40 protein-coding genes and 1 pseudogene (1 of these 41 running past the window's edge) are annotated in these 57,671 nt (G+C 68.9%); 19 read left to right on the top strand and 22 right to left on the bottom strand.

From position 1 onward, the window contains the following. The first annotated feature begins 71 nt into the window (after positions 1-71). Positions 72-1,367, top strand: coding sequence for a jacalin-like lectin (locus DI276_RS00005; protein ID WP_112261166.1), 1,296 nt, complete (start codon positions 72-74; stop codon positions 1,365-1,367). A gap of 623 nt (positions 1,368-1,990) precedes the next feature. Here DI276_RS00005 and DI276_RS00010 read toward each other — a convergent pair. Then, positions 1,991-4,720 (bottom strand): beta-L-arabinofuranosidase domain-containing protein, encoded by a 2,730-nt coding sequence (locus DI276_RS00010; RefSeq protein WP_112261167.1) that lies wholly within the window; start codon positions 4,718-4,720, stop codon positions 1,991-1,993. Positions 4,721-4,791: 71 nt separating this feature from the next. On the opposite strand from DI276_RS00010, the gene DI276_RS00015 reads away from it, so the two are divergent. Continuing rightward, a complete protein-coding gene (locus DI276_RS00015) occupies positions 4,792-5,559 on the top strand; it encodes an IclR family transcriptional regulator (protein WP_112261168.1) in 768 nt (255 codons plus the stop codon). Positions 5,560-5,563: 4 nt separating this feature from the next. Here the strand turns inward: DI276_RS00015 and DI276_RS00020 are convergent, their stop codons facing one another. The 6 genes and pseudogenes from DI276_RS00020 to DI276_RS00045 form a co-directional block, all read right to left on the bottom strand. Continuing rightward, positions 5,564-7,063, bottom strand: coding sequence for a discoidin domain-containing protein (locus DI276_RS00020; RefSeq protein WP_112261169.1), 1,500 nt, complete (start codon positions 7,061-7,063; stop codon positions 5,564-5,566). Positions 7,064-7,132: 69 nt separating this feature from the next. After that, positions 7,133-8,722 carry a glycosyl hydrolase family 95 catalytic domain-containing protein gene (locus DI276_RS50675; protein WP_332874606.1) on the bottom strand — a complete coding sequence of 530 codons (1,590 nt, stop codon included), beginning with the start codon at positions 8,720-8,722 and terminating at the stop codon, positions 7,133-7,135. A 63-nt stretch (positions 8,723-8,785) separates the two neighbouring features. Continuing rightward, a pseudogene (locus tag DI276_RS53215) lies at positions 8,786-9,265 on the bottom strand (glycoside hydrolase family 95 protein); the annotation flags it as partial. Continuing rightward, positions 9,262-11,220, bottom strand: a complete 1,959-nt coding sequence (locus DI276_RS00035; RefSeq protein WP_112261172.1) for a beta-galactosidase — start codon at positions 11,218-11,220, stop codon at positions 9,262-9,264. The pseudogene DI276_RS53215 and the gene DI276_RS00035, both read right to left, overlap by 4 nt. A 30-nt stretch (positions 11,221-11,250) precedes the next feature. After that, positions 11,251-12,258, bottom strand: coding sequence for a LacI family DNA-binding transcriptional regulator (locus DI276_RS00040; protein WP_112261173.1), 1,008 nt, complete (start codon positions 12,256-12,258; stop codon positions 11,251-11,253). A gap of 82 nt (positions 12,259-12,340) precedes the next feature. Continuing rightward, positions 12,341-15,151: a glycoside hydrolase family 3 C-terminal domain-containing protein gene (locus DI276_RS00045; RefSeq protein WP_198680371.1), complete on the bottom strand. Its 2,811-nt coding sequence runs from the start codon at positions 15,149-15,151 to the stop codon at positions 12,341-12,343. Positions 15,152-15,392: 241 nt separating this feature from the next. Between DI276_RS00045 and DI276_RS00050 the strand changes: the two genes are divergently transcribed. From DI276_RS00050 to DI276_RS00060, 3 genes are read left to right on the top strand one after another with little or no spacing between them, the layout of a single operon-like run. Then, the gene (locus DI276_RS00050) at positions 15,393-17,624 is read left to right on the top strand and encodes a rhamnogalacturonan lyase (protein ID WP_232836412.1); all 2,232 of its coding nucleotides are present in this window, start codon (positions 15,393-15,395) and stop codon (positions 17,622-17,624) included. Then, positions 17,621-18,613 carry an SGNH/GDSL hydrolase family protein gene (locus tag DI276_RS00055; protein WP_112261175.1) on the top strand — a complete coding sequence of 331 codons (993 nt, stop codon included), beginning with the start codon at positions 17,621-17,623 and terminating at the stop codon, positions 18,611-18,613. The genes DI276_RS00050 and DI276_RS00055 overlap by 4 nt, the downstream gene beginning before the upstream one ends. An 11-nt stretch (positions 18,614-18,624) precedes the next feature. Beyond that, complete coding sequence (locus DI276_RS00060; RefSeq protein ID WP_112261176.1) at positions 18,625-19,590, top strand: acetylxylan esterase; 966 nt, start codon at positions 18,625-18,627, stop codon at positions 19,588-19,590. On the opposite strand, the gene DI276_RS00065 is transcribed toward DI276_RS00060, so the two are convergent. Beyond that, the gene (locus DI276_RS00065; RefSeq protein WP_112261177.1) at positions 19,564-21,138 is read right to left on the bottom strand and encodes a DHA2 family efflux MFS transporter permease subunit; all 1,575 of its coding nucleotides are present in this window, start codon (positions 21,136-21,138) and stop codon (positions 19,564-19,566) included. The genes DI276_RS00060 and DI276_RS00065 overlap by 27 nt on opposite strands. Positions 21,139-21,255: 117 nt before the next feature. On the opposite strand from DI276_RS00065, the gene DI276_RS00070 reads away from it, so the two are divergent. Together DI276_RS00070 and DI276_RS00075 are read left to right on the top strand one after the other, a co-directional pair. Continuing rightward, a complete protein-coding gene (locus tag DI276_RS00070) occupies positions 21,256-21,837 on the top strand; it encodes a helix-turn-helix domain-containing protein (RefSeq protein ID WP_112261178.1) in 582 nt (193 codons plus the stop codon). 97 nt (positions 21,838-21,934) lie between these two features. After that, positions 21,935-22,801: a class I SAM-dependent methyltransferase gene (locus DI276_RS00075; RefSeq protein WP_112261179.1), complete on the top strand. Its 867-nt coding sequence runs from the start codon at positions 21,935-21,937 to the stop codon at positions 22,799-22,801. On the opposite strand, the gene DI276_RS00080 is transcribed toward DI276_RS00075, so the two are convergent. Both DI276_RS00080 and DI276_RS00085 read right to left on the bottom strand, forming a co-directional pair. Then, positions 22,798-23,952: a right-handed parallel beta-helix repeat-containing protein gene (locus tag DI276_RS00080; RefSeq protein WP_232836336.1), complete on the bottom strand. Its 1,155-nt coding sequence runs from the start codon at positions 23,950-23,952 to the stop codon at positions 22,798-22,800. The genes DI276_RS00075 and DI276_RS00080 overlap by 4 nt on opposite strands. Positions 23,953-24,158: 206 nt before the next feature. Beyond that, on the bottom strand, positions 24,159-25,916 hold the full coding sequence (locus tag DI276_RS00085; RefSeq protein WP_112261686.1) for a rhamnogalacturonan lyase: 1,758 nt from the start codon (positions 25,914-25,916) through the stop codon (positions 24,159-24,161). Between the two features lie 151 nt (positions 25,917-26,067). On the opposite strand from DI276_RS00085, the gene DI276_RS00090 reads away from it, so the two are divergent. Further along, positions 26,068-27,087 carry a LacI family DNA-binding transcriptional regulator gene (locus DI276_RS00090; RefSeq protein WP_112261181.1) on the top strand — a complete coding sequence of 340 codons (1,020 nt, stop codon included), beginning with the start codon at positions 26,068-26,070 and terminating at the stop codon, positions 27,085-27,087. On the opposite strand, the gene DI276_RS00095 is transcribed toward DI276_RS00090, so the two are convergent. From DI276_RS00095 to DI276_RS00105, 3 genes are read right to left on the bottom strand one after another with little or no spacing between them, the layout of a single operon-like run. Continuing rightward, a complete protein-coding gene (locus DI276_RS00095) occupies positions 27,032-29,851 on the bottom strand; it encodes a glycoside hydrolase (protein ID WP_198680373.1) in 2,820 nt (939 codons plus the stop codon). The two genes, DI276_RS00090 and DI276_RS00095, sit on opposite strands and share 56 nt — an antisense overlap. A gap of 38 nt (positions 29,852-29,889) precedes the next feature. Further along, positions 29,890-30,447 carry a hypothetical protein gene (locus DI276_RS00100; protein WP_198680374.1) on the bottom strand — a complete coding sequence of 186 codons (558 nt, stop codon included), beginning with the start codon at positions 30,445-30,447 and terminating at the stop codon, positions 29,890-29,892. Between the two features lie 19 nt (positions 30,448-30,466). Further along, positions 30,467-31,858, bottom strand: coding sequence for a BNR repeat-containing protein (locus DI276_RS00105; protein WP_112261182.1), 1,392 nt, complete (start codon positions 31,856-31,858; stop codon positions 30,467-30,469). A 209-nt stretch (positions 31,859-32,067) separates the two neighbouring features. Here DI276_RS00105 and DI276_RS00110 point away from each other — a divergent pair, with 209 nt between their 5' ends. Beyond that, positions 32,068-35,730 carry a glycoside hydrolase family 2 TIM barrel-domain containing protein gene (locus DI276_RS00110; protein WP_232836337.1) on the top strand — a complete coding sequence of 1,221 codons (3,663 nt, stop codon included), beginning with the start codon at positions 32,068-32,070 and terminating at the stop codon, positions 35,728-35,730. Positions 35,731-35,788: 58 nt separating this feature from the next. After that, positions 35,789-36,307, top strand: a complete 519-nt coding sequence (locus DI276_RS00115; protein ID WP_232836338.1) for a GNAT family N-acetyltransferase — start codon at positions 35,789-35,791, stop codon at positions 36,305-36,307. On the opposite strand, the gene DI276_RS00120 is transcribed toward DI276_RS00115, so the two are convergent. After that, positions 36,283-37,065 (bottom strand): family 16 glycosylhydrolase, encoded by a 783-nt coding sequence (locus tag DI276_RS00120; protein ID WP_112261690.1) that lies wholly within the window; start codon positions 37,063-37,065, stop codon positions 36,283-36,285. The genes DI276_RS00115 and DI276_RS00120 overlap by 25 nt on opposite strands. Before the next feature lie 141 nt (positions 37,066-37,206). Here DI276_RS00120 and DI276_RS00125 point away from each other — a divergent pair, with 141 nt between their 5' ends. From DI276_RS00125 to DI276_RS50680, 5 genes are read left to right on the top strand one after another with little or no spacing between them, the layout of a single operon-like run. Continuing rightward, positions 37,207-38,739, top strand: coding sequence for an amino acid adenylation domain-containing protein (locus tag DI276_RS00125; RefSeq protein WP_198680375.1), 1,533 nt, complete (start codon positions 37,207-37,209; stop codon positions 38,737-38,739). Then, positions 38,736-39,956: a ferredoxin reductase domain-containing protein gene (locus tag DI276_RS00130; protein WP_112261184.1), complete on the top strand. Its 1,221-nt coding sequence runs from the start codon at positions 38,736-38,738 to the stop codon at positions 39,954-39,956. Before DI276_RS00125 ends, DI276_RS00130 begins: the two co-directional genes overlap by 4 nt. 10 nt (positions 39,957-39,966) lie before the next feature. Next, entirely contained in the window at positions 39,967-40,734 is a 768-nt protein-coding gene (locus tag DI276_RS00135) for an enoyl-CoA hydratase/isomerase family protein (protein ID WP_112261185.1), read from the top strand. Positions 40,735-40,743: 9 nt separating this feature from the next. Further along, the gene (locus tag DI276_RS00140) at positions 40,744-41,253 is read left to right on the top strand and encodes a sigma-70 family RNA polymerase sigma factor (protein ID WP_112261186.1); all 510 of its coding nucleotides are present in this window, start codon (positions 40,744-40,746) and stop codon (positions 41,251-41,253) included. After that, the gene (locus DI276_RS50680) at positions 41,250-41,570 is read left to right on the top strand and encodes an anti-sigma factor family protein (protein ID WP_112261187.1); all 321 of its coding nucleotides are present in this window, start codon (positions 41,250-41,252) and stop codon (positions 41,568-41,570) included. The genes DI276_RS00140 and DI276_RS50680 overlap by 4 nt, the downstream gene beginning before the upstream one ends. 22 nt (positions 41,571-41,592) lie before the next feature. Here DI276_RS50680 and DI276_RS00150 read toward each other — a convergent pair whose 3' ends face one another. The 8 genes from DI276_RS00150 to DI276_RS00185 form a co-directional block, all read right to left on the bottom strand. After that, positions 41,593-42,294, bottom strand: coding sequence for a cupin domain-containing protein (locus tag DI276_RS00150; protein ID WP_112261692.1), 702 nt, complete (start codon positions 42,292-42,294; stop codon positions 41,593-41,595). After that, entirely contained in the window at positions 42,291-43,181 is an 891-nt protein-coding gene (locus tag DI276_RS00155; protein WP_112261188.1) for a DUF6807 domain-containing protein, read from the bottom strand. The genes DI276_RS00150 and DI276_RS00155 overlap by 4 nt, the downstream gene beginning before the upstream one ends. After that, positions 43,163-44,245, bottom strand: a complete 1,083-nt coding sequence (locus tag DI276_RS00160) for a Gfo/Idh/MocA family protein (protein WP_112261189.1) — start codon at positions 44,243-44,245, stop codon at positions 43,163-43,165. The genes DI276_RS00155 and DI276_RS00160 overlap by 19 nt, the downstream gene beginning before the upstream one ends. Continuing rightward, positions 44,242-45,552, bottom strand: a complete 1,311-nt coding sequence (locus tag DI276_RS00165) for an ABC transporter substrate-binding protein (protein ID WP_112261190.1) — start codon at positions 45,550-45,552, stop codon at positions 44,242-44,244. Before DI276_RS00165 ends, DI276_RS00160 begins: the two co-directional genes overlap by 4 nt. 15 nt (positions 45,553-45,567) lie before the next feature. Continuing rightward, a complete protein-coding gene (locus DI276_RS00170) occupies positions 45,568-46,410 on the bottom strand; it encodes a carbohydrate ABC transporter permease (RefSeq protein ID WP_112261191.1) in 843 nt (280 codons plus the stop codon). After that, positions 46,400-47,323, bottom strand: a complete 924-nt coding sequence (locus DI276_RS00175; protein ID WP_112261192.1) for a carbohydrate ABC transporter permease — start codon at positions 47,321-47,323, stop codon at positions 46,400-46,402. Before DI276_RS00175 ends, DI276_RS00170 begins: the two co-directional genes overlap by 11 nt. Positions 47,324-47,475: 152 nt before the next feature. Next, positions 47,476-49,359: a phosphatase PAP2 family protein gene (locus DI276_RS00180; RefSeq protein WP_112261193.1), complete on the bottom strand. Its 1,884-nt coding sequence runs from the start codon at positions 49,357-49,359 to the stop codon at positions 47,476-47,478. Positions 49,360-49,473: 114 nt separating this feature from the next. Then, positions 49,474-51,441 carry a hypothetical protein gene (locus DI276_RS00185; protein WP_198680376.1) on the bottom strand — a complete coding sequence of 656 codons (1,968 nt, stop codon included), beginning with the start codon at positions 51,439-51,441 and terminating at the stop codon, positions 49,474-49,476. A gap of 340 nt (positions 51,442-51,781) precedes the next feature. On the opposite strand from DI276_RS00185, the gene DI276_RS00190 reads away from it, so the two are divergent. The 4 genes in view from DI276_RS00190 to DI276_RS00205 are tightly spaced (at most 30 nt apart) and all read left to right on the top strand, a layout consistent with a single transcriptional unit that may run on beyond the window. Further along, the gene (locus DI276_RS00190) at positions 51,782-52,735 is read left to right on the top strand and encodes a carbohydrate ABC transporter permease (RefSeq protein ID WP_112261194.1); all 954 of its coding nucleotides are present in this window, start codon (positions 51,782-51,784) and stop codon (positions 52,733-52,735) included. After that, positions 52,725-53,555 (top strand): carbohydrate ABC transporter permease, encoded by an 831-nt coding sequence (locus DI276_RS00195; RefSeq protein ID WP_112261195.1) that lies wholly within the window; start codon positions 52,725-52,727, stop codon positions 53,553-53,555. The genes DI276_RS00190 and DI276_RS00195 overlap by 11 nt, the downstream gene beginning before the upstream one ends. 30 nt (positions 53,556-53,585) lie before the next feature. Beyond that, the gene (locus DI276_RS00200; RefSeq protein WP_112261196.1) at positions 53,586-54,887 is read left to right on the top strand and encodes an ABC transporter substrate-binding protein; all 1,302 of its coding nucleotides are present in this window, start codon (positions 53,586-53,588) and stop codon (positions 54,885-54,887) included. Between the two features lie 7 nt (positions 54,888-54,894). Continuing rightward, positions 54,895-57,671 carry the 5' portion of a glycoside hydrolase family 38 N-terminal domain-containing protein gene (locus DI276_RS00205; protein WP_198680377.1) on the top strand. The gene runs 1,309 nt beyond the window's last position, so the window shows 2,777 of its 4,086 coding nt (coding positions 1-2,777); the start codon lies at positions 54,895-54,897; its stop codon lies off the right edge, out of view.

The raw sequence follows: 57,671 nt of genomic DNA on the forward strand, positions 1-57,671 counted from the left end.
GAGCGCTCACAAGTCGTGGATCATCATGCCGCGTACCGCGTTGCGGACGCTCCAACCCTGCAAGGAGCAGCATGCGACGATCCACCCTGCTCGCCGTCCCGATCGCGTTGGCAACACTCGTCACGCCGGCCCACGCCGCACCCGGTGGCAGCTTCGAGGTGCTCACCTACAACGTGGCCGGCCTGCCAGAAGGCCTGTCGTCGGGCAACCCCGCCGTGAACACGCCGTTGATCAGCCCGCGGCTGGCGCCCTACACCGTCGTCAACGTCCAGGAGGACTTCAACTACCACGCGGCCCTGTACGCGGGCGACAACCACGCCCACCGCACGCCCACGAGCGGCGGTGTCCCGTTCGGCAGCGGCCTGAACACGCTGTCCCACCTGCCCTACAGCGATCTCGAGCGCACGAAGTGGTCGTCCTGCAACGGCACCGACTGCCTCACGCCCAAGGGCTTCTCGTACAAGCGGATCAAGCTCGCCGACGGCGTGCACGTCGACCTGTACAACCTGCACCCCAACGCCGGCACCGAAACCGCCGACCTCGCCGCACGCCGGGCGAACATCACCCAGCTGTCCCGTTTCATCGCGGCGAACTCCGCGGGCAACGCGGTCATCGTCATGGGAGACACCAACACCCGCTACACCCGCGCGGACGACAACATCCGCGAACTGGTCAGCACCAACGGCCTCACCGACGCGTGGGTGCAGCTCGAACGCGGCGGCCAACCACCAGCAGCCGGCGCCCCGGCCCTGGTGTGCGACCCGGCAGCGCTCACCGACTCGTGCGAGGTGGTCGACAAGATCCTCTACCGCGGCAACCGGCAGATCACGCTGACCGCCCGCGACTACCGCAACGACAACGCGGCCTTCGTGGACTCCGCCGGCAAACCCCTCTCCGACCACTACCCGATCGCCACGAAGTTCGACTGGACCGCCGACTCCAACATCCGCCTGAGCGCCGAACTCGGCGGCCCGCACGGCACCCCGTTCACCGACCTGGCGGCAGTCGACCTGGGCGCCGTGCGCACGCTCACCCTGCGCGGCGGCACCCGGCTCGACCAGGTGTCGCTCACCCTCGCCAACGGCACGACGTTCACCCACGGCGGCTCCGGCGGCACGGCAACCTCGCTCACGCTTGAGCCTGGCGAGTACCTCGTGTCCGCGAAACTGAGCCAGGGCCAGCGCGACGGCCGCACGCGGGTGTTCTCGGCCGCCTTCACGACCAACCGCGGGCGCACGCTCTCGGCGGGTCAGCCGACCGGGGAGACGCTCACCGCCACCGCACCCGCGGGGTGGCGCATCGCCGGGTTCACCGGCCGGTCGGGCAATGAGGTCGACCGGCTGGGTGCGATCTTCGTACCGGCCTAGGAGAGCGACCTGGTGGTGGCCGGGGTGCGCGCACTCCGACCACCACCGGTCGCTTCACCGGTGAGGTTGGTGGCGGCCGCACCAAGCATGTCCAGAGGGGTCATCCCCTGCCCGCTGCGATTGTCGGCCTGGCGGACGTCACGGTCCTATGGGGACTGGGCCGCGTTCACGACGTCCGCGCCCGGCCCGTTCTGAGGTGTCGGTACGCCGGCTGCAATCGTCGCCCGGCAACGCCAAGTTCCTCTTGGGGTTGGGCTGGGACCCTCGACGAGCTGGTCGGGATGCAACGGCCTGGCCCACAACCTCGACACCTGTCCAGGCCCAGCGGCCCAACCCGCAACCGCCACAGGCCGATCCCGACCCAGCGCCCCGGCCCGCCACCTCCCCAGGCCGATCTGAACCCACCGGCCCAGCCCGCCACCTCCACAAGCCGATCCCGACCCAGCGCCCCAGCCCGCCACCTCCCCAGGCCGATCCGAACCCACCGGCCCAGCCCGCCACCTCCACAAGCCGATCCCGACCCAGCGCCCCAGCCCGCCACCTCCCCAGACTGAGCCGAACCCACCGGCCCAGCCCGCCACCGCCACGGACCCAGCGACCTGCCCCCGGCGGGCTCGCTGCGCCTACCGGATCGGGGCGTTGCGGGCCGTGCGGATCACGCGGTCGTGGTCGGCGACGGACATCAGTCCCTCCCCCACCCACCGCCGCGCCACCGAGCTCACCCGGTCCACGAACACGCTCCTGGCCGAGAACGGCGCTGCCACCCACACCTCGTCGAGGAACGTCGACCCGTCCGCCCGCGCCGGGTTCGCCACTCCGGAGTCGACACCCGCGAACACGATCCTCGGCTCGGCCCGGCGGAAGTACGAGTGGAAGGCGTCCTCGGTGCCCTCGAAGAACGGCGCCAGCTCGAGCGAGCCGAGCCGGAAGTGCAGCGGACTGCCCGCGATCGGCTGGAGGTTGCCCGCCAGGTCGCCGGACAGCGCCGCGCGACCGAACAACCCGAGCTCCAAGAACTCGAGCCGGGCGTCGCGCGCCACCAGGTGGATCGGGCCGTACATCAACGTCTGCACGAGCGGCTGGTCCGGCGTGCGCTCCGCCCGCAGCGCGAAAGGCATGCGCACGCGCACAACGTCGCCGTCGCGCCATGAGCGGGACAACGTCACGTAGGTGCCGGGCAGGGCGTTCAGCCGCTGCCGCACGCCGTTGACCGTCACGGTGAACTCGCCCGCCCACGCGGGCACCCGCAGCAACAGGTCGAACCGGGCCCGGCCGGTGATCCGCAACGTCGTGCCCTGCTCGACCGGGAACGCGGTCGTCTGGGTGACGGTGACGCCCTTCCACCGAAGCACCGACGGGCTGTAGAGGTTCACGTAGAGCCGTGAGTCGTCGGCCGCGCGGAAGTACACCGAGTCCTGGTACTTGGTGGCGCTTTCCATGCCGGTGCCCTCGCAGCAGGTCGTGCCCTGCTTGGGCGTGAAGTCGCGAACGGCACCGGGCGTGAGGCCGATGAAGTACGTCATCAGCGGCAGTTCGGCGTCGGCGCGGTCCTGTTTGGACCCGAGGATCTGGTTGAACAAAGCGCGTTCGTAGTAGTCGAAGTACTTCGGCGACTGCTCGTGCAAGAACAGCTGCCGGCTGAGCTTCAACATGTTGTGCGCGCAGCAGGTCTCGGCCGTCGTGTCGCTCAGTGCGCCCGAGACGACGTTGCGGGCCCGCCAGAACTCGGCCGTGCTGGTGCCGCCGATGCTGAACATCCGCGGCGGCACGACCATGCCCCAGAAGTTCCGGGCCGCGAGCCAGTAGCGCTGCTCGCCGGTGGCTTCGTACAGCCGGAGCAGACCGGTGAAGATCGGGATGTGCTGGTTGGCGTGCAAGCCCTCCAGCACGTCGCGGTTCTCTGCGCAGGCCGTGATCAGCGAGTCGAGGTCGAACAGCTTCGCCAGTTCCAGGTGCTTGCCGGTGATCGTGTGCAGGTCGACGATCGCCTCGACGAGGCCGCCGTACTCGCCGCTCGAGAAGATGCCCCACATCCGCTGGCGCACCTCGGGGGACAGCTTGCTCAGGCGCGAGTACATCCAGTCGCACAGGCCGTCCGCGAGGTCCAGGGCTCGCGCGTCCTGGGTGTTGCGATAGGCGTCGACCAGGCCTTTCAAGATCTTGTGCGCGGTGTAGTACGGCGCCCACACGATGGTGTAGTCCGGGCGCGTCATCGTTTCCAGCGTGATGAACTGCGTTTCCGGGTACGCGGCCAGGAAGCCGGGATGGCTCGGGCCGCCCCAGGTGCGGCGCAGCGTCGCGGACCGACCGCGGCCTGACGAGTCGGCGAACGTCGAACCGGTCGTCTCGTCGAACGAGTAGGAGGCCAGGTCTCCCTTGAGCGGCTGGCTGATCTCGGTAGCGCTCAGTGCGCGCGAGAACAGGTTCACGTCGTCGAGCGCGCCCGCGAACACCGGGTCGCCGGCGAAGTGGGACCGGCCCAGCCAGTGGTGCGCCAGATCCCCCAAAGCGGCCGGGTTCAGCGTCATCGCGGTGTTGGCGCCCACCTGCACGCCGTTCACGTAGAGCGTGCCGGTGGTGCCCGCGATCGTCACCGCGACGTGGCTCCACTCGTTCAGCGGCAACGGTGCGGTGCCGTTGATGCCCTGCTCCCCGCCGGGACCGTTCGTGGTGATGGCGAACCGCGGCACGCCACCCCCGTTGCGAGCGGCGAGGTAGAGGTAGCGCGTGTTGTCGTTGCCGAAGTCGAAGATCCGCGCCCACTGGGTGCTGTGCGACGGCCGGACCCACGCTGTGAACGTGAACATCTCGGGCAGCGGAGCAGCCGGCAGATCGACGAACTGGTACGAGCCGCGCACCTGTTCCACCGCACGGCCGGACTTCCCTGGCACGCTCAGCACCTGGGGATCACGGCGCAACGCGTCCCGGCACGACGTGAGCGCGCCCACCATCGTGCGGATCTTCTCCAGGTGGACGGCGTCGCCGGTGCTGCCGTACGCCTGGGCCAACATCGACAGGAAGTGCCCGGTGTAGTGGCCGCGCAGGTTGCCGTTGGCCTCGCCGTCCAGGCCTTCCCAGCCGCCAGGAGCGATGGCGCCCAACGTGTCCAGGCCCGCGTTGGCGCGGAACACCTGGAGCAACCGGTTGACGTCGTAACCTCGGGCATAGGCCAGGACGAGGTCGCGCTTCTTGGAGAACAGGCCGTCGGTGAGCGCCACCTCGGACAGTTCGAACGGACGCAGGCCCGTCGGCACAAGAGCGTTCGCGGGCGAGGCTCCGGCGGTCACACCGACCAAGGGCACCGCCGCGGCCAACGAAGTCGCTTTGAGGAAATCCCGCCGTGCGAACCCCATGCGCCTGCCCCTCGCGTCGAATTGTGAGCGCTAACATAGAACTGCGGCGGCAATTCCAGCAAGATGTCGGGATGACCGCGTCGAAGCGAGGACACCCCACGGGGCCCACGGGTCCGGTGATCGGCCGGGCGCTCCGCCTCCTCGACGCCTTCGACGCCCAGCGCCGCGAGCTGACCCTGAGCGAGCTCGCCCGGCGCGCCGACCTGCCGCTGTCGACCGCGCACCGGCTGCTGAACGAGTTCTGCGCGTGGGGTGCCGTCGAACGCAACGAGGCAGGGCTGTACCGGGTCGGCCTGCGGTTGTGGGAGCTCGGCTCGCTCGCGCCGCGCGGTCCGGGGCTGCGCGAGACCGCACTGCCGTTCCTGGAGGACCTTTCCCAGATCACCAGGGAGAACGTGCAGCTCGCCGTCCGCGAGGGCACCGAGGTCGTCTTCGTCGAACGGATCGCCGGCTCCGGCGCGGTGCCGGTGCTCACCAGGGTCGGCGGCCGGTTCGCGCTCACCGCCACCGGAGTGGGCCTGGTCCTGCTCGCGCACGCCCCTGCCGAGGTGCAGGAGGAGGTGCTGAGCAGCCCGATCGACCGCTACACCGCGAAGACCGTCACCGATCCCGTTGAGCTGCGCCGAATGCTCGCCGACACGAGGTCGAACGGCTTCTCGATCAGCGACCAGCAGGTCACGATGGACGCCCTGTCCGTAGGGGCGCCCATTCGCGACCGGCAGGGCGCGGTCGTTGCCGCAGTGTCGCTTGTGGTGCGACACGGCAGCACCACGCCACACGCACTGGCACGGCTCGTGCGCACCAGCGCTCAGGCGATTTCCCGCGCCCTCTCGACCTGAGTCCTCAGTGCTCCAGCAGCGAAACGCTGGTGCGGTAACCGGAATCGCCCACGTACGGCACGCGACGGCCGATGCCGACGGTCACCGTGACGTCCTTGCCGGCGATGTCACCGGTCGGGAAGTACCGGCTGGGGATCAACCCGCCAGGGCACCAGCTGCGCGGGTTGCTGGTGGTGTTGTTGCGGAAGATCCCCGGGTTGCCGTCCGGGCTGTACTGCTCCAGGCTCGCGCAGTCCACCGCGGTGGAGAACGACCCGACCTGAGTGCCGTTCACCGACACGGTCACCGTGGTGTTCGAGTACTCCTCGCCGCCCGCCGCCGAGCCGTAGCCGGCGATCACCAGCGCGATGTCGCCGCGGTTGCCGGTCGCGGTGTGCGCGACCGGGCCGGCGGTGATCCGGTTGGTGGTCTCGCGAACGCCGGAGATCATTCCGGCGACGTCGTGGTCGCGCGCGGTCAGCGTGACGGTGGAGATCAGCGACATCGAGTACTTGAAGCCGATCGCCCGGAACTCCGGGGTGACCTCGGGATGCGACTCGCACGCGTCACCGCGGTACGGGTTGGAGCCACCGCCGATGCCGAGGTAGACGTCCTTGTTCGGATCGGCCAGCGCGCCGGCGTACGGACCGAGGTCGGCGTCCGGGAACGTGTAGTTCGCCTTGGCGCCGCGCCAGTAGTTGCTGAACGGCGTGATGAAGTCCTGCAGCGTCACCCGAGGCGTGGTCGCGGTCGGCGTGGTGCCCTTCGGCACGGAGACGTAGAACACCGTGCCGATCCGGTCGTAGTTGTCGCACTGCGCGTTGTAACTCACCCGCACCCGCAGGTCGTCGCCGATCAACGCTTTCTCCGCGTCGGTCAGCTTTCTGGCGAACTCGGTGCCGCGGTTCCACATCAGCACGCCGGCGGGCGGGGTGTAGCCGGCCGGGTCGCCGCTGGTGTAGATGCCGAACTGGGGGATGTGGTCGAACACCGAGATGGTGCCACCGCCGGGAGTGCCGCTGCTGGTGCCGTACACCTCGAACTCGTAGATCCTCGCGGCCTGGTCGGTGCTCTGAGTCGGTGTGGTGACGAGAAGTTTGGCGTAACGGGCGCTGGTCGCCGTGATCGGGTGCGTGGTCGAGTTCGCCGTGTTGTCGGTGACGTTCACCGGAGTGGTCCACGTGCTGCCGTCAGTGGACAGCTGGATCGCGAACGCCTTCGTGTTGTACACAGCGGACTCGCCGCCGGCACCCGCGTGCTGCACCGTGAAGCTCGTGATCGACGCGGGCACGCCGAGGTCGACCTGCAGGTATTTGGTGCCGGCCGTCGAACACCACTTGTCGCTGTTGCCACCGGCGACGCTGCCGTTGACGGCCTTCTCCGGACCTTCGGCGCTCGCGCACGCCGCCGAGCCCGTGGCAGGTCTGTTCAGCGCCAGGTTGGTGGCGGCCGCCACCGGTGGGCTGGCGAGCGTGAGCGCTATCAACGACGTGATCGCAGGGATCGCCTTCAGCTGAACCGTCATGCGAGCTGATGCTGCCGATCTGTTCGCAGTCCGGGCTAGGCCCGTTCGTCCCCTTGAGTCCGTTAGATGTTAACGCTCACTTCGGGTGAGCCGGCCGTCGAGCATCAACGCGACGTCAGGCTGCACCGTCACCTCGACCGTCCGGTCCTGGTACCGCAGCGCAACGGTCTTCGAGGCACCACGCAACGCCACCGCGCGCAACGAGCCGTCGTCCCACCACAGGTCGACCTCGACGCCACCACGTGCCCGCAGCCCGCGCACCACACCCGTCGGCCACGCCGACGGCAACGCGGGCAGCAGCCGCAGCTCACCGGTGTGGCTTTGCAGCAACATTTCCGCGATCGCGGCGGTAGCACCGAAGTTGCCGTCGATCTGGAACGGCGGGTGCGCGCACAGCAGGTTGGGGTACGTCGCGTCCGTCAGCAGCATCGACAGCAGCGCGTGCGCACGGTCGCCGTCACCGAGTCGCGCCCACAACGCCACTTTCCAGGCCAGCGACCAGCCCGTGCCCGCGTCTCCCCTGGCGACCAGCGCACGTTCGGCCGCCTCCGCGAGGTCCGGGGTGCGCAAGCGGTCGATCTGCCGGCCGGGGTACAGGCCGAACAGGTGGGACAGGTGCCGGTGGCCGGGTTCCGCGTCGGGCACGTCGTCCGCCCACTCCAGCAGCTGCCCGTGCGAGCCGATCGGAGCCGCAGGCAGTTCGACCCGCCGGACCGCGTCCACCACGTCGTCGCGGAACCCCAGAACATCCGCTGCCACAACGACGTTGGCGAACAGGTCCGAGGTCAAGGCGAGGTCCATCGTGGATCCGACGCCGACCGCGACCGGTGTTCCGTCGACCAGGTAGTGGTTCTCGGGCGACGTCGACGGCGCTGTCGTGCACACCCCATCGCGCGAAACCAGCCAGTGCAGGCAGAACTCTGCCGCGCCGCGCAGCACGGGCCACGCGTGGTCGCGCAACCAGTCGACGTCACCGGTGAACTCGTAGTGCTCCCAGAGGTGCTGACACAGCCAGGCGGCCGCCATCGGCCAGTTCGCCCACGCGGGATCCCCGTCGCCCTCCCCCACCGGTGTGCTGAGGCACCACGGGTCGCTGTTGTGGTGCGCCACCCACCCCGACGCGCCGTAGAGCGCTTTCGCGGTCACCGCACCGGATCCGGCCAGCCGAGCGACGAACTCCAGCAGCGGCTCGTGGCACTCGGTCAGCGCGCAGACCTCGGCGGGCCAGTAGTTCATCTGCAGGTTGATGTTGAGCGTGTAGTTGCCGCGCCACGGCGGATCCGTGTGCGGGTTCCAGATGCCCTGGAGGTTGGCGGGCAGCGTGCCCGGCCGGGAGCTGGTGATCAGCAGGTAGCGGCCGTACTGGAACAGCAGCGCGGCCAGCGGCCGGTCCGGCTGGGCGAGCCGTTCGCCGGTCGGCAGGTCCGGCGCCGGTCCCAGCTGCAGGCTCACCCGGTCGAACAGCGTCTGGTGGGCCTGAACGGCCTCGTCGCGAAACGTCGCCCAGCCCAGTTCGCGTGCGCGTTCCACCTGTGCGAGCGCCAGGCGGGAGCATTCGACGGGATCCTCCACCGGCGCGGCGCCAGGCCCGCGGTAACCGGCCTCCGTCGCCACGTAGACCGTGTCACCGTCCACTGCGACGACTGCGGCCCAAGCCATGCCGTCCGGTATCCGGCCGCGCACCCCCACGATCCGGCCGGACGAGGTGAAGTGCTCGCCGGGCAGCGCACCACGCAGCAGCAGACCGACCTGAGCTCCGGTCACGCGCAACGCCAGGACGTGCAGACCCGCGTGGCACACGGCCTCCCGCCGCACCTCCACCGAACCCGTCCGGTACGAGACCGAGTACACGCCCGTGCGCAGATCCAGCTCGCGCCGATAGGACTCCACCTCAGCGGGACCACCGACGAGCATGACGTTGGCGAGCGGCTGGTACTTCGCGGTGTCCGGGCCTTGCACTCGCCGCAACACCTCTTCCGCCGCACGAGGCGCACCGGCCAGCACGTGCGCACGGGCCTGCTGCACCAGGTCGGGATCACCGGACGGCGGCGGCAGCGGCGAACCCGTCCACAACCGGTCGTCGTTGAGCTGCACCAGTTACGTGTCGACGCCGCCGAAGCACATCGCACCGAGCCGCCCGGTGCCCAGCGGCAGCGCCTCCTCCCACACGTCGGCGGGAGCCGTGAACCAGAGCCGCGTCACCTGAGCACCCGCACGCCGTAGCGCGGCAGTTCGGTGACACCGCTGACCTTCTCGCCGCTGAGCAGGTCGACCCGGACGCCGTCCACGACGACCTTCGCGGGCTCCGGCCGGTGGTTGAGCACGAACAGCAGGTCGCCGCGCCGCACCACCTCCACCCCTTCCGGTTGTGGCGCCGAGGTCACGCCTGCTCGAGACGTGACGTGTGCGAGCAGCGACCGCATCGCGGCCGGCTCCGGCCTGGTCGCCACGTACCACGCCGTGCCCGCGCCGAACCTGTTGCGCAGCATCACCGGTGCACCGGCGAGTTCGCCGCCGGCGACGGCAGCGACCACCTCGGCGGTCGTGGTCTCCAGGTCGTCGGCCCAGAAGTCGGCGGTGAACTCGCCGAGCAGCTCCGACGCACACGTCAGCGAGCCGTGCTGCGGCAGGAACTCGTCGATCCGCAACCCCAGCACGTCGGTCAGCAACGCCGGATAACCGCCCACCCGGACGTGGTCGTGCTCGTCCACGACCCCGGAGAAGAAGCCCAGCACGAACGTGCCACCTTCGTCCACATAGGACGTGATGCGGTCGGCGTCGCAGGCGGTGAGCAGGTAGAGGTTCGGCGCGACCACGACGGGGTACTTCGACAGGTCGTCGCACGGCCGCACGAAGTCGGCCACGATCCCCAGCCGCCACAACGGTTCGTAGAAGTCGCGCAACCGCGCCAGCAGGTCGATCTCGGCCGGCAGGTGCGCGCCGCTGACCGCCCACCAGTTGTCCCAGTCCAGCAGGATCGCGACCTGGGAGGGCACCGGAGCGCCCACCACGTCCGAGATCTCCACCAGATCACGGCCGAGCGCGGCGACCTCGCGGAAGACCCGGCTGTGCGGGCCGCGGTGCGGCACCATGCCGGAGTGGAACTTCTCCGCGCCCGCACGGGAAGCCCGCCACTGGAAGAAGCACACCGCGTCGGAGCCGCGCGCGACAGCCTGCAGCGACTGCGTTCTCAAGTGCCCCGGTGGACGGCGAACGCGGTGCGAACCACTGGCGGACTGCTCCATCAGGAACCAAGGTTCGCGCCCGGCAAGCCCGCGCATCAGGTCGTAGCTCATGGCTGTCCCGATGTGGGCGGCCGGGTCCGTCAGGTCGGGATACCAGTCGTGGGACACGAAATCCTGCTCCGCCGCCGCCTGCCAGTAGTCGAGCGGGGCGAACAACCCCATGAAGTTCGACGTCACCGGCACGAACGGCGTGGTGTTGTGCAGGATCTCGCGCTCGGCCCGCAGGCACTGCAGCAACGTCTCGGAGCAGAACCGCTTGAAGTCGAGCACCTGGGTGGGGTTGCGCAGGTACGGAGCCGCGCGCGGCGGCAGGATCTCCGCCCACTCCCCGTAGTGCTGGCTCCAGAACGCCGTCGCCCACGCCTCGTTCAACGCGCTGAGCGTCTCGTACTTCTCGCACAGCCAACGGCGGAAGTGCTGCGCGGTGCCGTCGCAGTAGCAGACTTCGCAGTACTCGTTGTTGATGTGCCACAACCTCAACGCCGGGTGCTCGGCATAGCGGCGGGCCAGCGCCGTGACGATGGCCCGCGCGTACTGGCGGTAGACCGGCGACGAGGGACAGAAGTGGTTGCGGGAGCCGTGCGACATCCGCACGCCGTCCGCCGTCACCATCAGCGTGTCCGGATGGCGCAGGCTCATCCACGGTGGCGGCGAGGCCGTCGGCGTCGCGAGGCTCACACCGATCTCGTTCTCGTGCAGGAGGTCCAGCACGCGGTCGAGCCAGCCGAAGTCGAACACGCCGGGCGACGGTTCGAGCCTGCCCCAGGAGAACACGCCGACGGTGACGAGGTTGACGCCGGCCTCCCGCATCAGCCCGACGTCCTCGTGCCACACCGCCTCCGGCCACTGCTCCGGGTTGTAGTCACCTCCGTACACCAGGCGGCCGCGCGTGACGTCGGACAGCTTGCGCATGTGTGATCCCAAGTGTCTGTGCAGGAGAGGTCAGGCCCGGCGCAGACGCGGAGCGGTGCTCGCACGGCCGGACAGCTTCGGCGGCAACAGGGTCAACGCTGCCGTCGGATGCCCGTTCAGCCGAGCGACGAGCAGTTCCATCGCCTGCCGCCCGAGTTCCTCGGCCGGCAGCTGCACCGAGGTCAGCTGCATCTGCTCCGCGAGCTCGTCCGGGCAGATCGCGACCACCGCCACGTCGTCGGGCACCCTGCGCCCCAAGGAGCGCAGGCTGCCCGCCACCCAGCCGAGCGCAGCCTCGTTGTGCACGACGAGCGCGGTCATCGCCGGTTGGGTGCGCAGCAACGAGCGCACCGACACCAGCACCGACTCGTAGTCGTCCTCGGCCGGCAGTGCCGTCGACGCGATGCCGCGCCGCATGGCAGCCGCGCCGAACCCGGCCATCGTGCGCTGCGCGTAGCCGGTGTTGCGCTGGTACACGACGCTCGGGGCGCCGAGGAACCCGATGTAGCGGTGGCCGAGGTCGGCCAGGTGGTCGACGCACCGCGCACCCGCCGCCTCGAAGTCGAGGTCCACACAGGTCAGTCCCTTGACCGCAGCGGGGCGTCCGATCAGGACGGACGGCTGGGTCATCTGCCGCAGCAGTGGCACGCGGTCGTCGTCCAGCTCCACGTCCATCACGAGGAAACCGTCGACCTGCGCGCTGCCCGCCACCCGGCGCAGGCCCTGTGCGCCCTGGTCCGCCGTCACCAGCAGCACGTCCATGTCGTGTCTGCGCGCCGTCGTGACCGCCGCCGTCACGAACCGCATCAGCACGGGCAGGTGCACGCCGGGCCGCAGCGGCAGCACCAGCGCCACCACGTTCGCCCTGCTCGTCGCCAGCGCCCTGGCTCCGGCGTGCGGGTGGTAGCCCAGCAGCCGGATGCTCTCCCTGACCTTGGTGCGGGTCTGCGGCGAGATCGACCGCTTGCCCGTGAGCACGTACGAGACGGTGCTCGGCGCTACGCCGGCATGCCTCGCCACATCCGCGATGGTGACCACGTCGGCACCTCCGGTTGTTGAAGCGTTTCGACAACGTTACGGGCGGCTCGCGTCGTTCGTTCACCGCCGATGGTGTGAGCGCTCACATTGACGATTGACAGCTCAGTTCGAATCCCGCCAGCCGGACTCCAGGACCGCTGAACACGGCGACGAAGTCGTGCACACCCGGATCCCAGCTCGCCGGCACGCAGACGTCGTGCCACGCGTACCGGCCGGTGTCCTCCGGCGCGGTGAACGTGCACATCAGGCGCCCATGGCGGTCGCCGAGTCGCAGTTCGACCGTCCCGCCGCGACCAGCCAGCCGGGCGGTGCAGTGCGTCGCCTTCTCGTCGATCCGCACGTCGCCGAGCGCGATCCAGCCGCCCGCCGCGGTGCTCTCGACGACGGTGCCGCGCTCCCTGGTCTCGTCCACGAGGGTGACTCCCTCGTAGTCGTCGAAGCGTTCCGCGCGGAGCTGCCGGCCGCGCACTCCGATGCCCTCGCCGATCACCAGCACCTCGGTTCGCTCCTGGCCGACCCACAGGTCGTGCACGGACGTTTCGACCACGCGCCGATCCCCGACGACGTCCCAATGCCAGAAGTCCCAGCCCTGCAAGGAGAACCGGACGGTCTGCCGCTCCCCCGGCGCGAGCTGCACCCGTTCGAACGCGAGCAACCGGCGCACCGGCTGCACGACGCGCGACTCCCGCTGCCTGCCGTAGAGCTGCACCACCTCGGCGCCCGGCCGGTCACCGGAGTTCGTGATCTCGATCGAGACGTCGAACTGCTCGTGCTGCCGCACCGAGCCCGTCGACACGATGAGCGGGCCGCGGGAGAACGTCGTGTAGCTGAGCCCGTGCCCGAACTCGTAGAGCGGATCGCCCTCGTAGTAGAGGTAGGTGCTGCGCGCCTTGATGATGTCGTAGTCGAACAGGTCGGGCAGCTGTTCGACGCCGCGGTACCAGGTCTGGGTGAGCTTGCCGGACGGCGTGACCTCGCCGAAGACGACCTCGGCCAGGGCCCGTCCGAACTCCTGGCCGCCGTGCGCCGCCCACAGGATCGCGGGCACGTGCTCGTCCTCCCACCTCAGCGCGTACGGGTAGCTGCTGACCACGACCAGCACAGTGCGCGGGTTGACCTGCCGGACGGCGCGGACCAGCTCCGCCTGCCGCGGTGGCAGGTCGAGACCGGCGCGGTCCTCGGTCTCCCGGCCGTTGATGTGCGGGTCGTTGCCCACGAAGACGATCGCGGCCTCGGCCGCCGCGGCCTGCGCAACGGCCTGGGCCAGCCCGGAACGGTCGACCTCCAGCTGCCACCGCGCAGCCTCGTTCCGCTCGGTGACGAACGCGATGCCGTCCCCGCGCACCGCCACGTACTGGCCGAGCACCTTGTTGCGCAACAGGCACGCGCCGGTGGGACCCTGCACGAGCTCGAACAGTTCGCGAACGTGCCATCCGCCCGGCATCGTCCGGTCGGTGACGAGCACGCCCTCCGGCATCGCGGCCAGGTACCTGCCGGTGGCGACGCTGCGCAGGGTGACCACGCCCTCGCCCCATTCGAACAGGTCGAACGCGCTGGCGTCGCTCCAGTGGTCCGCCACGCCGACCACGCCCTCCTCCGGCACCACAGCGAGGAAACGGCCGTCCTCGGTGCTCAGGGAGATCCGGTCGACGCCCTCGGCGAACGTCGTCCCGCCGCGGTGCAGCGCCTTGAGCCCGTCCAGCGGGGTGATCGAGTACGGCAGGGTGCCGCAGTACCAGTCCTCGAACAGCACGTCCGCGTGCGTGCCGATGACAGCGAGCTTCCGGTGCTGATCGAGCGGCAAGAGGCCGTCGTTCTTGAGCAGCACGATCGACTGCCGGGCGGCCTCCAGCGCGAGCTCGCGGTGTTCCGGTGCGTCGATCACCTCCTCGGTGATCGACGCGTACGGGTTCAGCTCCGGCGGGTCGAACTCGCCGAGCCGCATCCGCAGCGTGAGCAGGCGCCGGACCGCGCGGTCCACGTGCTCCTCGGTGATCAGCCCGCGAGCCAGCGCCTCGGTCATGTTCGTGATCGTGGTCGTGGGGTCCGCGTCGTGGTCGGTGCAGCTGTCGACGCCTGCCCGCAGCAGTGCGGCGTGCCCGGCGACGTGGTCCTCGTGGTACCGCTGCACACCGGCCACGTTGGACGGTGCCCAGGCGTCGCTGACGACCGTGATCTCGTTCTTCGTCCAGCCGCGCAGGTCGTCCTCGAGGTGCGGCGTCAGGTGCGCGGGCCGGCCGTTGACGAGGTTGTACGACGGCATGACGGCCACGGCGGCGCCGGCCGCGATCGGGCCGCGGAAGCACGGGAACTCGTACTCGTGCAGCACGCGGGCCCGCATCGCCGACGAGGTCGTGCACCGGTCGGTCTCGTTGTTGTAGCCCAGGAAGTGCTTCAACGTCGGCGCGGTCCTGAGGTACACCGGGTGATCACCGCGCAGCCCGGTCGCGTACGCCGTACCCAGCACGGAGGTGAGCAGCGGATCTTCGGAGTAGCCCTCCTCGTTGCGCCCCCAGCGCGGGTCCCGCAGCGGGTTCACCACCGGCGCCCACACGTTGAGGCCGGACGCCTCCGGATCCTTGTGGTGGAAGCCGCGTGCCTCGGTACCGGTGACCTCGCCGACCGCCCTGACCAGGTCCGGGTTCCACGAGCTGGCCAGGCCTACCGCCTGCGGGAACACCGTCGCGCGGCCCAGCCAGGCGACCCCGTGCAACGCCTCGGTGCCGGTGCGGAACGCCTCGACGCCGAGCCTCGGGACCGCGGACTGGCACGCGTGCAGCAACGCGATCTTCTCGGCGGTGGTCAGCCGTCCGAGCAGGTCGGCAACCCGCTGGTGCACCGGCAGGTCGTGATTCTGGAACGGTGGTTCCCCGTCGGGGATCTCGATGCTCAAGGCACGCCCTTCTTGCTCATCGAGGTGAATCGAATCGCTTCGACCGGACTTCGTGAACGTGGCACGGCTCACAACGGACGTCAAGACGGCGTGATGGCCGTTCGACTTGTTCGACACTTTTTCTGTCGAACGGCGCGCTCGATTCGACAGTTCGACTGGAAAACGCTTTCCACATTGTGCCGCAACGCATTCTGGCTCTTGCGCCTCGATGCCGGAACGGTTCATCGTTGCCGCCGTGGATATGCGACGCGTGCTCCCGGTGGTGGTCACAGTTGTGCTGGCCGGGCAGTTGCCCGCCTCCGCGCACTCGTCCCCCGGTGATCACCGCGGCCTCGTCGCCGCCACCACGCCCGGCGGCGTGCACCTGAGCTGGCGCCTGCTCGGCCGGGAAGCCACCGGCGCCACCGCCACCGGTCTCTCCGGGCCTGCTTTCGCGGTCTACCGCAACGGAAAGCGCATCGCGACCGTCACCGACACGACCACCTTCGTCGACACCGATGCGAAACCTGGTGCGCGGTACCAGGTTTCCCCGGTGCGGCACGGCGTTCCACTCGGCCGGAGCAAGGCCGTGACGGCGTGGGCGAACTCGTACCACGACCTGCCGCTGCGCAAGCCCGCGGACGGCGTGACCCCGGCCGGCGAGCGCTACACCTACTCCGCCAACGATGTCAGCGTCGGTGACGTGGACGGCGACGGCCAGTACGAATACGTCGTCAAGTGGGATCCCAGCAACTCCAAGGACGTCTCGCAGATCGGCTACACCGGACCGGTCTACCTCGACACGTACCGCCTCGACGGCACGTTCCTGCACCGCATCGACCTCGGTGTGAACATCCGGGCGGGTGCGCACTACACCCAGTTCCTCGTCTACGACTTCGACGGGGACGGCCGCGCCGAGCTGATGACGAAGACCGCGCCGGGCACGCGGGACGGCCGCGGCCGGCACATCACGATGCCGCGCGAGGACGTTCGTGCGGGTTACTCGCATTCCGACGACTACCGGCTCAGCCCGGAGGGTTACCGCACCCACCTCATCGGCGTGTTCCGCGGCTGGGACAAGCATCCCGAGGTGGTCTCCGGCCGGTGGCCCGCAACGCTGGAGCAGGCGTTCGGCCTCGAACCGCGCTACGCCTACCCGTTGTCCACAGAGGACGCCACCGCGCTGGTCGATCACTTCATCGACGTCTACGCGCCGTCCCGCAGCGCCAACAACAAGCTGCGCCAGTTCGCGGGCTTCATCGTCGACGGTCCTGAATACCTGACCGTGTTCGACGGCGCCACGGGACGCGAGCTGCAGACCGTGCGCTACGAACCCGGACGCACCGACGACGGCCTGATGTGGGGCGATTACGCGATGCCCCGCATCGAACCGGGCAACCGCGTCGACCGGTTCCTCTCCGGAGTCGCTTATCTGGACGGCAAACGACCGTCCGCGATCTTCGCCCGCGGCTACTACACCCGGTCCACCGTCGCCACCTACGACTGGGACGGCCGGCGGTTGAAGAAGCGCTGGCTCGCCGACAGCGGCTGGGTGCCGATGACCAACCCGTTCCGCGACACCCCGCACCTGCGCGACGGCACGAACCCGAGCCACGCCGAGCTCACCACGCAGGGCTCGCATTCGTTGAGCGTCGCCGACGTGGACGGCGACGGCAAGCAAGAGATCATCTACGGCGGCGCGACGCTCGACGACAACGGCGCGCTGCTCTACAGCTCGACCGGCGTGCTGCCACCGGGCAGCGTGGACCCCGGAGTCGCGGTTCGGGTCGGGCACGGTGACGCCCTGCACGTCACCGACATCGACCCGAACCGCCCCGGCCTCGAGATCTACATGGTCCACGAAGGCGCCCGCTACGCCCCGTACGGCTACACCCTGCGCGACGCCCGCACCGGCGCGACGATCTACGGCGCGTACTCCGGCATGGACACCGGCCGCGGCATGATCGGCGACGTCCGCCCGGACGTGCCCGGCCTCGAAACGTGGTCGTCCATGCCGAGCGGCTCGGACTCCAGCGGTCTGTGGAGCGCGGACGGCCGGCGGCTGGAAACCCGTTCTCCCGGCACGAACATGAGCATCCGCTGGGCCGGCGACCTCACCACGCAGATCGTGAACGGCGCCCAGGACGTCACCCCGACCATCGACGACTGGCGGCGCGGCACGGTGCTGACGGCGTCCGGAACCCGCGCCAACAACGGCACCAAGGGAAATCCGTCGCTGGTGGCCGACGTGTTCGGCGACTGGCGCGAGGAACTGGTCATGCGCACCCAGGACAGCACCGCGTTGCGCTTCTACCTGAGCACCGAACCCACGAACCACAAGATGTACACGCTCATGCACGACCGCCAGTACCGCGTCGAGGTCGCCCGCCAGCAGACCACCTACAACCAGCCGTCGTACCCGAGCTTCCACCTCGGCTCCGACATCGACTGGTCGCGCGTTCCCCTGCCCTCCCACCGGAAGGACGCACCGTGAAACTCCTGGTCGCGGCAACGGTCCTGGTCAGCAGCGTCGTCATCACGCCGGCCGCGTCCGCCAGCTCGCCCACCGACTCGAACGTCAAGTACTTCGGCCGGTGGAACACGAGCTCGTCGAGCGCCTACGTCTCCGAGTGGGCCGGCGCCTACCTCGTCGTCGGCTTCACCGGTCGCACGGTGAAGCTCAAGCAGCGTCGCGCGATCGACTTCTTCGTCAGCATCGACGGCGGCCCGGACGTGTCGTACAAGAACGTGAGCGGCACGGTGAACCTCACCCCGACGCCGTTGGCTGCGGGCAACCACACCCTGCGCGTGTCGTACCGCCCGATCGCCGGTTCGTACAAGGGCGACGCGGTGTACCAGGGCATCGAACTGGACAGCGGTGCACGCACGTTCGCGCCCACCGTCCCGTCGAAACTCATCGAGTTCGTCGGCGACTCCATCACCGTGGGCCAGCAGTCGTCGAAGCAGGCCCTCACCGCCTACGGCTGGCTCACCGGCGAGAAGCTCAAGACCGCCCACACCCAGATCGCGGTCGGCGGCGCGTGCCTGCACCCCGCCGCCGACGGCTGCCTGAGCATGCGTGAGGGCTTCCTGCGCACCGGCCTGGCCCTGAACGCCCCCGCGTGGAACTTCGGCCGCTACCGGGCCAACGCCGTCGTGATCAACCTCGGCACCAACGACGTCGGACACAGCGTCACCAAGGACCAGTTCCGCTCCTCCTACGTCACGCTGCTGCGCCGCGCGCGGGAGAAGTACCCGACGGCCGCGATCTTCGCGCTGGGCACGTTCCGCAAGCGGTACCTGCCCGAAACGCAGGCTGCCGTGCAGACGATCGTTGACGGCGGCGACCGCAACGTGTACTTCGTGAACACCGAGGGCTGGATCACCGAGGCCACCGACACGACGGACAACGTGCACCCCAACGACCAGGGCCACCGCAAGATCGCCGACCGCCTGGCCCCGATCGTCGCCGCGAGGATTTAAGAGGAGACCGCGTGCCCGAAGTCGACATGCCGGCGGAAGAGCTGCTCCGGCACCGCGTCACCACCCCGGAACCGGCCGACCTCGACGCCTGGTGGGCCACCCAGCTGGCCAAGACGGCGGCCGACGCGGCCCCCGCCGTGCTGACGCCGCACGAGCCCGAGCTCTACCGGCCGTTGTCGGTGTACGACGTGGAGTTCTCCGGCGCGCACGGCCATCGCGTTCGCGGCTGGTACCTGCGCCCGCCCGGCGACGGCCCGCACCCGACCGTCGTCACGTACATCGGCTACGGCGGCGGACGTGGCCTGCCCGCCCACCACACGTTGCTGCCGAGCCTCGGCTTCGCGACGTTCGTGATGGACAGCCGCGGGCAGGGCGGCCGGTGGTCGATCGGCGCCACCGCCGACGCCGGTGCGGGCACGGGTCCCGAGCACCCCGGCGTGATGACCAGGGGCATCGCCAGCCCGGACGACTACTACTTCACCCGGCTCTACCTCGACGCGGCACGGGCGGTGGACGTCGTGGCGGAACTGCCCGGCGCCGACCCCGAGCGCATCGCCGTCACCGGCGGCAGCCAGGGCGGCGCGCTCGCCCTGGCCGCCGCGGCGCTGAGGCCGGACCGCGTGCGGGTGTGCCACTCGGACGTGCCGTTCCTGTGCGACCTGCACCGGGCGATCAGGATCGGCGGCACCCCGCCGTACACCGAGATCAGCGACTTCCTGGCGCAGCACGACGCGCTCGTGCCGGCCGCGCTGGAAACGTTGCGGTACGTGGACTGTGCGCTGCTGGCGCGCAGGATCACCGCGCACACGCTGTTCAGCGTCGGGCTGATGGACGAGACGTGCCCACCGTCCACTGTGTACGCGGCGTACCACGAGGTCCGCGCACCCAAGCAGATCACGGTGTCGCCGTTCGGCAAGCACACCACGCCCACCAGCCACGTCGAGACTCAGCTACGGCACCTGCGCGAGCACCTCTGATCGTTCACCGGTGGCGGAGCGCACTCGGTTCTTCGGGCCTCGCACGGCGACGTAAACGGACAACACCACCATGACGGCCGCTCCCACCCACATGGCCTGCTGCCATCCATCCACAAAGGACTCACGGGCGGCCTGGACGATCTGCGTCGCGTGCGAGCCGGTGCTGCCGGCGACCTCGACGGCGTTGGCCACGCCTTCCCTGGCGACGTCCGCCGCCTCCTGGGGGACACCGGAGAGCTTGCCGTCGATCGAGCCGCGGTAGCCGGCGGACAGGAGCGCGCCCAGCAGGGCGACCCCCAGGGCGGTGCCGAACTCGCGGGTGATGTCGTTGAGCGCTGAGCCGACACCCTGCTTGTCTCGCGGCAACGAGCCGGTGACGGCCTCGGTGGACGGCGTCATCGACAGACCCATGCCGAGGCCCATGGCGACCAACCCCGGCAGGATCGACAGGTAGCCGCCCTCGACCGAGACGAACAGCCCCATGAACACCAGTCCCATACCGGCCAGCGCGACGCCGATGGTCGTGGTCGCGCGGGAGCCGAGGCGCTCGGCCGGCTTCGCCGCGAGGCCGGAGGACAGCATCATCGAGATCGCCATGGGCATCAGGGCCGCCGTCGACACCAATCCCGACCACCCGAGCACGGCCTGGAAGAACGGGAACAGCACCACGCCGATGCCCGCCTGGACGCCGAAGACCACGAGCAACGTGAGCGAACCGCCGGCCAGTCCGCGGTCCCGGAACAGGCGCACGTCCAGCAGGGAGGCGTCGCGGCGGCGCGACTCCCAGACCACGAAGCCGATTCCTGCGACGATGCCGACGGCGAGGCTGATCACCGTCTCGGGCGCGGTCCAGCCGCGTTCGGGTCCTTCCTGCAGCACGAAGATGAGGCCGACGACGGCGACGCTGGAGAGCAGCGCGCCGACGGTGTCGAAGGGATGGGCCGAGCGCTCGCGGGAGTTGGGCACCGACTTCACCGTCGTCACGAGCGCCACGACGGTCAGCGCGGCCGGGAGCGCGAACAGCCAGCGCCAGGCAGCGATGTCGACCAGGACCGCGGACAGGAACATGCCCAGGACGCCGCCGCCTCCCGCGACGGCCGTCCACACGCCGATGGCTTTGCCGCGCCGTTCCTCGGGGAATGTGGAGGTGATGACGGCCAGGGTGATCGGCATGATCATCGCGGCGCCGGCACCGCTGAGCAGGCGGGCCGCGATCATGACCTCGGCGGTCGGGGACAGTGCCGCCACCACGTTCGCGATGCCGAACAACGTGAGCCCGGCGGTCAGCACGGGCTTGCGGCCCAGGCGGTCACCGATCGCGCCGAGCGGCAGCAGCAGCGCGGCCAGGGTCAGGGCGTAGATGTTGATGATCCAGAGAACCGTGCCCAGCGACGCCCCGAACTCGACGGCCATGTGAGTCTGCGCGACGTTGAGGCCCGAGACCGAGGCGACGACGGCCATCAACGAGATGGACACGGAGATGAGGATGGTCCGCAGCTGACGTGCGTCCGGGGTGGCAGCCCCCTGTACGGGCTGGTTGGTGCTCATCGGTTCCTCTCAGCAGGCATGGGAGATCACGGCGCCGGACGGTGGTCGGACGCCGGAAGTGATCGGGGTGTGCCTGATGCTAAGCAGGATTTGCGATGGGGGCATACCATCTTGCCTATGACGCAAGAAGAAGGCGCGCTGGACAGCCTCGTGCGCAAACGGATCCGGGCCCTGCGGGTCGCCCAGGGCCTGTCCCTGGAGGAACTGGCCAAGCGCGTCCACCTCGGACAGTCCTCGCTGAGCCGCATCGAGAACGGCCAGCGCCGCCTGGCCCTGGACCAGCTCGTCGCACTGGCCCGCGCCTTGGACACCACCCTCGACCAGCTGGTCGAGAACGCGGCGGATGATGTTGTCATCAGTCCGATGAACCACGGCGCCAACGGCCTGAGCTGGCCGATGAAGGGCGACCCGGCCATGAGCGTCATGCGCCGGCGGTTCACCGAGCCGCCGCCGGACAATCCCGCCAAGATGCGCGCCCATCCCGGCAGGGAGTGGCTCGTCGTGCTGTCCGGCACTGCGACGCTGTTGCTCGGCGAGCGCCGCTTCCGCGTCGAGACCAATCGTGCCGCCGAGTTCCCGACCATGATGCCGCACGCCATCGGCGCGGAAGGTCGCCCGTGCGAGGTCCTGTTCGTCTTCGACCGGGACGCCCGCCGCGGACATCGCGAGAACGGCGACTCCGAGGACAACGGCTCGTAACGCCACCACTTGCGTACACGGCATCGCGCAAACCCACTTCCTTGCGCATCACGCAAGGAAGCATGCGAAACCGGCATATCACTTCTACCGTGGCAGCATGACCTACGCGAACGCCCGGCACCAGGGCCACCATCACCACGACGCGGACAGCGCGCAGGCGGAGATCCTCGAGCTGGACGCGGAAGTCCTCGCCGAGCACACCGCCGACATCATCAGGTGGTTGCCCCTGCACGGCGACCCGCGCCAGGTCGTCGACCTCGCCGCGGGCACCGGAACGGGCACGTTCGCCCTGCTCGACCAGTTCCCAGAGGCACAGGTCACCGCCGTGGACACCTCGCCCGGCCACCTGCGGCGGCTCAGCGAGAAGGCGTGCGCCCGCGGGGTGGACGGGCACGTGCGCACGGTGCTCGCCAACCTCGACGACGCCACCTGGCCCGACCTCGGTGCCCCGGACCTCGTGTGGGCCTCGGGCTCCATGCACCACATGGCTGATCCCGGCCACGCCCTGCGCTCCGTGCACGACCTGCTCGCGCCCGGCGGCCTGTTCGTCGTGGTCGAGATGGCGGGCCTGCCCCGCTTCCTGCCCAGCACCGCACCTGCCGACCGGCCGGGCTTGGAAGACCGCGTCCACGCCGTGAGCGACCGGCTCCACGCTCAGCACCTCCCCCACCGCGGCGCCGACTGGGGACCGATGCTCACGGCGGCCGGGTTCGTGGTGGAGGGCGAGCTCATCGTCGACGTGGACATCGAGGGGACCGGCAACGCCGCGATCGGCCAGTACGCCCTCGGTGTGCTGCAACGCGTTCGCGGCGCGGTCGCAGCCGAGCTCGACACCGGGGACCTCGCCGCGCTCGACCGGCTGCTCGACATCGACAGCCCGCACAGCCTGCTGCGGCGTGACGACCTCGCGGTCCGCACCAAGCGTTCCGTCTGGGCCGCCCGCCGCACCGGCTCAGGACACTAGAGCACGACCGCCTTGCCGCCGAGCGTCACGCGCAGCTTGCCGTCCGAGGCGAACGACCAGCCGAGCGCTCCGGTGAAGGCCGAGCAACGAGACCCATTCGCGCCCGCCCAGAACTGGTTCGAGCTGTCCACGTTGCCGACGGTCTTGTCGTTGGTGCCACTGCTGCTGCGGCACGAAGTGTTGGAGCGAAACACCGTGCTGCCCGCGTCGAACGTGAAGTTGCGCTGGTCGTTGTCGATGCTGAGGTTGTTCGACACCGTCATGGCGCCGGGGTTGCGGTTGTAGGTGAAGCCGTGCTTGCCGTTGTCGAACGCGATGGTGCGCCGGACGACGTGCGGCACGGCGATGTCCTCGCCGCCGAGCTTGAAGCCGTTCCGGTCGCCGTTGCCGGCCTGGCCGCCGTTGCTCAGCGTGCCGTTCTTGTACGCCAACGAGTCCTCGATGGTCACCGTGCCGATCGGGCCGGTGTCGGTCTTGGTGTAGAGGTCCCATCCGTCGTCGATGTTGTTGTGCGCCACGGCGTACCGGAAGACGTTGCCGGAGCCGACGGTCAGCTTCGCAGCGAACCCGTCGGCGTCCTCGCCGTCGGAGTCGCGGTTGTCGTGCGACTCGGCGCTCAGCACCAGGTTGTTGGCCGGCCACTGGGCTTTGGGCGTGCTGGACGCGATCCGGGACAGCTGCAGGCCGGTGTCGCGGTTGAAGCGGGTGATCGTGCGTTCGAGGATGTTGTTGCTACCGCCCACGAAGATGCCGTTGTCACCGGCCCGTTCCACGACAAGACCGTAGACGTGCCAGTACGAGCCGTTCACGGCCAGGCCGCGGTTGGCCGGGTCCTCGGTCTGTGCCGAGAAGTTCAGCACCGGCTTCTCGGACTGGTAGGCGGTCAGCTTCTTGCGGGCACTCACCGTGCCGTTGTTGGTCGGCGGGATCGTCACGGTCGTCGCGAGGCTGTACGTGCCGCCGCGCAGGTAGATCACCCCACCCGCGGAGATCCGGCTGATCGCCGAGGTCAGCGTGGTCGGGTCGGAGATCGTGCCGGTCGCGCCGGCACGGCCGGAAGGCGACACGTACAGCACGCTTTCGGCTGCGGACGCGGGTAACGGCAACGCCAGGACGGCGGCCAGCGCCGCGCCAATGTACGCCAATTTCACGATGGTTCTCCCTGGGTGTGAATTGCAGGGTTTTCGGGAGCGCTCTCAGGCAAGCTAACCCACCCGCTTTCCAGCCCGCAATAAATCGCCCGAAGATTCACAAGCGTGAAAGCCACGCAATTCACAAACATAAAACGCGGAGAAAAAGGCGGGCATGCCGAACTCGCGGACCGGCGATCGGGTCCGCGAGTTCGCTGTTCAGGAGGTCAGGGCGAGCCGAAGCTCGGGTGCGGTGGCTGGTTGTAGGCGGTGTTCTGCCAGGCGACGGCCTCCCGGTACTGCCGGTCCTCCATCAGCGAGGGCCGCCGGATCGACGTCGGTTCGGTGGTCGAGTAGATGCGCAGCGCCCGGTTGTCCGAGGTGCGCCAGATGACCTCCTCGCGCCAGTCGCCGAGGATGTCCGCCTGCAACGCCGGCGTGGACTTGGTGCCGTTGTTGGAGGCCACGCCCGAGCCGGTGAGCAGCCGCGTGTCACCGTTGGGGCCGTACTTGTCGATCGTGGTGCCGTTCAGGAGCTCGCGCTGGGCGTCGCCGTCCCACCAGATCACGAAGTTGATCGAGCCGGGCTTGCGCGCGGCGACCTGGGCGCCCGTGGTGGCCGACCGCAGACCGCCGACCGAGGCCGACCACGCCTCCGCACCGGGGTTGCCGGACCAGACGTCCGCGGCGACGCCACGGCCGTTGTCGCAACCGCACGACGGCGCGCTCCACAGGATCTGACCCGTGCGCGCGTCGCCCATCCAGTGCGTGACCTCGTTGGTCCACTCCGACGGCTTGAAGATCTCGAGGCCCGGCCTGGACGGGATGAAGTCGCCGACGTGCAACGCATCGCCGTGGTGCGTGCTGTTCTGCCACAGGCCGCGGCCGTTGTCGTCGATCGTCATCGAGCCGTAGATGATCTCGTCGCGGCCGTCCATGTCCACGTCGGCCACCGACAGCTGGTGGTTGCCCTTGCCCTCCCAGGCCGACCGGTTCGACTGGGTCGCCGAGTCGAACGTCCAGCGCCGGGTGAGCTGGCCGCCCCGGAAGTCCCAGGCGGAGATCACGCTCCGGGTGTAGTAGCCGCGCGCCATGATGATGCTCGGCCGCGCACCGTCCACATAGGCCGTTCCGGCGAGGAACCGGTCGACCCGGTTGCCGTAGCTGTCGCCCCAAGACGACACGGTTCCGCGTGGTGGCACGTAGTTCTCGGTGTCGAGCACCGCGCCGTCCGTGCCGCGGAACACCGAGAGGAACTCGGGCCCGGTCAGGATGTATCCGTCGCCGTTGCGGTGGTCGGCGTTCGCGTTGCCGATCACCTGGCCGGTGCCCGACCGCGTGCCGTCCGCGGTCTTCACGGCGATCTCGGCCCGGCCGTCACCGTCGTAGTCGAAGACCTGGAACTGGGTGTAGTGCGCGCCCGCCCGGATGTTGCGGCCGAGGTCGATGCGCCACAACCGGGTGCCGTTCAACCGGTACGCGTCCAGGTGCACGTTGCCGGTGCGGCCCGCCTGCGCGTTGTCCTTGGCATCAGCGGGATCCCACTTGAGCACGATCTCGTACTCGCCGTCGCCGTCGAGGTCGCCGACCGACGCGTCGTTCGCCACGTAGCCGGAACCCGGGCTCTGGATCGGGACGTCCCTGCTCGTCGCCAGGGTGCCGACGGAACGCGTGGCCGCCGCCGATTCCACGCCTCCGTTCACCTGACGCACCGAGTAGGACGCCGTCGCGGGCGCGCCCGCGTCGAGGTAGCTCGTCGCCGTCGTCACCGGCGCGCGGTTGACCTTCACCCCGTCGCGGTAGACGTTGAACGCCACGTCCGCGGCGTCGGAGCCGAGCAGCCGCCACGACACGAAGTTGCCGTCGCCGTGGACCGACCGGATGCTGATGAGCCCGCGAGCAGCCGCTGGTTCTTCAGCGAGCGCGGGCACACCGCCCGCGACGAGAACCGCCGCGAGCAGTGCCGACATCATTGTCCGCCTCATCGCGATCACCCTCCGGGAAATCGAAACGTTTCATCTCCAGGAAAGATTAGCGTCGAATAAATCGAATGCCGTGCGGGCAAATTCTTCGACCTTTGTTCGACGTCGTCGTGCGGGGAGCTAAAGTTGCGGGCACCACGACGCAGGAGGCCGGTTGATCACCATCAAGGACGTCGCCAGACATGCCGGCGTCTCCGTCAGCACGGTGTCCTACGTGCTCAGCGGCAAGCGGCCGATCTCGACCGCGACGTCTCAGCGCGTGCGCCGCAGCATCGACGAACTCGGCTTCCACCCCAACGCGGGCGCCAGGGCGCTGGCGAGCAGCCGCACGAACGTCCTCGCGCTCGTCGTTCCACTCCGGACGGACCTCAACGTCCCGGTGATCATGCAGTTCGTGTCGTCGATCGTCGCGAGCGCCCGCGAGCACAACCACGACGTCCTGTTGCTCACCAAGGAGTCCGGCGCCGACGAGGTGCACCGGGTGATCGCGTCGGCGCGGGCGGACGCGGTGGTCGTGATGGACGTCGAGGCACACGACCCGCGCGTCCCGGCCTTGCGCGAGCTGGACGTGCCGGTGGTGCTCGTCGGAGTGCCCGCCGACCCGTCCGGGCTCAACTGCGTCGACCTCGACTTCGCGACGAGTGGCGCGCGCACGGTGGCGCATCTGGCCGATCTCGGGCACAGCTCGATCGGGGTCGTCGGCTCCCCACCGGCCGTCTACGACCGCGAGACCGGCTATGCGGCGCGGTTCCTGTCCGGGGTCACGAAGGCCGCGCGCAAGCACGACGTGACCGTCCACATTGAACCGTGCGCGCCGACCTACACCGCGCTCAGCGCGTGCCTGGACAGCATGCTGAACCACGGGATCACCGGACTGGTGGTGCACAACGAGGCCGTGCTCGCGGACGTCGTGCTCGAGCTGCAGCGGCGAAACAAGCGGGTGCCCGAGGACGTCTCGGTGATCGCGCTGTGCCCGGACACCATCGCCGCCACCCAGCCGGTGCCGCTCACCTCGGTCGCGATCCCGGTGGACGAGGTCGGCGCGATCGCGGTGGAGATGCTGATCCGCGGGCTGGCGGGCGAGCAGTCGACCGAGGTGCGACTGCTCGCCCCGCAGCTCACCGATCGAGGCAGCACGGCGCCTTTGCGAACACCTCGATCTCGCCGAGCGTGAGATATCCGGACGGACGCGCCGTGAGCACGACGCGCACGGCGGTCGCCGGCGGTGACGGGTTCAACGCGACTGCGGTCGGCTGAGCGGTGACCTCCACTTCGCCACTCGCGTCGAGCCACGTGCCGTCGGCCGTGCGCACCTGCACCTTGAGGCTCTGGGCGATGCCGCCGTCGCCGTCGCGGTAGGAGTGCACGGCAACCCGCGTGAGATCACGCGCCTTGGGGAACGCGAACGTGATCGTGTCGGACGGGTTCTTGGTGCCGGACTTCCAGTTCGACCACGCTTTCTCGTCCGCGACGCCGTTGCGCAGCCGTTCCGCGGAATAGCCGGACTCGGTGTAGGTCGCGGCGACCTCCGCGTCCGGCGCCGCGTTCACCTCGACCGGCTCGGTGACCTGGACGACCGCCGTCGCGGCGACCGTGCTGCCGTCGACGACCCGGGCCTTCCCGGTGACGGTCACCGTGCCGACGTGGTCGAACACCGCGGCGTCCCAGGTGACCGGGAGCTCGGCCCGGCCACCTCGTGCGCCGACTCCCGTGACGGTGCCGGGAAGGTCTGGCCGGCCGCCGACGTAGGTCCTGGCCTGAGCCGGGAGCGTCGAAGTGATCGTGTCGACGGTGACCACGGCCAGCGCCGGATGCTTCCGCCCGAGCGCGTCCGTCGCTGTGCCGCGCACCCGAACCGTGCCGGGCTGGTTCCACCGCGAATCGGGCGGAAGGTCCCACACCACAGGAAGAGCACCGCTTGGACCGTCGCGCAGCACCGGCGTGACGGTGTGCGGCAACACGGGCCGCAGCTTCGGCACGGTGAACACGGCCGCGTCCTGGATCCGCAGGACGGTCTCGTCGGCCACGGTCCAGCGCTGGCTCGCGCCGGACGTCGGGGGCTTCGCCGCCACGGTCTCGCCGGTCGCGTCGATCAACGCACCGGTGGCCGCGTTGACGAACGTCCAGCTGCCGTCCCCGGTCGTGGACATGATCCACCGCGCGGCGGTGTCCTTGGCCGACTGCAGCACGACCGCGTCGCCCGAAGCGGCGAGCCGGGTGTCGGACACCGCGTTGACGATCTCGTACTGCTCGCGGTTCCCGTTGCCGTGGCTGAGCTTCCGCACGGACCACAGCTGCCGCGCGCTCGTGCCGTCGGCCGGGCGGGCCACCGCACGAGACCAGTCGTCGGACGGCTGCAGCGACTTCCCGCCCGTGGTCAGCCGATACACGTGATCGGGCTGAACCAAAACCGCGTCGCCGGACACGCCCGACACGCCGTCGACCAGGAACGTCGTGACCGACTTCCCCGGCACAGTCAGCGTGGCCGACTTGCCGGCAACCCGCACGGGCGTGCCGCGCACCAGGGCACCGTCGGCGCTCGTCACCACCGGCGTCACCCGCGCGTTCGCCGAAACGCTGCGGAATCGCGAAAGGTCCAGGGTGACCGCACGCGTCGCCGTGCCGTTGTTCACGTGCACAACGCTGGCACCTGGGCCGAACCGCTTCACCGCGGCGACGCTGGACGGGTCGTCGGTCTTGACGAACCGGTCGCCCGGCCGGACGAAGTGGGTGAAGTTGCGGATGGTGCCGAACTTCGAGTTGGTCTTGATGGGACAGGTCTCCAGCGTGTCCTGCGCCGTGCAGTTGAACGGGATGTGGATGCTGCCCCAGTTCTTGCCGGCGGCCTGCTGCGGGATCGAGTCCTCGACCGGCTGCCACAACACCCAGGCCGACGGCTCGAGCTCGCGGATGTCCTCGAGCATCCTGGTCGCGATGCCCAGGCCCGGTTCCATGCCGGTGTAGTCGGTGGTGCCGTTGCCCCAGGTGCCCTCGACCTCGCTCATCCAGAGCTTCTCGCCGGCACCCTTGGCGATGTCACGAGCGCTGGTGCGCTGGCCGGTGCCGTAGGTGTGCACGTTGAGCTGGTCGATCACCTCCCGCGCCGGGCCGTAGCCGTTCCAGTTGCGCACGAACGTGCCAGGGTTGGTCTCGTCCATTGCGGACACTTTGACCTTCGAGCTCAGCCGGTCGAGCGCTCGTCGTGTAGCGAGCAGAACTTCCTGCTGCAACTCAGGTCCGGCATGCGCGCCTTCCTGACGGCCGCCGGTCGGCTGGCCGTCCGGGCCTATCTGCGTACCCCAGTAGTTCGTGTTGGGCTCGTTCAGCGGCGCGAGGGTGTCGAACTTGATGCCGTGCGAGCGTTCGACGTGCTGCGTCACCCGCGCCAGGTAGGTGGCGAAGTCGTCGACGCGGTCCCGGCGGATCTGGTCGGTGTTCGCGTCGAAGCCGCCGGAGACGTACCCGCTGACCGTCTGGAACCACGGCGGCGAGTTGCTGAACGCCTCCCACCTCGTGACCTTGCGCTTGATCTGGTCGATCCACCAGCGCTGGTTCGCGTCGGCGTCGAAGTTCCAGTGCTCGGGGTTGTCGGCACGCCACCAGTCCACGTCGGCGCGAGTGGTGCCGGGAGGGGCTTTCCAGAAGCCCTCCATCGTCGCGCCCTTCTTCATGTAGTCCTGGCGGACGTCGGGCGCGTTGCCACCGCCGATGTTGTACCGCGCGATGTTCAGGCGCAGCCCGTCCTCGCCGAACAGCAGGTCGACGAGCCTGCGGCGGATGGGCTCCGGGTAGCCACCGGTGATGTTGGCCATCCACACCAGGCTCGTGCCCCAGCCCTCGAACTCGGGCTGCTGGTACGACGGGTCGATGCGGACCGTGACCCCGTTCTGCGGCAACGGTTCCGCAGCCGCGGGCACGGTCGCAACACCCGTGGCCACGACGCAGCAAAGCGCAAGCGCGAAAAGACGTCTGATGCTCACAGGCCGTCACGCACCATTGCCTCGACGATCTTGACGTGCCGGTCGGCGTTGGTCTGCGAGAACTCGTTGTCGAAGTTCAGCCCGTACGGCCAGAAGTGCTGACCATCGCACTTGATCGTCGCGCCTTGACCGTCGTACTGCTTGACGAGCGCGGTGGCCTGCGGGCCGTTCCAGGTGCCGCCGCAGCCGCGCGTCCGCCAGCTCCCGTTGGTCCCGACACCGATCGTGTGCGAGATCTCGTGCAGTGCCGTACGTTCGTTCATGGAGGCGAAGGCGCCGAACCGGATCGTCCCGTTGTTGCTGCCGTCCGCCGTCGGCACCCGTGGGTCGTAGTGCGCGGTGATGCTCTTGCCCAGGCCGCTGAGCCTGTTGTAGCGGGCCACCGCGGCATTCATCGCACGCGTGATCAGGTCATACGCCCGTTGCTGGTCGGCCGTGGGGTTCTGCGCCCGCACCAATCGCCACGACAGGGTGCCCTGCACGCCCACCTCGGCGTGGGCAGGCACGGTCAGCGCCAGGGTGAGTGCCACCACCAGGCTGCTCAAGCGGAACATGTCCGTCCTCCTCATTTGGCTAGCCGAGCCGGAAGTCAGCGACACGGATGGGCGACGGAGTGCTGCCGCTGGAGATCTGCTGGTACTGCACGGAAAGAAGTCCTTGCGATGCGACTCGGGACGCGTCCACGTTCACCTCGCCGAACGCCTGCAGCGACGGCCGGTCGAACACGGTCGTCCAGTCGGTCCAGCCGCTGGACTTGCTCGCCGCCACGATCTTGCCGCGCGGCATCACCAGGTACGCGTTGTCGTTGCGGTCGAGCACGATCTTGGTGCGCTGGGTGTGGTTCGGCGGGATCGGCACCTCCATCTTGGTCCACTTTCCGTCTGCCGCACGGAACACGTGGAACGTGCGGCCGTACTGCGCGCGCTGCTGGGCGTAGTTCGAGACGCACTGGGTGAAGCGGCCGGGCACGTAGCTGATCACCACGTGCGGCCGGCCGCTGGTGTCCACCGCCTGGCTCTCCTGGTTCATCAGGCCGTGGTTCGGGTCGAGCGGGTCGGCGACCAGTCCGGGCGAGGTGACGCTGACCGGCGCGCCACCAGTGGTGCCGACGACGGTTCCCGCACCGTTGCGCCACGTGCGGCCGCGGTCGTCGCTGTAGACGTAGCCGGTGTCGTGGTTGGTCAGCCCGCCGGAGTTGCACAGCACCCCGGCATTGCCCTCACGCCAGGTGAAAGCGGCGTGCAACCGTCCACTTCGGTCGTAGTTCAGGCCGTGCAGGTACATGTTGCGGGTGGTCGACACGACGCCGTTCGGCCCGGTGTACGAGCCCGTCGCGGACGACCAGCCGCCGAGCTTGCGCCACGTGCCGGCGGAGTACTCGGCCAGCTCGTTGACGCCGTTGCCGGAACCGCCGGTGCGGTAGCTGAACTGCAGCCGGCCCTCCGGTGTCACCACGAACTGCGGGTAGGTCATCGAGCCGAGCTCGACGCCCTGGAGCGTCCGCTGCACCGCGCCGAACGACTCGGCGGTCCACCGCTGCCCGCCGATCGCGAGGCCCGGCTTGGAGCGGAAGTAGAACAAGCGCGTGTTGTGCGTGTCCAACGCGATGTGAATCGTGTTGTCCTGCGGGGAAATCCCCATCGAGATCACGTTGTGCGAGTCGTCGATGCTGAGCCGGTGCGGCAGGACGACGGTCTCCCACTGCGTGCTGCCGATGCTTCTGCGGGCGATCACGGCGTTGCGGCTCGCGGTGTACCAGGTGGCGTACTGCCGTCCCTGGTACGTGACGATCGCGTCCTGCTGGAACGAGTTGTTGTTCACCACCCCGTCGTAGGAGACGAAGTACAGCGCCGAGGGGTCGAGCAGCGTGTCGCCCACCAGGCTCACACCCGGCGCCGCATGCGCGATCCCCGGCACGGACAGAGAAGCAGCGACGACGGTCGCGGTCAGCAGATGAGCGAACATGCTCCCGGAGCGTGCAGTCGAACAAAATCGAACGCAAGAGACTGATCGTTCGATAACAGCGTCAGTGCTGTGAACGGCGCGGACCTCGTGGCCCCTTGTCGCCCCTGATCTCCAACTGTTCACTTGTGTGCACTTCTGTCTGAACATGGAGGTTCAGCGTGCGGCGCGCGATTGTTCTTGCAACAGTCATGTTGGTTGCGGCAGGTTCGATGACCCCGATCGCCGCCGCCGTCGATCCACCTCCTGACGTGCACACCTACCTCGAAGATCCGCGCCGGATCGAAGAGGGACAGGAGCCGCACCACGCTTTGTTGCTGCCGCAGAAGGACATCGCCGGGGCCGTGCGCGGGGACGAGCGCACGCCGTTCACGCAGTCGCTCGACGGCAAGTGGCGCATCGCCATGGCGGACAAGCCCGCCGACGTGCCGGCGAAGTTCTACGCCGACGACTACGACTCCTCCAGCTGGCGCACGGTGAACGTGCCGCACACCTGGCAGACCGACGGCCTGGACCACCCGATGTTCCGCAACATCGCCACCGAGGTGCAGCCGGACGACCCGCCCCGCATCCCTCGCGACGTCAACCCGACCGGTGCGTACGTCCGCGAGTTCGACGTGCCCGCCGACTGGACCAAGCGGGCGACGTTCCTGCGCTTCGAGGGCGTGACTTCCGGCTACTTCGTGTGGGTCAACGGGAAGTACGTCGGCTACGACCAGGGCGGCTACACCCCGGCGGAGTTCGACATCTCCCCCGCGCTCGAGCCGGGCCGCAACAAGATCGCCGTGCAGGTGCACCGCTGGAGCGCCGGTTCCTACCTCGAGGACTACGACCAGTGGCGGTACTCGGGCATCTTCCGCTCGGTGTCGCTGTACTCGACGCCGCAGACGTTCATCCAGGACGTGACGCTGAAGACCGACCTCGACGCCACCTACACCGACGCGACGCTCACCGCGGACGTCGAACTGGGCCGCAAGCCCGGTGGCAGCACGGGAACCCACCGCGTCACCGCCAGCCTGCGTGACGCCAAGGGCGCGGAAGTCGGTTCGGCCAGCCAAGACGTCGAGGGCAGCACGGCACGTCTGACGATGCCGGTGCGCAACCCGGCCAAGTGGACCGACGAGACGCCGAACCTCTACACCGTCGTGTTGACGCTCACCGCACCCGACGGCACGACGCACATCACCAGCGACACGACCGGTTTCCGCAAGATCGAGATTCGCAACAAGACGCTGCTGGTCAACGGCAAGCGCGTGCTGTTCAAGGGCGTCAACCGCGCGGAGACCGACCCCGACCACGGCCGGCACGTGCCGCGCAAGGCACAGGAACGCGACGTGGAGCTGATGGAACAGCTCAACGTCAACGCCGTCCGCACCTCGCACTACCCGAGCGACCCGTACTTCTACGACCTGGCCGACAAGCACGGTCTCTGGATCGACGACGAGGTCGACATCGAGACCCACAACCACGAGAACTGCTCGCGGTGGTGCCAGGCCAACCAGCCGGAGTGGCGCGACACGTTCATGGACCGGTTGATCGGCATGGTCGAGCGGGACAAGAACCACCCGAGCGTCTTCATGTGGGACACCGGCAACGAGGCCGGCCTCGGCACGCACCACTACGAGATGGCGAAGTGGCTCAAGGCCAACGACCCGTCCCGCCCGATCTACCACCAGTCGAACAACCCCGACGGTGACGCGCCGTTCGCCGACGTGTGGGGCCCACGCTACCCGTCGCCCGAACGGTTCGCCGAACAGGCGAAGAGCACGATCAAGCCGTTGATCTTCGGTGAGTACGCGCACGCGATGGGCAACAGCCTCGGCAACTTCCGGGAGTTCTGGGAGATCATTCGCGCCAACCCGCAGACCCAGGGCGGCTTCATCTGGGACTGGGCCGAGCAGAACATCAAGCAGAAGACCCGCATCGCGCCGGACACGTCCGGCAACAACATCACCGCCATGCTCGCCGGCGCGCCGAAGCTCGTCGACGGTCACCGCGGCAAGGCGTTGTCGTTGTCCGGCCTGGACGACTGGGTCGAGGTCTACCGCGACCGCAAGCTCGACATCACCGGCACCGCGCTGACGCTGGACGCGTGGGTGAAGCCGGGCAAGTGGACCGGCCAGTTCCCGATCATCGCCAAGGGCGACCACCAGTGGACGCTCAAGATGAAGAACGAGACCACGCTGGAGTTCTTCATCCACAGCGGCACGTGGCGTGCGGTGCAGGCGAAGGTGCCGGCCGACTTCTACGGCAAGTGGCACCGGGTCAGCGGCACGTACGACGGCACGGCACTGCGGCTGTACATCGACGGCGCCGAGGTCGGCACGCTGCCGTTCACGGGCACGATCGACCACTCGGCCGCCGACGTGAACATCGGCCGCGACTTCGAGATGTCGTGGAACGACCCGTCGACGGTCAGCTGGCTGTCTCGCGGTGACGTCGACGACGTGCGCATCTACAACCGCGCGCTGTCGGCGACCGAGCTCAACGCCTCCACGCCGGTCGGTGGTGCCGTGCTGGCGCTGGACTTCGACAGCGTGCAGGAACGCGGCACGCACTTCGCGTACGGCTCGACGCTGTCCGGTGTGGACGGTCTGATCAACACCGACCGCTCGTTGCAGCCGGAAGTGCTGCAGATGGCGTGGGCGCACCAGCCGATCCGGTTCGCCTACTCCGGTGGCATGCTGTCGGTGACGAACGAACGGCAGTTCATCGGCACCGACGACCTCACGTTGCGGTGGCGGGTCACCGAGGGTTCGCGGGTGGTCAAGAGCGCCGAGCAGCCGTTGCGGGTCGGAAGTGCCTCGACTGCACAGCTCTCGCTGCCGGTGCCGGTCAACGACGCCGACCGCGAACGGTTCCTGACCGTCGAAACTGTCACGTCCGACCAGCACGTGCTGGCACACGACCAGTTCTCGCTGGGCGGCAGCCGCATTCCCGGTCTGGACAAGGCGCCACTCGACTGGGCTGTCGTGTTCACCCACGAGGACACGGCGAAGGTCACCGCGACGGCCGCCGGCACCACCTACACGGTCGACAAGAAGTCCGGTGTGCTGACGTCGATCAAGGCGTGGGGCCGGGAGTTGCTGGCCAGCGGCCCGAAGCTGGACGCGTGGCGGACGCCGATCAGCAACGAGACCTACACGTGGGGCCGCGCCGAGGGCGAGGACTGGCGCAAGGCGGGCCTCGACCGGCTGGAGACCAGCGTGACCGGCGTGCGGGTGGAGAAGGACGGGCACAAGACGACCCGGATCGTCGTGGACAGCAAGGTGGCCGCGCCCGGTGTGACCGGAGCCTGGTTCGACCAGACGATGGTCTACTCGGTGGACTCGGCCGGCGTGCTGCGACTCGGACACCGCGTGACGCCGCAGGGTTCCATGCGCACGCTGCCCTACCTGCCGCGCATCGGTGTCCAGCTGTCCGTGCCCGACCGCTACCAGGAGTTCTCCTGGTACGGCCGGAAGGCGGAGAGCTACGTCGACCGCAAGGACGGCACGCCGATCGGGGTGCACTCCTCGTCGGTGGCCGACCAGTACGTCGAGTACCACCGCCCGCAGGACCACGGCAACCACACCGACACCCGGTGGGCGTTGCTCACCGACGGCCGCACGTCCGGCCTGCTGGTGTCGGGCGCTCGCGACGTCAGCGTGACGCAGTACGACGACCTCGAGCGGGCCGCGTACCCGTTCATGTTGCAGCGCAACAAGGGGTACTTCACGCTGCACGCCGACCACGCCGTGACCGGGGTCGGTGACACGCCGAACCCCGTGCGGCAGCGCAGCCAGGTCCGGCCCGACACCACCTACGAGTACACCCTCACGATGCGACCGCTGACGTCGCAGGAGGCCTGGTCAGGCAAACCGGCGGGAGCCTGACCGGAGGAGGTGGCCCTGGCGTGCACCAGGGCCACCTCTTGTTGCATATGATGTGCAAGTGCCTACGTACAGCATCAAGATGGCCGAGCTGACGGATCTCGGCGGAGCGCGGTCGGTGATGCTCGACGCGATCTACCGCGACTTCGGCACGGGGTACGTACCGGAGTGGCACGAGGACGTCATCGACCTCACCGGGTCGTACCTGACGCCGGAGCGCCACGTCCTGCTGGTCGCGGTCGACGAGGAGGGCGCGGTCGCGGCGACCGCGGCGTTGGACTCCCGCGGTCCGCGAACCCCAGAGTGGCTCGCGGACCGCTATCCGTCGGGGCGGACCGCGCAGGTGCGGCGCGTGTACGTGCGTCCAGAACACCGCCGCCGCGGCCTCGCCCGTGCGCTGGTGACCCGACTGCTCGAGTTCGCTCAGGCGGATGGCGGCTACGACGCGGTGTACCTGCACGCCTATCGCCACTCACCTGGCGCGCTCGGCCTCTGGCACACCCTCGGCGAGGTCGTGCTGGAAGAGGACGACGTGGTGCACTTCGAGCTGAAGTCTCACGCCCTTGTCCGTCCGATGTAGACGTTGCGAGCGCGGTAGACGGTCTCCGCGGTCGGACCGGGACTGCCGGACGAGCCCTCCATCTGCAGGTTGATGATCACCCACAGCGGCTTGCCGACGAAGTTCTTCCCGGTGTGCTTGGCGATCCACTTGCCGTCGAGGTAGTAGTGGATGTCGACGTCGGTGTTGTTCACCTTCGTGATCCACGCCCGGTAGGTGTGCCAGGAGCCGGGCGAGGACACGCCGACGATCGAGCTCGACACGTCGTTGGACGTGCGGAAGGTGTTGAACCAGTTCCGGTTGTCCCCCTTGAACTCCAGGATGTCGCTTTCAGGTGGCCAGCTGTTGACGCCGGTGAGCCAGAACGCGGGCCAGGTGCCCCGCGTCGACGGTGCCTGGAAGTCGCCCTTGACCTCCCAGTTGGGGAACTGGTTGGTGGCCACGACGTGTTCCCTGGCGTGGATCGCGCCGGAGTGGTAGCGGATCGGCAGGTACGGGCTGGCACCGCTGTTGCCCTCGTTCCACGAGATTCGCGTGGCCTTCAACGTCAGCACACCGCCGGACAGCGCAACGTGGTTGTGGTCGCTGGAGCTCGCGTACATCCGAGCCGTGCCGTTGTGGTCGGATCCCCAGGGATAGCGGTAGTTCCACTCCGACTCCAACGCGCCGTAGCTGCCGAAGGAGCCGGTGCTGATCACGTCCTCCCACGCCGCGGCGTTGGCGGCGGCGGGGATGCCGGTGACGAGGACGAACGCAAGTGCACTCGCTGCGATTTTCATGTTTTCACTGTCCAGCAACAAGTTGCTGGGACGTAACACGTTCGTCGATTCGACAGTGGATTCGATTCGACGTGAACGATGTGAGGGGGTGTCTCGTTCAGAACGGGTGACCGTGCAATCCCGGCGAAAGGGCACCCTGCTGTGAGAGCCGTGTTCCACGAGTCCGCCCTGCGCGACCTGCCCCCGGTGGACCGCGCGTTGTTCCAGTCGTTCGGCGCCGGGCCGATCCGGACCCCGCCGTTCCACCACATCCACCACGCCTTCGATGAGCACGCGGCACGCCACCCGGATCTGGTTGCGGTGGAACATCTCGGCGAGTCGCTGACCTACGCGGAGCTGAACCGCAGAGCCGAGTTGCTCGCCGAGTTCCTCGTCCGCGCCGGCGTACGACCAGGCGAACGGGTCGGCCTGTTCCTCACCAGGTCGATCCCGATGGTCATCGGCATTCTCGGCATCCTCAAGGCGGGCGCGGCTTACGTGCCGCAGGACGTGCGCATCGCACCGGAAGTCCACTTGCGACACATCGCCCGCACCGCGCGCATCAACTTCGTGCTCACCACCAGCGAGCACCGGTCCGCGCTCCCGGACAACCTCGGCACGGTCATCGCGATCGACCGCCTGCCCGAGGTCACCGAGTTCCGCCGCAGCCCCACCGAGGACTCGGACATCGCGGCCGTCATCTTCACCTCCGGCACCACCGGACGGCCCAACGGCGTGCAGGTCTCCCACGCCAACCTGTGCAACGTCCTGCTGACCGCGCCCGGATGTCTCGGCGTCGCACCGGGAACCAGGGTGTCGCAGCTGCTGAACATCGCCTTCGACATGGCGATGTGGGAGATCCTCGGCACCCTGGCGCACGGCGGCACACTCGTGATCCGCGGCAGCGACATCGAGCAGACCGCGAGCACCGTGGACGTCGTGATCGCCACACCCAGCGTGCTCGCGTCACTGGATCCCGTGGTGTGTCAACGAGTCCGGACGGTCGCGGTCGCCGGTGAGCGGTGCCCTCAGGCCCTGGCCGACGTGTGGGCGCGTCAGGCCGCCTTCCACAACTCGTGCGGGCCCACCGAGGTCACCATCGTCAACACCGTGCAGCGCTACGATCGCGGTGGTCCGCTGACCATCGGCCGGCCAGTGCCGAACACGACCGTGTACGTGCTCGACGAGAACCTGCGACCGTGCCGGATCGGCGAGGTCGGTGAGATGTGGGCGGGCGGCGCGTGCGTGACCGCCGGCTACCTGGGTGATCCAGTGCTGACGGCCGAACGCTACCGCCCCGACCCGTTTCTGGGCGGCGACCGCCTGATGTTCCGCACGCGCGATCTCGGGCGGTGGACGCGCGACGGCCAGCTGGAGCATCACGGGCGCACTGATGACCAGGTGAAAGTGCGCGGGTTCCGAGTAGAGCTGGACGCGGTGACGTCGGCGCTCGAAGGCGCGGTGGACTGCCGCCGGGCCACGACGTTGCTGCACGACGGCAAGCTCGTCGGGTTCATCAGCCCGGCCAGCGCGGTGCCGGAGCAGGCGCGCCGGGCCGTGGCCGAGCGGTTGCCGTACTACTGCGTGCCCACGCTGATCGTGCCGGTCGACACGTTGCCGACGACCGAGCGCGGCAAGGTCGATCGCCGGGCGTTGTTGTCGCGTTTGGACGGACAGAAGGAAACGGTGGCATGACCTCAGTTGACGTCAAGCTGCCACCTGCTGATCGGTCCTGGCGCACGCTGCTGCGGCGGCGGCCGTTCACCCACCACAACCGGCTCGTCGCCCTCGTCGTGCTGGTCAACTTGGGATTCGCGGTGTCCGACTGGGAAGACGCGACCGCGTTCGTGGTGGCCAACCTGACCCTGGCCGCGCTCATCCGCCAGCAGCTCGTGATCAACCTGCTCTTCTGGCTCGCCACCAGTGCACCGACCAGCTGGCCGCTGCGGATCCGCTGGACGCTCGGCAAGGTCTACCACTTCGGCGGCCTGCACGTCGGTGCCGCGATCTGCGCCACGGTCTGGTTCCTGGTGCTCGCCCTGACCACGACGGGCCCACCGGTGCTCCTCGCGCTGACCTGGACGATCATGGCCGTCCTCGTGCTGCTCGTCGTGCTCGCGCTGCCCCGGTTGCGGGCCAAGCACCACGACCTGTTCGAGCGGTCGCACCGGTTCGGCGGGTGGACGGTGCTCGTGCTGTTCGCCGTGCTGTCCGCCGTGCAGAACCCCGTCTTCCTCTGGCCGCTGGCGCTCGTGGTGGCCAGCGTGGCGTTGCCGTGGCTGAGGTTGCGGCGGGTTCCTGTGCACATCGTCAGCCCGTCACCGCACGTCGCGCTCGTGTCGTTCGACCACGGCGTCACGCCGTTCGCCGGCTCGTCGACGACGGTGAGCCGCAACCCGTTGCTGGAGTGGCATTCCTTCGCCAACGTCCCGGCTCCGGGCCGCAGCGGATTCCGGCTCACGATCTCCCGCGCGGGCGACTGGACCGCGAAGTTCATCGCCGACCAACCGAGCCGCGTGTGGGTCAAGGGCATCCCGACCGCGGGCGTCGGCAACATCGACAAGCTGTTCACCAGGGTGGTGTGGGTCGCCACCGGCAGCGGCATCGGGCCCTGCCTGCCGCACCTGCTGGCCGGTGACACGCCGTCGGTGCTGGTGTGGTCGACCCGCAACCCGCGCCGCACGTACGGGGACGCGCTGGTGGACGAGATCCTCGGCGTGCAGCCGGACGCCGTCGTCTGGGACACGGAGAGCCAGGGCAAACCGGACCTGGTCGCGCTCGCGTACGACGCCTGCAAGCGCTTCGACGCCGAGGCGGTCATCTGCATCTCCAACAAACCCACCACCTGGCAGGTCGTCGAGGAACTGGAGTCGAGAGGGATTCCGGCCTACGGCGCGATCTGGGACTCGTGAGGAGACCACTGTGGACTATCAGACCCTCGCACTCGACGAACACGACGGCATCCTCACGGTGACAGTGCACCGCCCACCCGCGCGCAACGCGTTGTCCCAGCTGACACTCACCGAACTGCGCGACCTCTTGACGGGCTTGAGCGGTCCGCGCGCACTCTTGCTCACCGGTTCGGAAGGGCCGGCGTTCATCGCCGGGGCGGACATCCGGGAGATGGCCACGATGACGCCGGAGGAGGGCGAGGCGTTCGGCGCCCTGGGTCAGGAGGTGACGCGGCTGATCGAGACGTTGCCGGTGCCGGTCATCGCGTGCGTGGACGGCTATGCGCTCGGTGGCGGCTGCGAGATGGCCATGGCGTGCGACTTCATCTACGCCACCCGCAAGGCCGTGTTCGGTCAGCCGGAGGTGTTGCTGGGCCTCATCCCCGGCTTCGGCGGCTGCGTCCGGCTGTTCCGCCGGGTCGGCGTGGCCAAGGCGCGCGAGCTGATCTACTCGGGGCGCCGCGTCGACGCCGTGGAAGCGCAGCGCCTCGGGCTGGTCAACGAGGTCTTCGACAGCCGGGACGAGATGTTCGCCGCCGCGCGGCTGGTGCTCGCCGACATCGCAGCCAACTCCCCCGTCGCCGTCTCCACCTGCAAGTCGGTGATCAACGCCGTGGACGGCCTCGGCGTCGAGGAGGGGCTGCGGGTCGAGCTCGACGCGTTCCGAGCGGCCTTCACGACCGACGACATGCGCGAGGGCACAGCGGCGTTCCTGGCCAAGCGCACGCCCGAGTTCTAGGGGTGCGCCATCAACACCGACCACAGCACCCTGCTGCGGGCACTGCACGACGGCCACGCCGACGCGCTCTGGCGCTACGCGCTCCGCCTCACCGGTGACGAGCAGCTCGCCCAGGACGTCGTGCAGGAAGCGCTGCTCCGTGCGTGGCGCAATCCCCGCATCCTCGAACAGGGCACCGCGGCCTCGAAGGCGTGGCTCTACGCCGTGGCCCGCAACTTCGCCATCGACGAGTGCCGCAGCGCCCGTGCCCGCAGGGAAATCGGCTCGGAACGCCTGCCGGAACGCTCGCGGTCCGACCACACCGACACGACGCTGGACGCCTGGCTGATCGCCGAGGCGCTGTCACAGCTCAAACCCGAGCACAAGGTGGTGATCGTGCGTGCGTACTACCGAGGTGAATCGGTGGCCGAACTCGCCCGCGCCCTCGACGTACCGCAGGGCACGGTGCGGTCGCGGCTGCACTACGGCCTGCGCGCACTGCGGCTCGCACTGGAGGAGAACGGGGTGACCGGGCGGTGACATGCCCGTTCCGCGAGTGGGACGTGGCCTACGTGCTGGGGTCGCTGTCCTCCGACGACCGGCAGGCCTACGAAAGCCACCTCGCCGCGTGCCCGCCCTGCGAGCACGAGGTGTGCCGGATCGCGGGCACGGCGGGTCTCCTGTCCCGCGTGCCCGCGACGTGGGCGGTGGACCTCGCCGCCGCCCCACCGGTGCCGGCCGCGGTCCTGCCCGGTCTCGCCCGGGCGGCGCGACGGCAACGCCTGGTGGTGACGGCGACCGCGGTGCTGATCACGGCGCTGATCGGCGCGGTGCTGGCCTTCCTGTTGTGCCCGTAGGTGCGTTGGTCAGCACCTCGCGTCAGTCGTGCGGCGACTTCCCGTCAGCCGGATCGTGCACGTCCAGCCGCCCGCACATGCCGAACCGCTGCGGACCCTCCGCCCGCATCACGTGGATGTCGGCATCGGCCAGGTGCCCGATGTCGCCATCCCGCAACCGGTCCAGCTGCTCGCCGGTGCGCTCGGCCGACGCCAGCGCACCGGCCCGCCACCGCTTCTCCCAGTCGTCCAGCACGCCCTGCTTCAACCGCACGGCCGCGCGGTAGAAGTCGTCCAGCGCGTCCTCCCCGGCCTCGACCCGCCGGCGCAACTCCAGAAACCCCTCCAGAGCGAGGTCCCGACGCCGGCGAGCAGACTCCTCGTCACCGGCATGGGCGTGCGCCGCGTAGTCCCCCGCCAACACCTCCGGGGGGAACGTGAACACCGCGTCGCCGGCCTCGGGCAGGCCGCTGTTCTGCATGATCACGAGGATCCGCAGGTTGTCGTCGTTCACCAGGCGGTGGATGGTGCCCGGCGTGAACCAGGCGACCGTGCCCTCCCGCAACGGCGTAGCAGCGAACCCGCGGCGGGTCAGCGTCTGCACCGACCCCTCTCCCCCGACGACGAAGTAGCACTCCGCGCAGGTGAGGTGGACGTGCGGCGACCCTCCGCACAGCCCGTCCACCGTCGGCCAGTCGTACACCCGCAGGCCGGAGATTCCTACACCGCCGGGAAACGGCGTCACCACGGGTTGTCCTCCACATAGGACTCCAAGCGGTCCCGGTCCCACTCACCGGAGGCGATCACGAGCCGGTACCGCAAGGTCAAGGACTCGCCGGGCGGCAGCTCCACCGTGTCGAAGAAGGCGAACGACGGGTTGACCGCCGCAAACGGGGTGCTGCGCACGAACCAGTGCGTGCCCTTGTTGTCCGGGTGGTCCACGAACAGCAACGTCGACGCGCGGTCCACCTCGTCGTGCTGGCCGACGAACGCGAGCCAGCGCGCGGCCTTGCCCATCATCTCCTGCCCGGATCCGCCGTCGGCCGCGATGACCGTGCCCTCGGTGAACGAGCGCGGGCCGCGCCAGAAGAAGCCGGTGTAGCCCGCGAGCTCACGGCCGTTGGTCGTCGGGCTGCCGAAGATCAGCGGCTCCGAGCGAAGGTTCGTCAAGGTGGTGCTGAACTCCAGCGTCCACGAGTCCTCGAAGACGTCGCGCACCTCGAACGAGCGCGTCTCGTGCACCCAGTGCTGGCCCGCCTCGGTGAACCACGACAGCAGCTCGTCGAACCGCAGCCCGTCGTCCGAGACCACGAACTCCTCGTGCCGCATGCTGCCGACGTTCGGCAGCGCCACGTACCCCTGGTCGCGCACGTACGTGACGCCGCCCCAGAAGTTCTCGCCCGACACGTCGGTCGCGGTCATCTGCACGCCCTTGTGCCAGCGGTGGTCGTGCGGCCGGAACGCCGTCACCACGTCGCCGGCCAGGGTGCGCACCGGGTGCAGGTAGGGCTTCGGTCCCTCGAACGCAGGTGTCGTCGTCGGCGTGTGCACGTAGGTGAAGAGCTCGACGTCGCCCACCGACACGACGAGCACCTCGTCGTCCTGCCGAGTGATCACCGGGCGTTCGCCCATGGGGCACCGATTCCTTCCATCGTCGCGTAGAACGGGCTGTCCGGGCCGATCTGACCGGCCTTCACCACGGTGCCGGTGAACGCCGAGGCGTACAGCGCCGCGATGAACTCCATCGTGTTCCGCGTGTCCGCCAGCGTCACCGGCGGCGTCTCACCACTGTCCAGGGCGTCGAGGAACGCCGCCAGCTGACCTGGATGACCGCTCGCCGTCTCAGATCGTTCCGCGTCCCAGAGAGCCACCACGTCGTCCTGGCCAGGCGCGGGAGTCACCGTCCAGTCCGCGTCGGTGTAGCCGTAGAGGTGCTCGACCTCGACCGTGGCGCGCTCGAAGTCGAACCTCAGCTCCGAGGTCTCCCGCGGCGACAGCAAGGAGTTCACCACCGAAGCCACCGTGCCGTCGGCGAACGTCACCAACGCCATCGAGACGTCCTCGGTCGCGACCGCACGCGCCTGCCGGGCGGCCACGGCCCGGATCTCCTGCCACGGACCGAGCACCGACAGCATCAGATCGAACTGGTGGATGCCGTGGCCCATCGTCGGGCCACCGCCCTCGCTGTCCCACGAACCACGCCACGGCACCTCGAAGTAGGCGTCGCCGCGGTACCAGAGCGTGTCGCACTTCGCGACCAGCGACCGGCCGAGCACACCCTCGGCGACCATCCGGCGCAACCGGACCGCGGCCGGGCCGAAGCGGTGCTGGAACACCGTCGCGACCCGGCCGGTCGAGGTCCGCTCGGCCGCGATCAACGTGTCGATCTCGCTCAACGACAACGCCGGCGGCTTCTCCACGAGCACGTTCACATTCGCGGCCAGGCATTCGAGCGCCAACGGCACGTGAGAGCGCGGCGGGGTGCACACGTGCACCACGTCCAGGTCCTCGATGTCGAGCAACGTCGCGAGCCTGGGGTGCACTCGCGGCACGCCCCACTCCTCGGCGAACGCCGTCGCGCGGGCCTCGTCCACGTCCACCACCGCGACCAGCTCGATGCGATCACCAGCCGCCCGCAGTGCCTCGGCGTGACTCGACGCGATCGCGCCTGTGCCCACGATGGCCGCGCGCCTCACTTCGCCGCGTCCACTTCGGACTGGACTTCCTTGATGAACGACGCGGCCGCCGCATCAGGGGTGGTCCGGCCGAACAACACGTCCTCGGTGTGCCGCTTGAGGATCGTGTCGAGGGTGCTGGCACCGTTGGGGGTGATCCTGGGCGGGTCGCTGACGGGCACGGTGTCGAGGTACTCCTTCGCCGCCTTGTCGGTTTCCTTGAGCTGGCCCGCGATCGCCTCGCGGATCTTCAGGTTCGCGGGCACGCCGCGTTCGGTCAGCAGGATCTTCGCCGCTTCCTCGTCGTTGGCCAGGAAGCTCACGAACGCCGCCGCTTCCGCCGGGTGCTTCGAGCGCGCCGACACCGACCAGAACATCGACGGCTTGTAGTAGGCGCCGCGAGCCGAACCCTGCGTCTCACCGGGCAGCCGCAGCAGCTTCAACTTGGCACCGCTCGCTGCCGTCAACGCAGTCAGCTGGGTGTTCCACCACAGGCCGAACGCCGCGGTGTTGGTCGCCGTCGCGGACTGGTTCAGCCCGGCGGAGGCCTTCTCGATGGTCACTGACGGCGGTGCTGCGACGCCGGTCTTGGACAGGTCCAGGATGTACTGCCAGTACTGGGTCGCGATCTCGGGCGGCAGCACGACCTTGCCCTGCGCGTCGAACATCGCCTTGCCCTGCTGCCGCGCCCGGATGCTGAGCCCGGCCGCGTCGTTGATGCCCGGCGACTGCACGCCGAACACCTGACCGCCGCCGGCCTTCGACACCTGGTCGCCGATCTTCTTCAGGTCGTCCCACGACCACTTCGTGTCGTCGGGCACCGGGATGTTGTACTTCGCGAGCAGGTCGGTGTTGACCATGATCGAGTACATGCCCAGGCCCACCGGCAGCCCGTACTGCTTGCCGTCGATCGCGCCGGTGGCGAGCGCCTTCTGGTCGAAGTTCGCCGTGTCGAGGTGCTTCTTGGCCTCGTTCAGGTCCAGCAACGCACCGCGCTCGGCGTAGGAGGCGATGTACAGCTCGTCCATCTGCATGATGTCCGGCGCGTCGTTGGCCGCCATCGTCGTGGCGAGGCTGTCCCAGTACCCGTTCCACTCCTTGAACTCACCCTTGATGGTGATGTTCGGGTGCTTCTTCTGGAACATCTCGATGACCTGCTGGGTCCGCTTGTGCCGGTCGTCCGCGCCCCACCAGGAGAACCGCAACGTCACCTTCTCCGTCGTCAGGTCGCCACCCGCGTCGGAGCCGGAACCGCAGGCCGCGAGCAGCGACGCGGTCAGTGAGAACAGGACCGTTAACGCCGTGCGGCGGCGCACACCTGTGACCATGTCCGTTCCTTTCGGCTACTTGCCACCGGTCGTGGCGATCCCCTTGACGAGGTACCGCTGGCCGATGAGGAAGGCGAGGAAGATCGGGAGCAGCGACACGACGCTCATCGCGAACTGCGAGCCCCACGACGTGGCGACCGTCGAGTCGACGAACGAGCGCAGGGCGACGGGCACGGTGTACATGTCCGGGTCCGTCAGGTAGATCAGCTGGCTGAAGAAGTCGTTCCACGTCCAGATGAACGTGAAGATCGTCGTGGTGGCGAGCGCGGGTTTCATCAGCGGCAGAACGATCTGCAGGAAGATCCGCGGGTGGCCGCAGCCGTCGATGCGCGCCGCCTCGTCCAGCTCGCGCGGCAGGCCGCGGATGAACTGCACCATCAGGAACACGAAGAACGCGTCCGTGGCGAGGATCTTCGGCACGATCAGCGGCAGGAACGTGTTCACCCAGCCGATCTGGGAGAACAGCACGTACTGCGGCACGATGATCACGTGGATCGGCAGCATGATCGTGCCGAGCATGATGCCGAACCACCACCGCTTGCCGCTGAAGTTCAGCCGGGCGAAGGCGTAGGCGGCCATCGAGCACGACACGAGGTTGCCGATGATGCAGCCGAGCACCAGGATCGTCGAGTTGACCAGGTAGGTGCCGAACGACGGGGTGAGGGCGTTCCAGCCCTCCACGTAGTTCTCGGTCTGCAGGCTGTCGAGGATCAGGCCGGGACTGCGGAAGATCTCGTCGCCGGGACGCAGCGAGCTCGCGATCATCCACAGCACCGGGTACAGCATCACGAACCCGATCAGGATCAGGCCGAGGTGCTTGGCCGGCACGGACAACCGGCGCCGCAGATCAGTCGTCATAGAACACCCAGTACTTCGCCGCCCAGAAGTTGATCGCGGTGAACGCCGCGATGATCAGGAGCAGGAACCAGGCCAGCGCCGACGCGTAACCCATGTCGAACCGGCTGAAACCCTGCTGGTACAGGTAAAGCGTGTAGAACATGGTCGAGTCGGACGGCCCACCCGTGCCACCGGAGACGACGAACGCCTGGGTGAACGACTGGAACGCGTGGATGATCTGCAGCACCAGGTTGAAGAACAGGATCGGCGACAGCAGCGGCAGCGTGATCCGCCAGAACTGCGACCACTTGCTGGCGCCGTCGATCGCGGCGGCCTCGTAGTAGACCGCCGGGATCTGCCGCAGCCCGGCCAGGAAGATGATCATCGGTGAGCCGAACGTCCACACGTTCAGCACGATGAGCGTCGAGAGCGCCGTGTCCGGGTCGGAGATCCAGCCCTTGCCCTCGATGCCGAAGAAACCCAGCACGCGGTTCAGCAGGCCCTCGGCTCCGAAGACCTGGGTCCACAGCACCGCGATCGCCACGCTCGAACCGAGCAGCGAGGGCAGGTAGAACGCCGAGCGGTAGAACGCGAGCCCGCGCAGGCCCCGGTCGAGCAGCAGCGCGACGCCCAGCGCGCACGCCAGCTGCAGGGGCACGGAGACGAGCACGTAGGTGAACGTGACCCCCAGCGCGTTGTGCAACCGCTCGTCGCTGAAGATGCGGGCGAAGTTGTCGAACCCGATGAACTTCGGCGGCTGGATCAGGTTGTACTTGGTGAAGCCCAGGCCGAAGGACGCGAGCACCGGACCGACCGTGATGAAGAGCAGTCCGGCGAACCAGGGGGCGAGGAACCAGAACGCCGCCTTGTTGTCGCGCTTGCGCACCTGCGCGCCGCCGTGGCGCAGCTGACGCAGTTCGTCTAACGCGCTCATGAACCCCTGACCCCGTCGGCTGGAAAACGCTTTCCGGAGTCTGCATCGGGGCTTCCCGAGCGTCAAGCAAGGCTGTCGAACAACGTCGAACGGCCTTGTCGAACGGAGACGCACCCGTTCGACAAGGCCGTTCGAAAACAGTCCTTTGTGGACTAACTCAGGACGCGCACCGAGAGGCCCGCCAGGCTGTACTGCGGCTGCACCCGACGTCCACCACCAGCCACGGTGATCTGCGCGAACCGGCCGGTCAGCACGGGCGCCGCGAGCACAGGAACGACCACTCCGGCAGGCACGTCCTCCAGCGTGATCTCGAGCGTGCAGCCACTGGCCAGAGAGATCGGCCGGCCGGAGGTCAGCGGCGCACAAGCACCCCTGCGCACGGTCACCGCCAGCACTGATCCGGTCCCCTGCCGGTAGCCGCGCACCCGGACCGCGCTTTCCAGCCGCAGGGTGCCCGAACGCAGCTCGACGTCGCCCTTGCCCAGCGAGGAGGCCGATCCGGCCACGAGCGTGCCGCCCTCGATCCGGGTCGCGCCGGTGTAGCTGTTGGTGCCGGCCAGCGTCAGCGTGCCGCTGCCGCGCTTGACCAGACCGCCGCGGCCGTCGATCGAGTTGTGCCAGGTGTCCGCGGCGTGGAAGCCGCCGCGGTTGGCGTCCATGTCGACGCGCACGTCCGAGTCGAACGCGCCGAAACCGTCGGCCGCGGCGAAGAGGTTGAGCCTGCCCCACTGCTCGGGGCCGTCGAGCAGCGCGTGCCCCGGCGCCAGCGCGGTCGTGCGCAGGACCTCCCGCCGCTGGTTCGCGGTGAGGTACGGCTGCCGGGTCTCCAGCAGCACCTCCGCACCCTTCGGCACGGTCATCGGGATCCGCTTCCCGGTCTTGGGCAACCCGTAGGTGAGCAGGGGCTCGACGAGCGCGGCGTTGGCCTCGCGGTCGGCGTACGGGTCGGTGGAGCTGTCCGCCGAGTGCGCGTACTCGACCAGGTCAGCACCGACCAGCTGCCGGAAGTACTCGCTCGCCTGCGTCCTGGCAGCGGCCTTGAGCGTGGCGTTCTGCGGGTCGGCCAGCGTCGCGGCCGCCAGCGCGGTGGCCAGGGTCCGGCCGCCGATCACGTCCACCGGCGAGTGCATGCCCGCCACGATCCGCATGTCGGCCAGGTCGAACGCCCTGGTCACCAGCTCCTGGAAGCGCTCGGGGATCGCGTAGGCGAGCGCCAGGCATGCCAGGTGCAGCGCGTTGGTGTGCCCGCTCGGGTAGCCGCCGTCCTCGGCCGGCTTCTGGCTGCGCTGGCGCAGCAGCTGCGGGGCGACGACGACGTCGGTGCGGTACACCGGATAGCCGAGCTCGTCGGTCTCCCCGGTCGGGGCGACCTCGCTGTCCGGGCTCAGCCGCCACGGCCGCGGGTACTGGTAGGCGAACTTCGACGGGTTGCCGGAGGCGAACTGCCCGCGCACGGTGTTGACCAGGAGCACGACCTGGCCCAGCGCGGAGTCCGGCGAACCGGCACCGAGCGCCGAACCGGCAGGGGCGTCCGGCGGCAGCTTCTCGTCCACAGTGGACGGCGGCGTGCCGTCCGGCGCGGAGGTGATGCCGGTGACGGCCTTGGCGCCCGTCTTGTACAACTCGGCGAGCGGGCCGAGTCCTCCGATTGCCGCGTAGCTCTGGTGCTGACGGTCCACGATGAACGCTCGCTTGGCCTGATCGGCGGTGCGCGCCCCGGTGATCCGCGCGACGTGGCGGACGTTCGCCCTGAGCACGTTCCGGTTGAGCACGACTCCGTTGTCCCAGCCGCTGCCGGTGCGCCAGAGGTCCTGCATGCCGGACAGGGCGCGAACCGCCGCGTTCGTCTCCGGTGTCTGGTTCGCCAGCACGTTCGTGCGGTAGGAGTCGACGAAGGGCGCCGCGCCCGTCGGCAGCTCGGCGGCACTCGCCTCCAGAGCCCGGTCCAGCGCGGTCGGGCCGACCAGCAGGCCGGCGGACAGCATGGCCGAACGACGCAACAGGGTTCTGCGGTCGAACCCTTCAGCGGTGGTCATGTTAACGCTCCCAATGGTCCTCGAAGGACACTGTGGCGGCACGGCGATTTTGGTGCACAATACGCAACGGAACGTGACCGTACTCGAAGTAGAGGTGATGTGAGCGTTAACAGTTCACGCGACGCTGAGCCGCAGCACCGGCTCGCCGCCCACATCACCGGCCGGGTGTCCCACCAGTGCGGTGAAGAACGGGGTGCGCACCCGCACGCCGTCGAGCGGCTCGTCGGCCGACACCTCGAACGCGCCGGGATCGGTTCCGTAGCAGAGGGCGAAGACGGCCCGGCCGTGCGGCGCGTCGGCGATCGGCTCGGCCAGCACGTGGTTCGTCGCGATCACCCGGCGCCAGCCCTCATCGGGGTTGCCGTAGCCCCTCGGGTCGTCGCCGAGCCAGAACGACAGCTGCTCCTGGGTCATCCCGGCGGTCCGCGGGTTGTTGAAGTACGCGGGACCGTCCGGCGGGTTCTCCACCCGCAGACCGGCGGCCGAGCTCAGCGCCAGCCCGCCCGCGAGCAGCGTTCCCTTGGTGGGCAGCGCTCGCCACGCCTCGGCGAGGTCGAACGGTTCCCCGTCCGGCTCGCTGACCGTCCGGATGCGACGTTGCCGCGCGCCTTCCGCGCTCGCGTAGGGCAACCCTGCGAGGAAGGTCAGCTCCGCGTTCAGGGGCAGCGCGGTGCGGTCGAGCACGGCGATCAGGCAGAGGCGTTCGCCGTCGGTGACGTAGAGCTGCTGCACGGAGAGCATGACCTGGTCGCAGGTCACCACGGCCTTGGTCACCAGCTTGGCGCCCAGCCCGCCGTCGGTCACGTCCCGCACGCGGACCGGGCCGAGCGGCCGGGTGAGCAGCGTCCTCCTGCCGTCGGCGTAGCGCACCAGCGGTCCGATGCCGTGCTGGTGGTCGACGATCGACTCGATCACCGCGGTGCCGCCGGCGTCGATCAGGTACGGGGTCAGCTGCCCGGTGAGCGACACCGAGACCTCCCCGTGCCGCAGCGAGTAGCGGGTGTGCACGGGTTTCCCGGACGGCGCGCGGTACCACCGGTGCTCGTCGAGGAAGAACCACACGGTGGCGAACGCGAAGTGCCCGCTCGGCACGCCGGGCGTGGCGGCGCAGTAGTGGGCCACTCGCCGGTCGCCCAGGTAGCGGCCGAGCTCGGCCCCGATGCGGCCGCTGAAGAACCGCAGGCCGAGCATGCCCTCGCAGCCGCAGTGCTGCTCGCTGTAGCGGGGCCCGCCGTAGTCGAAGCCGCGCGCCGACAGCCGCATCTCCAGGTGCCGCGCGATCTCGTCGCCGTCGTCGAGGAAGCACTGCTCGCCGCTCACCTGGTAGGCCCTCGCCAGGAACGTGAGGGAGATCGGCAGGTAGTTCTGGTCGTGCCCGGCGCCGTGCTCGACCGGCAGCCGCAGCTCGCGGTCGACGATCCGCTTGGCCCTGATCTCGCTGTGGTACAGGAACATCGCGACGTCCACGATGGACTTTTCGGACAACAGCCGCCCGAGCGTCAAACCGGCCACCACGGCACCGATCGCCTGGTTCGCCGTCTGCTGGGGGTTGAACATGCTCGCCTCGGTGAGCCAGCGCCAGTAGCCGACCGCCACCTCCGACAAAGCTGCCCACTGGCCCTCGGTGATCACCTCGCGGCCGAACTCGAGCACGTTCACCGCGTGCAGCAACGCCCACACGGTGCTCGGCCAGTCGCCGAACGGATGTTCGCCGGTCTCGAGAACGTAACGGGCGTACGGCAGACCGCTGTCCCGCACGAGCAGGAACGGCTCGCCGGGGTTGTCGGTGCGGAAGACCCGTTCGGCCAGCACGAAGTCCAGCCCGCGCCGTGCGGCGTCGCGCAGCTCGGGATCACGGCGGTCGCCGCGGCGCCAGGCCAGGCACAGCAACGACACCACGCCCAGCGTCATGTCACCGATGTCGTCGACGACGGACTGATCTTCGAAGTTCCCGTCGGGCCGCTGGCGCGCGATCGCCTGGCCCACCGCCTCGGCGAGCACCACCCGCAGCTCTCCGTCGTCGTCGGGCAAGTCGTGCACACTGGCGTGCTGGCTCGGCAAATACACCGCGGCGGCGGTCATCGGTACTCCTCGCGGGGCGCTCGCCCAAGATCGTCAGCAGTGGTGGGCGTGCGTGGCCGGAGTGGGTTCCCTCCCCTTCGTTCTCGTGGGCGTTGCGGCTGGGACCCGCCTCGTTGGTTTAAACGTAAACTTGTTCACCCGGCCGGAGTCAACCCTCAAGTTTCGAAAACTCCTTGGGGAACAAGGTTCCCAGAAGATCTTCTTGACAGCCGGGTAGCCGGTTCCTACAGTCCCGGAAAGCGCTTTCCAGATCCCTGGGACGGACCAACGGAACTGCGCCGTGCGTGGCATCGAGCCCTCGGCTCACCGGTCCATCAATGACGTCCCAGGAGTGGCTCACATGTCGGAGAACAGCGGCACCGCCGTGCTCGATCCGCCGGTCACCGACCGACCGCCCGCACCCGTGCGGCGCAAGCGCAAGCGCCACAAGCACAACCTCGCGGGCTACGGCTTCCTCGCGCCCTGGCTGATCGGCCTGTTCGCGTTCACCCTGATCCCGATGGTGTACTCGCTGTACCTGTCGCTGACGAAGTTCGACCTGCTCACCGCTCCACAGTGGATCGGTTTCGACAACTACGTCCGGTTGTTCTCCGATGAGCGGTATCTGCAGTCCATCAAGGTGACGCTGCTCTACGTGGTGGCGTCGGTGCCGCTCAAGCTCGCCGCCGCGTTGCTCGTGGCCGTGGCGCTCAACCGCGGGCTGAAGGCGCTCGGCTTCTACCGGGCAACGTTCTACCTCCCGTCGCTGCTGGGCGCGAGCGTCGCGGTGTCCGTGATGTGGCGGCAGATCTTCTCGAAGGACGGACTGGTCAACCAGTTCCTCGGGCTGTTCGGCGTCGAGGGCGCGGACTGGATCGGCGACCCGCGGTACGCGATGTGGACGCTGGTGCTGCTGGCCGGCTGGCAGTTCGGCACCCCGATGCTGATCTTCCTGGCCGGGCTCAAGCAGCTGCCGCAGGACCTCTACGAGGCGGCGGCCATCGACGGCGCCGGCCGGTTCACGGTGTTCTTCAAGATCACGCTGCCGCTGCTGTCCCCCATGGTCTTCTTCAACCTCGTGCTGGAGACGATCAACGCGTTCCAGACGTTCACACCGGCCTACGTCATCTCGAACGGGCTGGGCGGTCCGATCGACTCAACCCTGCTCTACACGCTTTACCTGTACCTCAAGGGATTCGGCAGCATGCAGATGGGCTACGCCTCCGCGATGGCGTGGGTGCTGTTCCTGGTGATCGGCCTGTTCACGGCGGTCTACTTCTGGTCGGCCCGGAGGTGGGTGAACTATGCGGAGTAAGAAGAGCCACTGGCGGGCGCACGCCGTGCTGATCGTCGTGCTCGTGGCGATGATCTACCCGATGGTCTGGCTGGTCGGCGCGTCGTTCAAGCCGGAGAACCAGATCTTCAGCACGATGAACCCGCTGCCACTCGCGGTCACCCTCGCCAACTACATCAGCGGCTGGACGGCCACGGGCACCTCGTTCACCGTCTACCTGGGCAACTCGCTGACGGTCTCGCTCTGCACGGTGATCGCGAACGTGGCCTCCTGCTCGGTGGCGGCCTACGCGTTCGCCCGCCTGGACTTCGCGTTCCGCAGGTTCTGGTTCGGGCTGATGCTCGGCACGATGATGCTGCCGTTCCAGGCGACCCTGATCCCCCAGTACACGATCTTCTTCAACCTGAACTGGGTCAACACGTTCCTGCCGCTGGTGGTGCCGTACCTGCTGGCCTACGACGCCTTCTTCATCTTCCTGATGGTGCAGTTCATCCGCGGCATCCCTCGCGAACTGGACGAGGCGGCGGCACTGGACGGCGCCGGCCACGTCCGGGTGTTCTTCAGCGTCATCCTGCCGCTGCTGAAACCGGCGTTGCTCACCACCACGATCCTGACTTTCATCTGGACGTTCAACGACTTCCTGCGTCAGCTGGTCTACCTGTCCGACCACTCGCGCTACACCGCGCCGCTGGGTCTCAACGCGTTCGTCGACCGTGCCAGCGGGTCCAGTTACGGCGGCATGCTCGCGATGTCGGTGGTCACGCTCGTGCCCACCGTCGCCGTCTTCCTCGTCTCACAACGCCGTCTCGTCGAGGGCGTCGCCACCACCGGCATCAAGTAACGCCTTTTCGCCGCCAAGAAAGGGAAACACATGTCCATTTCCAGGAGAGGCCTCTTCGGCCTGGCCGGTGGTCTCGCCGCCGCCTCCGTCGCCGGGTGCGGTTTCGCGCCCACCAGCAGTGGCGGCGCGGCGAACAACTCGCTGACCTTCCGCTGGTGGGGCGGCGAGGCGCGAAACAAGGCGTACCAGAGCGCCCTGCAGATCTTCACGCAGAAGAACGGCACCAAGGTCGACGCCCAGTACTCCGGTTACGACGGGTACTTCAACAAGCTCAACACCGAGTTCGCCGGCGGCAACCCGCCGGACCTCTTCCAGATGGACACCGCACTCGTCAGCACCTACGCGGCCAAGGGCGTGCTGACCGATCTCTCCCAGTACATCCCGAACACGATCCACCTGGACACCCTCTACCAGGCGGTACGCGGGGCCGGCGCGGTCGGCGGCAAGACCTACGGCGTGCCGTCCGGGTCCGGCTACGCACCGGTCCTCTACGACAAGACCCTCTTCGAGCAGGCCAAGATCCCAGTCCCCACCGACACCTGGACGTGGGACGACTTCGGCCGCATCGCCGGTGAGATGTCGAAGGCCATGGGACAGGGCAAGTACGGTGCCCTGGACGCGTCCAAGGACGACTCCGGCGCACTGCAGCCGTGGCTGCGGCAGCGCGGCAAGGACCTCTACAACGACGAGGGCAAGCTCGCGTTCACCAAGGACGACCTCGCCGAGTGGTTCGCCATGTGGGACAAGCTGCGCAAGGCCGGTGCGATCTGCCCGCCCGAGATGCTGGCCAACACCGACTCCGCGGCCGGCAACCACCCGCTGATCTCGGGCAACATCGCGATGACCACCGGCTGGGGCCTCGCGCAGATGCAACCGCTGACCCAGCACACGCTCGACATCGTGGTGGTGCCACGCGGGAGCAACGGCAAGACGGGACAGGCGCTCAACGGCGGCGTGCTGCTGTGCATTCCGGCCAAGAGCAAGAACCCGGAGGCTGCGGCCAAGCTGATCGACCTCTTCGTGAGTGACGTCGACGCGATCAAGGCGATGGCCCTGTCGCGCGGCATCCCGCCGTCGTCCAAGGCGCTGGAGGCCTTGACACCGTCGCTGAGCGCGGCGGACAAGCGGGACGTCACGTACTCGCAGTACGTCGCCGACGAGGTGGCGAAGGACGGCCTGCCCAACGCTCCGACCGCGCCGCCCGGTTACAACGACGCGAAGACGGCACTGGACGCGGCGGCCAAGCAGGTCGCGTTCGGCAAGATGTCGATCCCCGACGCGGTCGCGCAGTACTTCCGCGACGCCGAGGCAGCACTCCAAGGGGCCAAGTAACACCGTGGTGTCAGTTGAAAGCACGGATCTGTTCGTCGGCCCGGTTTCCGCGCCACACCAGCTGATCAGGGTCACGATCACCGTGCCGCGACCCGAACCGGTGTGGGTGCGGATCACCGGGCCCCTGGTCCGCACACCGGAACCCGTGCGGGTGGCGGCAGGCCAGGACGAGGTCGTGGCCGAGGTCGGCGTGGTCTTCTCCGCGCCGACCACGGCGGGCACGACCTATCCGGCGACCGTGCTCGTCGCGCCGGTCAGCGGTGCTCCCCCGTTCGCCTGGGACGTCACGGTGACCGTCGCGGAGACCGGGTGGACGATGTGGATGGTCTCGCACTTCCACTACGACCCGGTGTGGTGGAACACCCAGGCGGGCTTCACCGAGACGTGGCTCGACCTGCCGGGCGCGCAGGCGAAGCGGATGCCGTTCCAGCTCTCGGCGTTCGACCTGGTGCGTGCTCACCTCGACGCGGCGCGGCAGGACGAGGACTACCGGTTCGTGCTCGCCGAGGTCGACTACCTCAAGCCGCACTGGGACGCGTTCCCCGGTGACCGGTCCGACCTGCGGCGGTTCCTGCGCGACGGCAGGATCGAGATCGTCGGCGGCAACTACAACGAGGCCAACACGAACCTGACCCATCCGGAGTCGACCGTGCGCAACGCGGTCTACGGCGTCGGGTTCCAGCGGGACGTGCTGGGCGCCGATCCGCAGAGCGCCTGGATGCTCGACGTGTTCGGGCACGACCCGTCGTATCCGGGGCTGATGGCGGACGCGGGGCTGACGTCGAGCGTCTGGGCGCGCGGCCCGTGGCACCACGTCGGGGCCAAGCGGCACACCGGCGACATCACCAGGATGCAGTTCCCGTCCGAGTTCGAGTGGATCTCGCCCAGCGGCCGCGGCGTGCTCACGGCCTACCTCGCCGACCACTACGTCGCCGGCTGGGACATCGAGCGCAAGTCCACTTTGGACGAGGCGATGGCGGAGGCGTACCGGCAGTTCAGCACGTTGCGCAAGGCCGCGGCCACCCGCAACGTCCTGCTGCCGGTCGGGCACGACCACAACGTGCCGTCCCGGTTCTGCACCGAGATCCACCGCGAGTGGAACGCTCGGTACGTCTGGCCGCGCTTCGTCGTCGGACTCCCCCGCGACTTCTTCGCCGCGGTGCGCGCCGATGCCGAGGCGCGCTCGGTGACGTTCAGCCCGCAGACCAGGGACATGAACCCGGTCTACACCGGCAAGGACGTCTCGTACATCGACACCAAGCAGGCCCAGCGCGCGGCCGAGGTGGCGGTGCTCGACGGCGAGCGGATGGCGGCGCTGACGACGTTGCTCGGCGCGGGCTACCCGGCCCTCGCGCTGGACAAGGCCTGGCGTCAGCTGGTCTACGGCGCGCACCACGACGCCATCACCGGAACCGAGTCCGACCAGGTGTACCTGGATCTGCTCACGGGGTGGCGGGAGGCGGACGAGCTCGGTCGTTCGGTGCTGTCCGACTCGATCTCGGTGCTGGCTTCCGCCGCGGACACCTCCGGTGCGGGCGAGGCCGTGATCGTCGTCAACACGCTGGCCTTCGTCCGTGATGCCGTTGCCACCGTTGACCTTCGCTTGACCGGCTTCAAGGGTGCACGTGTCGTGGACCTCGACGGCGCAGAAGTTCCCGCCGTGACCGACGCGGCGTTGAAGCATCCGGACGGCACGCTCGAACTGACGCTGACGTTCGTGGCGCGGCAGGTGCCGGCGTCCGGCTACCGGGTGTACCGGGTGGTCGACGCGCCCAAGGTGCCGCCGTACTGGATGCCGCGCACCGGTGTGACGATCGAGTCCGAGTCGTTCTTCGTCGAGGCCGATCCCTCGCGCGGCGGAGCGTTGTCCAGCGTGTACGACCGGACGACCGAGCGCGAACTGGTGCGGCCCGGCGGTCTGGCGGCGGAGTTCCTGGTGCAGGACGAACATCCCGGCCACCCGGTGTGGGGCGAGGGGCCGTGGCACCTGCTGCCCAAGGGTCCAGGGGTCACCGCCGGCACGGCCGACGTGCGCATCGAGACGAGCCCGGTCGGCCAGCGCCTCGTCAGCTCCTGTTCGCTCAGCGGGCTGCGGCTCACCCAGCGCGTGACGCTGTGGCACGGGCTGCCGCGCGTCGACATCCGGTCCTTCGTGGACGGTTCGATCGGCCACGACCGGTTGCTGCGCAGCCGGTTCGCCTTCGACCTGCCGGGCACGCTGCCCGTGGCCGAGGTGGGCTTCGCCGCGGTGGGCCGCTCGTTCGGCTTCCCGGACGTCGACGCCGCCAAGCACCTGTGGACGCTGGACAGCCCCGCGCACACCTGGGCGGGTCTCTCCACCCCGGTCCGGTTGCGGCTGTCCAACGGCGTTCTGCACGCGATCGGTGTCGCGGAAGTCGTCGCCGAGGACGGGCGGGCACTCGTGGCCGCCCTGGTCGCCAAGGGTGTCACCGCCACGTGCACCCGTCCGGCCGGTCCGCGCTACGGCGCTCTCGACGTGGACTCCAACCTGCCGGACGTGCGAATCGTCGTGGGCCACCACGAGTTCACGGCAGCTGTGCTGGACAGTGCGCCCGAGTACCGTGCGGCGCTCGACGCCACCGGCCGGGTTTTCGTGCCGGCATCGCATCCGCGCGCACAGCAGTGGGTCCCGGACGCCGACCTGCGCGGACCGCGTGACCTGCCGGTGCTGATCGTCACCGACGTGGACGCGTTGATCGAGGACCTCGCCGACGCGTGCGTCGAGGTGGCCGGTGACACGACCGATCCGGCCGTCGAGTACTC

It is taken from the genome of Lentzea terrae (assembly GCF_003265345.1).
GTDB lineage: Bacteria > Actinomycetota > Actinomycetes > Mycobacteriales > Pseudonocardiaceae > Lentzea > Lentzea terrae.

Excerpts from the sequence above, each read along its gene's own strand:
- DI276_RS00065 (WP_112261177.1), bottom strand. The coding sequence starts at position 21,138 with ATGAGCACCAACCAGCCCGTACAGGGGGCTGCCACCCCGGACGCACGT.
- DI276_RS00070 (WP_112261178.1), top strand. The coding sequence starts at position 21,256 with ATGACGCAAGAAGAAGGCGCGCTGGACAGCCTCGTGCGCAAACGGATC.
- DI276_RS00180 (WP_112261193.1), bottom strand. The coding sequence starts at position 49,359 with ATGACCACCGCTGAAGGGTTCGACCGCAGAACCCTGTTGCGTCGTTCG.
- DI276_RS00050 (WP_232836412.1), top strand. The coding sequence starts at position 15,393 with ATGCGACGCGTGCTCCCGGTGGTGGTCACAGTTGTGCTGGCCGGGCAG.
- DI276_RS00020 (WP_112261169.1), bottom strand. The coding sequence starts at position 7,063 with ATGACGGTTCAGCTGAAGGCGATCCCTGCGATCACGTCGTTGATAGCG.
- DI276_RS00190 (WP_112261194.1), top strand. The coding sequence starts at position 51,782 with ATGTCGGAGAACAGCGGCACCGCCGTGCTCGATCCGCCGGTCACCGAC.
- DI276_RS00010 (WP_112261167.1), bottom strand. The coding sequence starts at position 4,720 with ATGGGGTTCGCACGGCGGGATTTCCTCAAAGCGACTTCGTTGGCCGCG.
- DI276_RS00015 (WP_112261168.1), top strand. The coding sequence starts at position 4,792 with ATGACCGCGTCGAAGCGAGGACACCCCACGGGGCCCACGGGTCCGGTG.
- DI276_RS00105 (WP_112261182.1), bottom strand. The coding sequence starts at position 31,858 with ATGTTCGCTCATCTGCTGACCGCGACCGTCGTCGCTGCTTCTCTGTCC.
- DI276_RS00075 (WP_112261179.1), top strand. The coding sequence starts at position 21,935 with ATGACCTACGCGAACGCCCGGCACCAGGGCCACCATCACCACGACGCG.
- DI276_RS00035 (WP_112261172.1), bottom strand. The coding sequence starts at position 11,220 with ATGCGCAAGCTGTCCGACGTCACGCGCGGCCGCCTGGTGTACGGAGGT.
- DI276_RS00175 (WP_112261192.1), bottom strand. The coding sequence starts at position 47,323 with ATGAGCGCGTTAGACGAACTGCGTCAGCTGCGCCACGGCGGCGCGCAG.
- DI276_RS00130 (WP_112261184.1), top strand. The coding sequence starts at position 38,736 with ATGACCTCAGTTGACGTCAAGCTGCCACCTGCTGATCGGTCCTGGCGC.
- DI276_RS00200 (WP_112261196.1), top strand. The coding sequence starts at position 53,586 with ATGTCCATTTCCAGGAGAGGCCTCTTCGGCCTGGCCGGTGGTCTCGCC.
- DI276_RS00085 (WP_112261686.1), bottom strand. The coding sequence starts at position 25,916 with ATGAGGCGGACAATGATGTCGGCACTGCTCGCGGCGGTTCTCGTCGCG.
- DI276_RS00170 (WP_112261191.1), bottom strand. The coding sequence starts at position 46,410 with ATGACGACTGATCTGCGGCGCCGGTTGTCCGTGCCGGCCAAGCACCTC.
- DI276_RS00110 (WP_232836337.1), top strand. The coding sequence starts at position 32,068 with ATGACCCCGATCGCCGCCGCCGTCGATCCACCTCCTGACGTGCACACC.
- DI276_RS00005 (WP_112261166.1), top strand. The coding sequence starts at position 72 with ATGCGACGATCCACCCTGCTCGCCGTCCCGATCGCGTTGGCAACACTC.
- DI276_RS00165 (WP_112261190.1), bottom strand. The coding sequence starts at position 45,552 with ATGGTCACAGGTGTGCGCCGCCGCACGGCGTTAACGGTCCTGTTCTCA.
- DI276_RS00195 (WP_112261195.1), top strand. The coding sequence starts at position 52,725 with ATGCGGAGTAAGAAGAGCCACTGGCGGGCGCACGCCGTGCTGATCGTC.
- DI276_RS00100 (WP_198680374.1), bottom strand. The coding sequence starts at position 30,447 with ATGTTCCGCTTGAGCAGCCTGGTGGTGGCACTCACCCTGGCGCTGACC.
- DI276_RS00185 (WP_198680376.1), bottom strand. The coding sequence starts at position 51,441 with ATGACCGCCGCCGCGGTGTATTTGCCGAGCCAGCACGCCAGTGTGCAC.
- DI276_RS00120 (WP_112261690.1), bottom strand. The coding sequence starts at position 37,065 with ATGAAAATCGCAGCGAGTGCACTTGCGTTCGTCCTCGTCACCGGCATC.
- DI276_RS00155 (WP_112261188.1), bottom strand. The coding sequence starts at position 43,181 with ATGGGCGAACGCCCGGTGATCACTCGGCAGGACGACGAGGTGCTCGTC.
- DI276_RS50675 (WP_332874606.1), bottom strand. The coding sequence starts at position 8,722 with ATGGCTTGGGCCGCAGTCGTCGCAGTGGACGGTGACACGGTCTACGTG.